Origin of the sequence: Falsiroseomonas sp. E2-1-a20 (genome assembly GCF_051433195.1) — a bacterium.
Lineage (GTDB): Bacteria > Pseudomonadota > Alphaproteobacteria > Acetobacterales > Acetobacteraceae > Falsiroseomonas.
In genome coordinates, this window is the sequence record NZ_JBHMFT010000007.1 from 56,179 (window position 1) to 110,774 (window position 54,596).

The following is a 54,596-nucleotide window of genomic DNA, read 5'->3' on the forward strand; positions in this document are numbered from 1 at the left end:
CCCGGAGTTCCAGCAGGTGGCCGAGTTCTGCCACGCCATCCCGCACCGCACGCGCCGGTTCGGCGAAGGCGGCGTAGAAGGGCGCCAGCGCATCGGCCAGCAGGATGCGCGCGCGTTCCGCCAGCAGGGTGTCCGCCTTGCCGAGCAGCATGGTGCCGAAGGCCGCGGCGATCAGCACCGGCAGGGACAGCCGCGCCAGGGCCTGGCGGAGCGGAATGCTCAGTCGGATCACGCCCGCCCCCTACCCCCTGGTCAGCCGCAGGCCCATCAGTACATCGAAGACAGGACGTGGCGAAGTCGCTTCATGTCCTCCAGCGCCCGCCCGGTGCCGAGCGCGACGCAGGACAGCGCATCCTCCGCCACCACAACCGGCAACCCCGTCGCGTCCCGCAGCACGCCGTCCAGCCGGTGCAGCAGCGCGCCGCCGCCGGTCAGAACGATGCCCTTGTCGACGATGTCGGCCGCGAGTTCCGGCGGCGTGTTCTCCAGCGCGACCCGCACCGCCTCGACGATCTGGATCACCGGCTCGTACAGGCTTTCCGAGATCTGCCGCTGGCTGACGATCACCTCGCGCGGCACGCCGTTCATCAGGTCGCGGCCCTTGACCTCCGTCAGCGGGCCTTCCTCGCCCTCCCAGGGCGGCGCGGCGGCGCCGATCTCCATCTTGATGCGCTCGGCGGTGCTCTCGCCGATCAGCAGGTTATGGTTGCGACGGATATAGGAGATGATGGCCTCGTCCATCTTGTCGCCGCCGACGCGCACGGACCGCGCATAGACGATGCCGCCGAGCGAGATCACCGCCACTTCCGTGGTGCCGCCACCGATATCCACCACCATGGACCCCGAGGGCTCCGTCACCGGCAGTCCGGCGCCGATCGCGGCGGCCATCGGTTCCTCGATCAGCAGCACCTTCCGCGCGCCCGCGCTTTCCGCGGATTCCTGGATCGCGCGGCGTTCCACGGCAGTGGAGCCGGAGGGGACGCAGACGATGATCAGCGGCGAGGCGAAGGAGCGCCGCTTGTGCACCTTGCGGATGAAATGCTTGATCATCTCCTCCGCCACCTCGAAATCGGCGATCACGCCATCCCGCAGCGGCCGGATGGCGGCGATGTTGCCGGGGGTGCGGCCGAGCATCAGCTTGGCCTCCTCGCCCACCGCCAGCACCTGCTTCTTGCCGCGATGGTCCGAGATGGCGACGACGGAGGGCTCGTTCAGAACGATGCCCCGCCCCTTCACATAGACCAGCGTGTTGGCGGTGCCGAGATCGATGGCCATGTCGGCCGAGAGGAAGCCGAACAGGCGGGAAAACATGCGGCCGGAACCTTCCTGAGGCGGGTTGGAACACCGCGCCATGCGGCCAGCCCCGACGGCCCGGTACTTGATCCGGTTCGGCGCGACCCGGGTCCGATGGTCCGGCGGGAGGCGTTCCGATACCCCTCCCCCGCCTCCCGCTCAAGTCCTGTTGATCGAAGGCGGCGCGCAATCCGAAATCGCAACGTCTCCTGCAACCGGACCGCTTACGCGACGTTATCGGGGGCAGGACGATGATTAAGGAGATTTCGCTGTGCGCAAGCTTACCATGGTGGTGCTGATGGCGGCCGGTCTGGCCGCCTGCGGCCAGAGCACGGGCGACCGTGCGGTGTCCGGCGGCCTGCTCGGGGCCGGCGCGGGTGCGGCGATCGGGTCGCTGAGCGGCAGTGCGGGAACCGGCGCCCTGCTCGGTGGCGCAGCGGGCGCGGCGGGCGGCGCGTTGACCAGCCCCGGCACGGTCAACCTCGGCCGTCCCGCCTGGCGCTGAGCGGCCAGCGCCGCCCCCCACCCGGCGCCCCGCCGAAGGCGTGGCCGTCATCCCTTGGCCCGGGATGGCGGCCTTTTCGTATCAGGTGCGCCGCCTTCAAATCAGCTGCGCCGCAGCCTTTTCCCTCAGCTGCGCCGCAGCCTTTTCCCTCAGCTGCGCCGCAGCCTTTTCCCTCAGCTGCGCCGCAGCATGCGCCGCAGCGCCGCCCGGCTCCCCGACAGCCCCTCCCCCCGCCCGGCCCGGGCCGGCTTGCGACGCACCTGCAACCGCGCCCCATCCGGCGCCCGCAGCAGTTGCAGGGTGCGGTCGTGGTAGACATCGAGGCCCGGCCGGTGGCCGATCGAGACCAGCGCGGTGCCCGCCAGTTCCTCCCGGAACAGGCGCATCATGGAATCCTGGTTCTCGTCATCCAGCGCCGCCGTCGCCTCGTCCAGGAAGACCCAGCGCGGCCGGTGCAGCAGCAGGCGGGCGAAGGCGAGGCGCTGCTGCTCACCCAGCGACAGCACACGGTCCCAGCGTTCCTCCTCATCCAGCCGCGCCGACAGGTGCGGCAGGGCGCAGCGTTCCAGCGCAGCCATCTGGTCGGCCCCGGGGAAGTCCCTGGGCAGCCCCGGGTAGCACAGCGCGGCGCGCAGCGTGCCGAGCGGCAGGTAGGGGCGCTGCGGCATGAACATCATGTGGGCGCGCGGCGGGATGCGGATCTGGCCGGCCCCCCAAGGCCACAGGCCGGCGATGGCACGGAACAGGGTGGATTTGCCGCTGCCGCTCTCGCCCACGATCAGCACGCGCTCCCCGGCCGCGATTTCGACATTGGCGTCCTGGATCACCACGTTGCCGTCGGAATGCGCCACCTGGAGGTCACGGAAGACCAGCCGCTCCGGCTCCTCGCCGGCGGGTTGCTCGGCGAGGTCGATCCGCGTCTGGCCGGCCATGGCCTCCGCCATGTCGAAGGTGTCCTCCAGATCCACCACGCGCTCCACATGGCTGCGCCAGTCGGCAAGCCGTGGAAAATTGTCGACGAACCAGTTCAGCCCGCGCGTCACCTCGAGGAAGGCGGAGCTGATCTGCATCAGCACGCCGAGCGTGATTGCGCCGGCGAAGTAGCGCGGGCTGGCCACCAGGATGGGGATGACGCCGACCGCCATGCCATAGGCGGAGGTCAGCCACATCAGGTTCCGCTCGCGCCCGTACAACTCCTTCATCACCGACACCACGCGACCGAAGGCGCGCTGCAGCCCGCGATCCTCGTCCGGCTCGCCGCGGATCAGGGCGATGCCCTCGCTGTTCTCCCGCATCCGGATCAGGGCGAAGCGATGGTCGCTCTCGGCCTCGTTGCGGCGGATGTTGATGGAGACCATCGGCCCGCCGATCACCAGCGTCAGCCCCGAACCCACCAGCGCATACAGCAGCGCCGCCCAGACCATGTAGCCGGGGATGTCGAACTCGGTGGCGCCGAAGGCCACGTGCAGCGGCCCCGACAGCGACCACAGGATGCCGAGGAAGGACGCCAGGGTCAGGATCGCACTCAGCAGCCCGATGGCCAGGTCCACCGCCATCGCGGTCGCCCAGCGGGTGTTCTCGCTGATCCGCTGGTCGGGGTTGTCCGCCGCCCCCGGCAGGAAGTTGAGCTGGTAGTGCCGGCCATGCTCCAGCCAGCGATTCTGCAGCCGGTGCACCAGCCAGCGGCGCCAGTTCAGCATCAGCGCCTGGCGTGCCCACAACTGCGCCACCGCGGCGAACATCGCGAGCACCAGCAGCAGGCTGAACATCCACATCTGGCCGAAGAAGGCCACGCGGTCGCGGTTTTCCAGCGCGTTGAAGAAATCCCGGTTCCACAGGTTGAACCGCACCTGCACGCCGATCTGGAACAGCGTCAGCCCGACCACCGCAAGCGTCAGCAGCCAGGCCTGCCGGCGATCCCCGGGCGAGGTGTAGTAGCCGCGCGCCAGGCGCCAGAAGCGGCGCATCAGGCCCTCCTGCGGCGGCTGGTCCGGGGCCGCAGGGATCTGGTCGGACATGGTGCCTCAGCGTGGTCCGGATGTGGTGGGGGAAGGCACCGGGCGCAGCGCGTCGGGCTGTTCGCCCAGCCGGTCCGCCACCAGGGCGCGCCCGGCCTCGCCCTCGAAGCCGCGGCCCTCCGCGGCGAGGCGTGCGCCGGGGCGCAGGAGGGCCGCGAACGGCTCGGCGCCGCCGGGCGGCAGGATCACCACCGTGCCATCCTCCAGCACGGCGCCGGCCAACTGGCCCTGTGGCGCGAAATAGGGGGACCGGACCGCGCCGGACGCCGAGATACGGGCCGCATCCGGGCGCGCGGCGCCGCCGAGGCGCCAGTAGAAGCGGTCCACCACGCCCGGCGTCGCATCCGGCGCCGCGGCGAAGGCCAGCATCGTGATGACCGGCGCCTGGCGGGCGCGGATGCCCCAGACCACCAGGGTCCGGCCGGGCGGGGCGGCGTCCCGCACCGCATCCGCGATGTCGGGTGGGAACACCACCTGCGGCCCCTGGCGGAACAGCAGGGCGTCGGTCTCCCCGGCCGGATTCACCAGGTAGCGCTCGACCGTGCCGGTGAAGGTCGGCAGCTGGGTCGGGTCGAACCAGAAGCTGGCCTGCGGCGGCGCGGCCGGCGGGGTCTGCGCCGCAGCCCCGACGGAGAGCGCCAGCATCAGGACCCAGATTGCCGCGCCCCGCATCGGCTCAGCCCCTGCGGAAGGCCCCGAAGATCAGGCTCAGCAGGAACAGCACGATGAAGATGATGAACAGGATCTGCGCGATGCCGGCGGAGGCCGAGGCGATGCCGCCGAAGCCGAACAGGCCGGCGACCAGCGCGACCACGAGAAAAACCAGCGCCCAGTACAACATGACGATCTCCGGCAGGTGACGATGCCGGAAGAACGCCGGCCTGCCGGGGTGGTTCCGGTCCCGATGCGAAATGGCAACGCTGCCCTCTCGCCCGGGCCGGTCGCTACACCGTGTCCAGGTGCACGCCGCGGGACACCGCCTGGTAGGTGGCGATCGCCAGCGTCGTTGGCTCGAACGGCTTGGTGATGATGAAGGCCGGCTCCAGGTCCTGCCCGGTCAGCAGCCGCTCCGGATAGGCCGTTACGAAGATCACCGGCGCCTGGTGGTGCTTGAGGATGCGCGCCACGGCGGAGGTGCCATCGCCGCCGGCGCCGAGGTTCACATCCGCAAGCACCAGGCTCGGCCGCTCCGCCTCCGCGATCGCCACCGCCTCGTCCTCGGTGGAGGCGATGCCCACCACCTCGTGCCCCGCCGCCTCGACCAGCTGTTGCAGGTCGAGCGCGATGATCGGCTCGTCCTCGATGATCAGCACGCGGGCCACGGCGCCGGCGCGCAGGCGGCTGCGGGCGGCCTCGATGTGGCGGGTCGCCTCCTCCACCGGCAGGCCCAGGACCAGCGCGGCGTGCTGGGTGTCCAATTCCTCGAGCGAAGTCAGCAGCAGCAGCATCCGTCCGGGGCGGCCGATGCCCGGTGAAGGCGCCTCCGGCGTCTCGCCGGCCATGCGGCAGATCGCCGCATACAGCGCGGTGCGGGCGACCAGCGGCCCCTCCCGCGCGCCGTCGACGGTCGGCACCCCGGCCCGCAGAGCCTGGCCGACCAGCCCGTCACCCTCCGCCTGGGAACCGGTAAGGGCCCGCGCGAAGCGGCGCGCATAGGGCAAGGCCCCGATCAGCGCGGCGCGGTCGATCTCGCTCATCGCCTTTTCATCTCCTGAATGAGCGGCGCGCGCTGCCGCTGGGCTCACAGGCTTGATATGCAGGGTCCCGTGGATGAACAAGACAAGCCCGGCGCCCAGCGCGCCGTGATCGCGCAGTTGTTGCCGGAACTGCGCGCCGCAGCCCGCATGCTCGCGCGATCGAGAGCCGAAGCCGACGATCTGGTGCAGGAAACCGTGCTTAGGATGCTGCGGGGGCTGCCCGGCTTCGTGGCGCCGCCGGAATTGGCGCATGACCCGCAGGCGGCGCTGCGGCCCTGGGGGCTCACCGTCCTGCGCAACACCTTCCGGGAGGGCTGGCGTCGCGCGCGGCGGGAACGCGACCACCTGGAGGCGAACCCGCCGGAGGAGGAAGCGCCGCGGCAGACCGACCAGGAAAGCGCGCATGAGGTGCGTGACCTCGCCCGCGCCGTCTCTCGCCTGCCGCCTTCGATGCGGGAGGCGTTGATGCTGGTCTGCGCCCGCGGGCTGAGCCATGAGGCGGCGGCGCAGATCTGCGGCGTGCCGGTGGGCACCATGAAGGCCCGGGTCTCGCGTGCGCGCCGGGCGCTTGCGAACGCTCTCGCTCCTGTGAACGCCTGACGTCTTCCCGGTGCAACCCTGCCTGCTGCCCGTTCATTCAGTCTGCATCGAGCATGGAGCGGACAATGCCCAACGAGTTCCACGGCCAGGTCATCGCACTTCTCCCCCGCCTGCGCGTCCAGGCGCTTGCCCTGACCCGCAACCGCGCGGCGGCTGACGACCTGGTCCAGGACGCCGTGGCCAATGCCCTGGCCGCGCAGAACAGCTTCACCCCCGGCACCAACTTCGCCGCCTGGATGCACCGCATCCTGCGCAACCGCTTCATCAGCACGCTGCGCAAGCAGCGCGAGACGACGGATATCGAGGATGTGCCGGCAGGCGCCTTCGCCGTCAGCGCCACGCATGAGGACCGCCTGATCCTGAAGGAATTGGGCAACGCCGTGAACCGCCTGCCCGCCGACCAGCGCGAGGCGCTGTTCATGGTGGTGCTGCAGGGCATGTCGTATGAGGATGTGGCGGAGGCGACCGGCTGCGCCGTCGGCACCGCGAAAAGCCGCGTCTTCCGGGCCCGCCGCCAGTTGCAGACCTGGCTGGCCGGGGAGGAATCCGCCGAGGCGACCACGGCCGAGGGCCGCGCCGCGCAGTTGCCGGGTGAGCCCGGTGGCCGGGTGGCGGGACGCAGCGTCGCCTCCGGCCGGACACGGACGATCTCGGGGGTTGGCGAACATCATCTACTGTCTTAAGTCGAAATGTCCGCGCCACTTCCCACATCCTGGACGGGAGGTCCGCGGCATCGGCAATGGACATGGACAGCAGCGACCGCAGCAAGCCACCGCAACCCCCGGGCGGGCCTACCTCGAAAGCTCGTAGGCCCAAGGGCAATGGCGTGACCGGGGACGCCTTCGATCTCTGGCTGCAGCGCGGGCTGCACCAGCTTTACGACGACGTCGCCTCCGAGCCGATCCCGGATGCGCTGCTGCGCCTGATCGAGGATGACCGGTCCCGCAAGGACAAGTGATCCGGCGCCTGCCGGCTGGCCTGCATGGTGACGTAGCCACCGCGGCACCATGAAAGCATGAGGGCCAGCAGTGCCGAGATGAACAGCAGCCGCGTGATGAATCGGCTCCGGACCCTTCCGCGACCCCAGGCCAGCCTGCGAGGCCGGTTGCTGTGCCTGCTGCTGATCGCCGCCTTTCCGGTGGTGCTCCTGGTACTGGCGGGCACCTATTCCAGCTACCAGGCGGCCCTGCGGCAGGCCAGGCTCGACCTCATCCTGGAACGCGACCTCGCCGTGGCCCTGGTCTCCGGCCGGCTCATGGCTGCCGATGCGACTTTACGCACCCTGGCCGCCACCTGGCCCGCCGGGTGGGATGGCTGCGGCGAAAGACTGGCCGCGGCGGCGCCGGACGGCGTGGAACTGGACGCCGGCTGCAATGATGCTGCCCTGGCCGGCGCTGCGCCCGTGCCGGCTTCAGGCACGGGTCCGCAGCTTCTCGTTTCCTCCGGCGGCGCCATCACCCTCAGGCGGGTGGTTCCAGCCGATCGCCGGGTCATCACAGCCAGGGTCGTGCCGCCGGCCCTGCCGGCTGGGTTGCTTGCCTGGCTCGTGGATGCGCAGAACCGGTCCTGGCCGATCGGCACGCAGGCGCCACGACTGAACGAAGCGCCTCCGGCGGCCGGCCTGGACGCCGCGACCACCACCGCCGCGGATGGAAGGTCGCTGATAGCGGCCCGCGGCATGCTCTCGGACCAGGCCTTCCTGGTCGTGGCGCGGCCGGCCGAGCCGATCCGCGCCGCCGCCCTCCTCGCCGCCTCCCGTCGCCTGGGGGAGGTCGCGGCGCTGCTGGCGCTCAGCATCCTGGCCGTGGTGCTCGGCGCCAACTACGCGGTGACCCGCCCGCTGTCCCGGCTGCGCCGCGCGGTCGCCGCCTGGCGCGGTGGCGGCAGTGCCTTCGAGGTTCCCGGCTCCGATGGCATGCCCGACGAGATCCGGGAGTTGTCCGACAGCTTCGCCGCCGGCGCCGCGGCCCTGGCGCAGCGCGAGCGCGACCTGCAGGCGGCCATCGAACGCGCGGAGATCCTGGCGGCCGAGGTGCATCACCGGGTCAAGAACAACCTCCAGATCGTCAGCAGCCTGCTGGCGCTCCAGGCGCAGCGCGTGACGGATGAGCAGGCGCGGGCGGAGTTCGAGGCGGCGCGGGACCGCATCGGCGCGCTGGCGACACTTCACCGGCACATGTACGCGCATCACGACCCGGAGGCGATCGACCTCGGTGCCTTCATCGAGGAACTCGGCGTGCAGCTGTTCGCCGCCATCGGCGACAAGCCCGGCCGCCGCATCGTGCTGGATGTGGCAGCACCCGAGCTGCGGATCTCTTCCGACCAGGCGGTTCCGCTGGCCCTGATCATCACGGAAGCGGTTTCCGCCGCGCTGAAGCAGGGTTTCCCGCCAGGCCAGGGCGGCCGCATCAGCATCCGCGTCGAGGCCGACGAACGCCGCGCCCGGCTCGCCATCGAGGACGACGGCGTGACGCCGCGGCCGGATGACCAGCTGCGCAACCTGCTGCTGCGCGGGCTGGCAAGGCAGCTGGGCGCGGAGTTGCAGCGGGAGGAGGCGGGGCTTTCGCTGGACTTCCCGCTGCGCCCGCCGACCCCGCGCCCGCCGCCTGCCGTCAGGCCGAAGCCGCCAACGCCGGATTCATCTCCCCCCCCATCTCCGCGGGCGCCGTCCGCGCCCGCTTGACCAGCAGCTTGTTCAGCGCGTGCACATAGGCGCGGGCGGAGGCGACGATGGTGTCGGTATCCGCCCCCTGCCCGTCCACCAGCTTTCCGGCTTCTTCCAGCCGGACCGTGACGCGGGCCTGGGCATCGGTGCCACCGGTGACCGACTGCACGGCATACAGCTTCAGGTTCACGTCATGCGGGAACGCCACGCGGAGCGCCGCGAAGGTCGCATCCACGCCGCCATCGCCGCCGGCCACGCCCTCCCGCGCCTCGCCATCCACGTCCAGCGCGATGGAGGCGATGGGGCGGGTGTGCATGCCGGTGGAGACGGACAGCCCGGTCAGCTTGATGCGGTCATGCGCGCGCACGACCTCGTCATCCACCAGCGCCACGATGTCCTCGTCGTAGACGACCTTCTTGCGGTCGGCGAGGTCCTTGAACCGCTTGAAGGCGTCGTTCATGGCGTTGTCGCCGACCTCGTAGCCCAGCGCCTTCAGCTTGTCCTTGAAGGCCGCGCGGCCTGAGTGCTTGCCCAGCACCAGCGACGACTTGGTCCACCCGACGCTCTCCGGCGTCATGATCTCATAGGTCGAGGAATCCTTCAGCATGCCGTCCTGGTGGATGCCGGATTCATGCGCGAAGGCGTTGCGGCCGACGATGGCCTTGTTCGGCTGCACGTCGAAGCCGGTGATGGTCGCCAGCAGGCGCGACGTCTTCAGGATGTTTCCCGAATTCACCCCGTTGGTCACGGCAATCGCGTCGTGGCGCGTGCGCAGCGCCATGACGATCTCCTCCAGGCTCGCATTGCCCGCGCGTTCGCCAATGCCGTTGATGGTGCATTCCACCTGGCGCACGCCGGCGCGGATCGCGGCGATGGTGTTGGCCACCGCCAGCCCCAGGTCGTTGTGGTTGTGCGTCGAGAAGATCACCCGGTCCGCCCCCGGCACCCGTTCGCGGACGGTGGAGAAGATGCGGTGCATGTCCTCCGGCACCGCGTAGCCCACCGTGTCCGGGATGTTGATGGTGGTGGCGCCGGCCTTGATGGCGGCCTCCACGCAGCGGCAGAGGAAGTCCATCTCGGTCCGCGTGCCGTCCTCGGCGGACCATTCCACGTCGTCCGTCGCGTTGCGCGCCATGGTGACGGAGGCGGTCACCATCTCCAGCACCGCCTCCGGCTCCATCCGCAGCTTGACGCGCATATGCAGCGGGCTGGTCGAGACGAAGGTGTGGATGCGGCCGCGCGCCGCCGGCTTGATGGCCTCGGCGGCGCGGGTGATGTCGCCCGGCGAGGTGCGCGCCAGGCCGCAGACCACCGGGCCGTCCTTGGCGAAGCGCTGCGCGATGGACTGCACACTTTCGAAGTCGCCGGGGCTGGCGATGGGGAAGCCGGCCTCCAGCACATCGGCGCCGAGTTCGGCCAGCGCCTCCGCCATGCGCAGCTTCTCCTCCAGGTTCATGGAGAAGCCGGGGGATTGCTCGCCGTCGCGCAGCGTGGTGTCGAAGATGATGACCCGGTCGGGGTCCATCGTCCCGAAGGACGGATGATTGATGGCCATGGGGGCGTTCCTTGACGAATTTCGTTGAGCCATGCGCGGAGGCAGCACTGCCCCCAGGGTCCCCTGAGCGATGACCGGCCGGTTCCCCTTCTAAAGGAGGCGGCCGGGCGTTACGCCCAGGGGTGGCTAAGTCGAAGGAGGAGGAGCGCGCGCGCCGAGGGGCCAGCCCGGAGGGCGGCATTCAGCTCGGTGCGGGCGGCGCGGGGCGTCATGGCTGGGCCGAGCCTAGCGAGGCCCTGCGCGCGCCGCAAGCGCTGGCGCATTTCCGGGTGCCGGGCCAGCATGTCGGCTGGCCGGGGAGTTCGTGAAAAATGTTCAAGGTGGTGCTGGGCCGGAAATTGCCGGAGGCCGGGATGGCGGTGTTCGCGGCGCGGCCGGATGTGGACCTGGTGGTGCTGGACAATCCGGATGTGGCGGCGTGGCACGCGGCGATCCGCGACGCCGATGGCACGCTGTGCTGGCTGGAGCGCATGGACCGCGCCGCCGTCGCCGCCGCACCACGGCTGCGCGTCGTCTCCCGCATCGGGGTCGGCTACGACACGGTGGAGGTGCCGGCCTGCACCGAGCGTGGCATCGCGGTGATGGTGGCCAATGGCTCCAACGACCTGTCGGTGGCCGAGCACGCGCTGATGCTGCTGCTGGCCGTGGCGCGGCGCGCCGTGGATATCGACCAGCATGTGAAGGGCGGCGGCTGGTGGCCGCCGGGCGGGCTGCGCATGGTGGACCTGGCGGGAAGGCGGGCGCTGGTGGTGGGCTATGGCCGCATCGGCACCCGCGTCGCCCGCTACCTCAAGGCCTTCCACATGGATGTGGCGGTGCTCGATCCCTTCTACTCGCCGCACCGCATCGTGGCGGACGGCTTCCGGGCCGCCCGGGACCTGCACGCGGCGCTGGCGGAGGCGGATGTGGTGAGCCTGCACTGCCCGCTGTCGCCCGCCACACACCACCTGATGGACCAGGCCGCCTTCGCCGCGATGAAGCCCGGCGGCATCCTGGTGAACACGGCGCGCGGCCCGGTGGTCAGCCAGGCGGCACTGGTGGAGGCGCTGCGATCCGGCCAGCTGATGGGCGCCGGGCTCGATGTGCTGGAGGTGGAACCGGCCGAGCCCGGCAACCCGCTGCTGTCCCTGCCCAACGTCGTCATCAGCCCTCATTCCGCCGCCAGCACGGCGGAGGGCATGGACCGCATGGCGCGGATCTCGGCGCAGAACATCCTGGACGTGCTGGATGGCCGCGCCGATCCCTCCATGATGGTGAACCCGGAGATCCTGCAGCGCGGCTGAGCGCCTCAGCCGCAGGCCAGGTTGCGCACCACGCCGTCCTCCACCACCCCGCCGACGCGATCGGGCCGGAAATCCCGCGTCGCCGGCTGGCCCGGCGCCAGCAGGCGGATGGTGCGGATGCCCGGCATGGCAGCGAGCGCCGTGCGCACCTCCGCCTCCGGCCGGCCCGAAAGCCCGGCGACCGCCGCGGCGTGTTCGGCGCAGCCGACCAGGGCCGGTGGCGGCAGCGCGCGGTCCGAGCGCAGCGGAATGGCCATCGGTGACTCGGCGCAACCGGCGGCGAGCAGCAGGGCCGCGAAGGCAAGGCGGGTCATGCGGGCGGGTGTTCCTTCCACCAGTGGCGGGCGATATCGGCCCGGCGCGCCACCCAGACCTCCTCGCGATGCTGCGCGACATGCGCCAGGAAGCGGTTGAGGGCGGCGGCGCGGCCAGGGCGGCCGACGATGCGGCAATGCAGGCCCACGGACATCATCTTCGGCGCGCCGGCCCGCCCCTCGGCCAGCAGCAGGTCGAAGGCGTCGGTCAGGTGCCGCTCGAAGCCATCCGGCCCGGCGAAGCCCGGCGGAACGGCGAACTTCATGTCGTTGTTGTCGAGCGTGTAGGGGATGACGAGGTGCGGCTTGCCTTCCGCGGTCACGTAGTGCGGCAGGTCGTCGTCATAGGCGTCGCTGTCGTACAGGAACCCGCCGTGGCGGGCGACGAGCGTGCGGGTGCGGGGCGAGATGCGGCCGGTGTACCAGCCGACCGGCGCCGTGCCGGTCAGGCGTTCAATGGTCTCGACGCAGCGGGCGATCTCGGCGGCCTCCGTCGCCTCGTCCACCTTGTGGTAGTCGATCCAGCGCCAGGCATGGGATGCGACCTCGTGCCCCGCCGCGGCGAAGGCGCGGGCGGCGTCCGGGTTCAATTCCAGCGCCCGGCCGACGCCATAGACCGTCAGCGGAAAATCCTGCGCGGCGAAGGCACGCAGCACGCGCCAGACCCCGGCCCGCGCGCCGTAGTCGAACTGGCTTTCCACCGTGCGGTTGCGCTCGCCGAGGACGGGCGAGCCGCCGGGCACCTCATGCAGATACAGTTCGCTGCCCGCATCGCCGTTCAGCACGGTGTTCTCGCCGCCCTCCTCGTAGTTGAGCACGAAGGACAGCGCGAGTTTCGCGCCGCCAGGCCAGCGCGGGTCGGGCGGCGTGGCGCCGTAGCCGGCGAAATCGCGGGGATAATCGGTGTCGGCGGCGAGCTTCGTCATGCGCCAAGGCTGCCGGCAGGCTGCGCCAGGGTCAATCGCGCCGGCGAACGGGTACTGCCACCTCGATCCGCCGCAGCGCCGGGATGGTCCAGGGCGGATCGTAGAACCAGGCGATGGGCGCGCCCTCCGCCACCCAGGCCGTGTCCTTCAGCGCGGCAAGCAGACGGGCCTTGGCATCCGCCACGCATTGCGGCGCGGTGCTGCCGGAAAAGCGCAGCACCGCGCAGGTCTCGGGCGGCACCTGCACGATCTGCACGCGCGGGTCGGCCGGCACGGGCGGTTCCTTCAGGGCGGCCGGCAGGAAGAAGCGGATGCGGTGGCCGGCCCGCGCCCTGGCCTGGTCGACCGGCGCGGTCATGGCGATGCGCGCGCGGGCCTGGTTGCCGCCGAAGATGTAGCGGGCCAGGCGGGAAAAGCCCTCGCTGCGGCTGGCGGTCTCATCGGCCGGCACCTCGGTCTCCGCGGCGAGGCGGACGGCGTAGCGGCGGATCTCGAGGCCGCGGGCGCGGTCCAGCACCTCGAAGGGCGGTTCCTCCGTCCCGGTGCGCACGCCGGCGACGGAGGCGACGCCCTGCGCCAAGGCGGTGGCACCGGCGGCAAGGCGTTCGAGCATGGCGAGACCCTCCGGACTGGCCCCTGGATGTGGCGCCGCCGCGCCGTCAGGCAACCGCGGCGAGGCCAGCGGCCGGGCTGGTCAACGGCAGGCCGGCCCGGCACAGCGCGGCGGCCGGCGCCATGCTGGCCTGCGCCAGGGCCACGACGGCCGCGCCACCGCTGAACGCCGCATCGGCGGCGGCGGCGACCAGCGCCGCGTAGCGGTCGGCATCGCCGGCGCGGAAGGTCCTCCAGGCGCCCTCGACCAGCCGCACCTCCAGCGTCGCGCCGTGGCGCGCGGCGGCCTCGGCGAACAGCGCCTCGGTCGGCGCCAGGGTGGTGTGGACGGCGCAGAGCGCCACGACAGGGCCGCCGCCGCGGCAGGCGGCGTCGGCCAGGGCGGCATCGACGCGCAGCACCGGGATGGCGGCGCGCGCCAGGGCAGCGGCCGGACCGAGGGTCGAGCAGGTCAGCAGGATGGCGTCGATGCCCGGCATGGCCAAGGCTTCGAGCGCGGCGGCGGTGCGGGCGGCGATGTCCGCCGTCATGCCGTCGGCGGCCTCGGCTTCTGCCAAAAGATCGTCGCGCAGGTGGTGGCGCAGCGTGAGGTTGGGCGGGCAGGCTTTGTCGAACAGGCGAAGATTTGTGGCGGCGGTGTGGAGGCAGGCGATGGTCTTCATGGCGCTTGCCCCCTCACCCAACCCTCTCCCCCAAATGGGGGAGAGGGCTTTCGGCTTAGTTCTTGGCCTTGTCGACCAGCTGGTTGGTCTTGATCCAGGGCATCATGCCGCGCAGCTTCTCGCCCACTTCCTCGATCGGGTGTTCGGCCAGGCGGCGGCGCGTCGCCTTGAAGCTGGCCTGGTTCACCTTGTTCTCCAGCATCCAGTCGCGGGCGAACTTGCCCGACTGGATGTCATTGAGAACGCGCTTCATCTCCTCCTTCGTCGCGGGCGTGATGATGCGCGGGCCGGTGACGTATTCGCCGTATTCGGCCGTGTTGCTGATCGAGTAGTTCATGTTGGCGATGCCGCCCTCATAGATCAGGTCGACGATCAGCTTCACCTCGTGCAGGCATTCGAAATACGCCATCTCGGGGGCGTAGCCGGCCTCGCACAGCGTCTCGAAGCCCGCCTTGATCAGTTCGACCAGGCCGCCGCAGAGCACCACCTGCTCGCCGAACAGGTCGGTCTCGCATTCCTCCTTGAAGGTCGTCTCGATCACGCCCGAGCGCCCGCCACCGATGGCGGAGGCGTAGGACAGCGCGATTTCCAGCGCGTTGCCCGAGGGGTTCTGGTGCACCGCCACCAGGCAGGGCACGCCGCCGCCCTTCTGGTATTCGCCGCGCACGGTGTGGCCGGGGCCCTTCGGCGCGATCATGAACACGTCGATGTCGGCACGCGGGTCGAGCAGGTTGAAATGCACGTTCAGGCCATGCGCGAAGGCCAGCGCCGCGCCGGGCTTCATGTTGGCGTGCAGGTGGTCGCGGTACAGGTCGCCCTGCAGTTCGTCCGGCGTCAGCACCATGACCACATCGGCCCACTTTGCCGCATCGGCCGGCGACATCACCTTGAAGCCGGCGGCTTCCGCCTTCTTCCAGGACCCGCCCGGACGCAGGCCGATGACCACGTCGGCCACGCCGCTGTCGCGCATGTTCTGGGCATGGGCATGGCCCTGGCTGCCGAAGCCGATGACCGCGACCTTCTTCGCCTTGATCAGATTCACATCCGCATCGCGGTCATAATACACACGCATCGTCGCAGCTTCCTTTGGATTGCCCCTGACTGGGGCCGCTATGCCCCGGTCAGGGGCGGTGATGCACCACTTCGTGGATGAAACCAAGCTTGCGCACCACGGGCGGGCTCAGCACGAAGGGGTAGAGGTCGGGCGTGCCCATGCTGCGGTTCATCGCGTTCATCGCGATGGTCAGCGGCGTCCAGGCGGAGAGGATCTCCTGCATCGAGGCGCGATAGGGGTTGAAGTCCAGGTCGGTCTCCAGCACCCCTTCCTTGTCCAGCTTTGGGCTGATCTTCATGCCGAAGCTGGCCGCCATTTCCAGGCTGTCCACCATGTGCAGGTAATGGGCGAAGCATTCCGCCCAATCCTCATGCGGATGCGCCGCGGCATAGGCCGAAATGAAGTCCCCGCGCCAATCGTCGTTGGGCGGCTTGGCGTAATGCGCCTGAAGCGCCGCGCCGTAGTCCGTGCTCTCGTCGTCGAACAGCGCCCGGAAATCCTCCGTGCGCCCGGTGCGGTCGATCAGCACGATGAAGTACCAATGCCCGACCTCATGCCGCATGTGGCCGAGCAGGGTCCGGAACGGCTCGTTCAGCCGGGTGCGGCGGGCCTCGCGCTCGGCATCGTCGGCCTCGGCGAGGGCGATGGTGATCAGCCCCTCGTCATGCCCGGTCATGGTCGGCGGCTGGCCATCGAGGTCGGCGAGGAAGGCGAAGCGCAGGTCCGGCCCCTCATGCGGCAGAGCGAGCCGGTCCAGCGTGTAGATCAGCCGGCGCTTGGCCGCTTCCATCCGTCGCCAGAGCGGCAGGTTCTCCGGCATGGACAGGTCCGGGACGATCTCGTTCAGCCGGCAGGCCGGGCAGTAGTCGGCCTCGTCCTCGTTCGGCAGCATCCAGTTGCAGGCGTCATGCGCCGCATTGGGGCAGGGCTTCCAGGGCTGGCCGTTGAACAGCGCATTGCCGTCCGCATCGAAGGCCGAAAGCCGCCCCGGCCCGGGCAGGAAGCCCAGCCGGGCGCCGCAATTCTCGCAGGCGGTGTTCTCGAAATGCAGCAGGTTGCTGCAGTTCTGGCAGGCGAAAAGGCGCATGGCATGGGCTCCGGGGTCGGTTCGCCCTGCGAACGGCGTGGAGGCCAGCAAAGTTTCAGACCGTGAGCGCGGAACTGCCCCGCACGATGGCGACCGCGCCCGTGCGGCTGACCTCGGCGAGCCCGATCGGGCGCATCAGCGCGCAGAAGGCGTCGATCTTCTCGGCGTTGCCGGTCATCTCGAAGACGAAGCTTTCCGTCGTGGCGTCCACCACCCGGGCCCGGAAGGCATCCGCCAGGCGCAGCGCCTCCACCCGCGTCTCGCCGCTGCCGACCACCTTGATCAGCGCCAGTTCGCGGACCAGATGCGGCCCGGCCAGCGAGAGGTCGGAGACCTTGTGTACCGGCACCAGCCGGTCGAGCTGCGCCTTGATCTGCTCGATCACCATCTCCGTGCCGGAGGTGACGATGGTGATGCGGGACAGCCGGCGGTCGGCATCGACCGGGGCGACGGTCAGGCTCTCGATGTTGTAGCCGCGGCCGGAGAACAGGCCGATGACGCGCGCGAGCACGCCGGCCTCGTTCTCCACCAGCACCGCGATGGTGGCGGAGCGGAATTTTCCAGAATCATCGGGCATCGGTTTCAGCAGTCCGGCAGGAGGTCAGGGAAGCGGCAGGCGTTTCAGACGAGGACCTTGCCCTCATCCGTCACGCCGGCGACGCCACCCTCCTGCCCCGGGCCGAGGATCATCTCGTTATGCGCGGCCCCCGAGGGGATCATCGGGAAGCAGTTCTCGTCCTTGGCCACGCAGATATCGGCGATCACCGGCCGGTCCACCGCCAGCATCTCCCGGATCACGTCGTCCAGCTGGTCGGCCGAGGTCGCGCGCAGGCCGACGCCGTGGAAGCTTTCCGCCAGCTTGACGAAATCGGGCAGCGCCGCGGAGTAGCTTTCGGAATAGCGGCCGCCATGCAGCAGTTCCTGCCACTGCCGCACCATGCCCATGTATTCGTTGTTCAGGATGAACACCTTCACGGGCAGGCGGTACTGCGCCAGCGTCGCCATCTCCTGGATGTTCATCAGGATGCTGGCTTCGCCGGCAATGTCGATGACCAGCGCATCCGGATGCGCGATCTGAACGCCCATCGCCGCCGGCAGGCCGTAGCCCATGGTGCCGAGGCCGCCCGAGGTCATCCAGCGGTTCGGCTTCTCGAAGCCGAAATACTGCGCCGCCCACATCTGGTGCTGGCCGACCTCGGTCGTGATGAAGGTCTCGCGTCCGGATTCGCGGGTGATCTCATACAGCCGCTTCACCGCATGCTGCGGCTTGATGATCTTGCCCTGCTGGACGTAGCGCAGGCAGTCCTTGCCGCGCCACTGGTCGATCTGGCGCCACCACTCGGCCAGCGCCTCCCGTTGCGGCGGCGCCTTGTCCTCGTTCCAGACCTGGATCATGGCGGCGATGATCTGCCCGGCATCGCCGACGATCGGCACGTCCACCTTGACGTTCTTGTTGATGCTGGACGGGTCGATGTCGGCGTGGATCTTCTTCGAACCCGGCGAGAAGTGCAGCAGGTTGCCCGTCACCCGGTCATCGAACCGCGCGCCCATGTTCAGCATGACGTCGCAGCCATGCATCACGAGGTTCGCCTCGTAGGTCCCGTGCATGCCGAGCATGCCGATGAACTGCGGATCCTGCGACGGGAAGGCGCCGAGGCCCATCAGCGTGTTGGTCACCGGGAAATTCGTCAGCCGGGCGAACTCGCCGAGCAGGCGCGACGCCTCCGGCCCCGAATTGATCACGCCGCCGCCGGCATAGATCACCGGCCGCTTGGCCTGCTTCATCAGTGCCACGGCCTTGCGCACCTGGCCCATGTCGGGCGCCGTCACCGGGCGGTAGGACCGGTGCGGCTGGGCGGCCGGCGGTGCCTCGGCATAGGGCGCCTTGGCGATCAGGATGTCCTTCGGCAGGTCGATCACCACCGGGCCGGGGCGGCCGCTGCGGGCGACATGGAAGGCCTCGTGCACCACCCGGGCGAGGTCCTCGGACCGCTTCACCAGGTAGTTGTGCTTGGTGGCGGGGCGCGTGATGCCGGTGGTGTCGGCTTCCTGGAAGGCGTCGTTGCCGATCAGGTGGGTCGGCACCTGGCCGGTCAGGCAGACCAGCGGGATGCTGTCCATCAGCGCATCCAGCAGGCCCGTCACCGCATTGGTGGCGCCGGGGCCGGAGGTGACCAGCACGCAGCCGACCTTGCCGGTGGAGCGCGCATAGCCTTCCGCCGCATGCACCGCGGCCTGTTCGTGGCGCACCAGGATGTGGCGGATGGCGTTCTGCTGGAAGATCGCGTCGTAGATCGGCAGCACGGCGCCGCCCGGATAGCCGAAGATGACCTCGACGCCCTGATCCTTCAGCGCCCGGAGTACGACTTCGGCGCCCGACATGGTCAGGGGCTGGGTCGCGGCGTGCTGGATGGTGGCGGACATGGGGCTGGGGGCTTTCCTGTGTCTGGCGGACAGGCGCTACCTAAGCCCGTTGCTGCGGCGCGTCAACGCCCGGATGAACAAACATCATAAATTCGGCCAGTGCGCGTTCCGAAAGTTGCGAAAGACCGCTGCTGCGCGCATGGATGCTATGCGTGAGGCTGGCGAGGGCGTGATGCCGGAACCAGGTCGCCTGCCGCTTGGTATATTGGCCGGTGTTCAGGATGGCGCGTTCGGAGGCTGCTTCCCGCGTCATCCCCCCCGCCAGATGCGCCAGCAGTTCCGGCACCCCATGCGCCCGCATCGCCGGCAGCGCCGGATCCAGACGCTGCGCGCCCAGCGCCCGCACCTCCTCCAGCGCCCCCTGCTCCAGCATTCCGTGCCAACGCCGGGCGATGGCGGCGCGCAGTGCATCGCGCGGCGGGTCGAGCAGGATGGCGGCGAAACGCCAGGGCGCCGGGCCGGTGGCGGAGGCCGCCTGCCATTGGCGCAGGCCCCTCCCCGTACCAGTTATCACCTCGAAAGCGCGTGACACGCGCTGGCCGTCAGAGGGGCGCAGCGTATCCGCGGTTTCGGGGTCGAGAGCGGCGAGGCGGGCGTGCAGCGCGGCCGGGCCTTCCTCGGCGAGCAGGCGGCGCGCCTCGGCGCGGGCGGCCTCCGGCACCGGCGGGATCTCGGACAGGCCCTCGGTGAGGGACAGGAAATACAGCCCGGTGCCGCCGCACAGGATCGGCACGCGGCCCGCTGCGCGCGCGCGGTCCATGGCGGCCAGCGCGGCGCCACGCCACCAGGCGACGGTGCCGGCCTCCGCAGCCTGGCGCACACCATACAGGGCGTGCGGTACGCGGGCTTCCTCGGCCGGCGTCGGGCGGGCGGTCAGGATGCGCAGCTCGGCATAGACCTGCATCGAATCGGCGTTGATGACCTCGCCGCCGATACGCTCCGCCAGCGCGAGGGCCAGTGCGCTTTTGCCACTCGCCGTCGGGCCGGCGACCAGGATGGCGGGCGGATGTTGCGCGGCCATCAGGCTGGTGGCACAGGGCGCGCCACATGCCCCATATCCTGACCCTGATCGCGGCCCCCGGCGGTCTCGACCCCGCCCTCCTCGCCCGCACCCGCGCCGCGCTGGCCGGCATCGGCGCAACGCCCGGCGCGCCGGACTGGCTTTCGGAGGGCGAGGCGGTGGACCTGCCCTTCGGCGACGCCCCCGCCGAACTCGCCGCCGCCGCCGCCCGCACGGCGCTCGGCGATGCGCCGGTGGACGCCATCGCGCAGCCCGCCGAGGGCCGCCGCAAGCGCCTGCTGGTCGCCGACATGGACAGCACCATCGTGACGTCCGAGACGCTGGACGAACTGGCCGCCTATGCCGGCCTGAAGAACGAGATCGCCACCATCACCCGGCGCTCGATGAATGGCGAGCTGGATTTTGCCCAGGCGCTGCATGAGCGGGTCGGCATGCTGCGCGGGCTCGATGTCGCGGCGCTGGAAGGCACCTGGGCGCAGACGGAGATGATGCCCGGCGCGGCAACGCTGGTGGCGACGATGCGGGCGCATGGCGCGGTGTGCTGCCTCGCATCCGGCGGCTTCACCTTCTTCACCGGGCGCGTGGCGGACAGGCTCGGCTTCGACCACCACGTCTCCAACACCCTGCTGATCAAGGACGGCAAGCTGACCGGCAAGGTGGCCGAGCCGGTGTTCGACCGCAACGCCAAGCTGGCCACGCTCACGCGGCTGGCGACGGAGAATGCGCTGCCGATGGCGGCGACGCTGGCGGTGGGGGATGGCGCCAACGACCTCGACATGATCGGCGCGGCGGGGCTTGGCATCGCCTATCATGCGAAGCCGGTCGTGGCGGCGGCGGCCCGGGCCAGGGTAGATCACAACGACCTGCTGGCGCTGCTGTTCGCCCAAGGCTATCGGCGCGGCGAGTTTCGCTGAGGGCCCCCTCACCCAACCCTCTCCCCCAGATGGGGGAGAGGGCTTTGGGGTCAGCCGGGGCTGCCGGTGGGGGCGGCGAGGCGCAGCGGCACCCAGCGCTGGCCCTGCGCGCTCTCGATCAGCAGCAGCGCCGTGGCGCGGTTCTGCCGGCGCAGGGTCGCGAGGCGTTCCTGCACCTCCTGCGGCGTGTTCACCCGCTCCTGCTGCACTTCCACGATCACGTCGCCGGGGCGCAACTCGCGCTCGGCGGCCGGGCTGCCGGGCGAGACTTCCGTGATCACCACGCCGCGGCTTTCCGGGCGCAGGCTGAACCGCTCCCGCGACTCGGGTGTGATCGGGCCGACGGTCAGGCCAAGGCCGGCGAGTTCCAGCGTCTGCGGGCGGGCTTCCGGGGCCGGGGTCGGCGCGCCGGCCGCGGCCTGGTCGCTCGGCAGTTCGGCGACGGTAACCGTCAGCGTGCGTTCGGCGCCGTCGCGCCAGACCACCACCGGCGCCTGGCTGCCCACGGCGGTATCGGCCACGATGCGCGGCAGGTTGCGCATCTCCCGCACCTCCTGCCCGTTGAAGCGCAGGATCACGTCGCCGGCCTGGATGCCGCCCTGCGCCGCCGGCGCATCCTCCTGAGCGCGCGCCACCAGGGCGCCGCGGGCGCCGCCGGTCAGGCCGAGGCTCTCGGCGATCTCGTCCGTCACCTGCTGGATGTTCACGCCGAGCCAGCCGCGCCGCACCCGGCCGACATCGCGCAGCTGCGCCGCGATGTTGCGCGCCAGGTTGGAGGGGATGGAGAAGCCGATGCCGATCGACCCGCCGGAGGGCGAGTAGATCGCGGTGTTGATGCCGATGACCTCGCCCGCCAGGTTGAACAGCGGGCCGCCGGAATTGCCGCGGTTGATGGCCGCATCGGTCTGGATGAAGTCGTCATACAGGCCCTGGCGGATGTCCCGCCCCCGCGCCGAGACGATGCCGGCCGAGACCGACCCGCCCAGGCCGAAGGGGTTGCCGATGGCCAGCACCCAGTCGCCGACCAGCGCCGTGTCGCTGTCGCCGAACGTGACGGCGGGCAGCGGGCGTTCCGGCCGCACCCGCAGCACGGCCACGTCCGTGCGGGGGTCGGCGCCGACCAGCTCGGCGCGCAGCGTGGTGTTGTCGGACAGCACCACGTTGATCTCGTCCGCGCCCTCGATGACGTGGTTGTTCGTCACGATGATGCCGGAGGCATCGATGATGAAGCCGGAGCCGAGCGACTGGCCGCGGCGGGCAGGCGGCTGCGGGCGGTTGGGCTGCGGCTGCGCGCCAGGCGGGCTGCCGTTCGGACGGTTGCGCTCCAGGAAATCCCGGAAAAATTCCTCGAAGGGGCTGCCGGGCGGCGCCTGCGGCACGTCGGGCGCGCCGGGGCGGCGCTGCGCCTGCGCCTGGGCGGCGGCCTGGCTGGTCTGGATGTTCACCACGGCCGGCAGCAGGCGCTGCGCCAGCGGGGCGAAGGAGGTGGGGGCGCCCGGCGGCGGAACCTGGGCCTGGGCCGGGGCGACGGGCAGTCCGGCAAGCGGCGCGGCCAGCGCCGCGACCATCAACAGGGGGGCAAAGCGCAATTGCGGCAACCTTCTTCGGAGGGGGATGGGCGCCTTCGCCCAATTCATGTCTCGCGGCGACAGAGATTGGCACGGCGTGCCACAAGCGGAAGCCCGCCTGTGCATGACGTCGACGTCACCCGGCGCCAACCATCATCCAGGCGAGGCCGGTGCCGATGACCGCGGCGACCAGCCCCCCGGTCCGCAGCCGCTGCTCGGGGGTGGCCGCGAGGCTGGCCAGCATGCGCTTCATGGCGCCGGGAAAAACCGCGTAGGCCAGGCCTTCCACCGCCAGCACCACGGCCACGCCCGCAAGAACGTGGCCGAGCTGCATGGTCGGCTACTGCTGCGGCGCGGCCGGTGCCGCTTCGGCGGCCGCGGTTGCCGGAGCAGCGGCCGCGGTTGCCGGTGCCGCGGCGGGTGCCGCGGCACGGGCCGGCTGCGGGCCGACGCTCGGCATGCTCTCCCGGAAGAAGCGGAAGAACTCGCTGTCCGGCGACAGCAGCAGGCGGGTCTCACCCTCGGAGAATGCCTCGCGATAGGCCTGCATGCTCCGGTAGAACTGGAAGAACTCCGGGTCCTGCTGGAACGCCTCGGCGAAGATGCGGATCGCGTCCTGCTCGCCCTGGCCGCGCAGGATGTCGGCCTGCGCCTGGGCTTCGGCCAGCAGCACGGTGCGCTCGCGGTCCGCGCCGGCGCGGATGCGGGTCGCTTCCTCCTGGCCGCGGGCGCGTTCCTCGGCGGCGACGCGCTGCCGTTCGGACTGCATGCGGGACAGGATGGCGTCGGTGTTCTGTTCCGGCAGGTCGGCTCGGCGGATGCGCACATCCTGCACCTCGATGCCGAAGGCCAGCATCTCCTCGTTCACCAGCCGCCGGATCTCGCCCATGATGCGGGCGCGGTCGGTGGACAGCACGGACAGCAGCGGCTCGTTTCCGAGCACCCGTCGCACGGCGGAGGTGACGACCGAGTTGATGCGGGCGCGGATGCCGACTTCCTGGGCGCCGACCGTCTGGTAGAAGCGCAGCGGGTCGGTGATGGAATAGCGTGTGAAGCTGTCCACGCTCAGCCGGCGCTGGTCGCCGAGGATGATCTCCTCCGCCGGCGCGTCGAAGTCCAGCAGGCGGCGGTCGAAGGCGATGACCGACTGCACGAAGGGGATCTTGGCATGCAGGCCCGGCGTCCGGATCACGCGGATCGGCTCGCCGAACTGGGTGATGAGCACCTGCTGGGTCTGGTGCACGGTGAACAGGGTTGAGGCGGCGACGACGAGGACGACCGCCATGGCGACGGCGGCTGCGATGGTCTTGTTCATCGGATCGCACCCCGCTGCGCGCCGGCACTGGGCTGCGATGGCTGCGAGCCCGGCTGTGCGCCCGGCTGGGCACCCTGCCTCGGCGGCTGGACCGCGGCGGCGCCGCGCGTGGCGTCACCCAGGTTCAACAGCGGCACCAGACCCTGCAGGCGGTCGTCGATCAGGATCTTCGGGTTGCGGCGCAGCACTTCCTCCATGGTCTCAAGGTAAAGCCGGCGCACCGTCACGTCCCGCGCTACCTGGTAGGCGGACAGCACCGAGAGGAAGCGCTGTGCCTCGCCTCGGGCGCGGGAGATCTGGCTTTCGCGGAAGCCCTCGGCTTCCTGCACCAGCCGCTGCGATTCACCGCGGGCGGCCGGGATGATGGCGTTGCGGTAGGATTCGGCCTCGTTGCGGGCGCGCTCGCGGTCGGCGCCGGCACGCTGCACGTCGATGAAGGCGTCGATCACGCGGGCCGGCGGCTGCGCGTTCTGCAGCTGCACCTGGGTGATTTCCACGCCCGCATTGTACTGGTCCATGATCGCCTGGGTGCCGCGACGCACCTCCTGCTCGATCTGGGCGCGCGCCTCGGTCAGCGCCGGCTGGATGGCGGTGCGGCCGATGACCTCTCGCATCACGCTCTCGGATGCCGACTTCACCGTCTGCTCCGGGTTGCGGGTGTTGAACAGGAACTCCCCGGCATCGCGGATGCGCCAGAACACGGCGAAGTCGATGTCGATGATGTTCTCGTCGCCGGTCAGCATCAGGCTTTCCTCCAGCACGTCGCGTGCCGGAATGGGCCGTGCCGCGGCGCCGGAATCGGCGGAGGCGCGGAAGCCGACATCGACCCGGTTGATGCGGGTGACGCGCGGCGTGGTGACGGATTCGACCGGCCAGGGCAGGTGGTAGTTCAGGCCGGGCTGCGTCGTCGCCGTATAGGCGCCGAAGCGGAGCACGATGCCCTGCTCGTCCGGCTGGACGCGATAGATGCCCGAGGCCAGCCAGGCGCCGACCAGCAGCAGCGCCAGCAGGCCGATCCCAGCTCCGCCCATGCCGCGCGGCAGCATGCGCCGGACGGTATCCTGTGCCTGCCGGATGACGTCATCGAGGTCCGGGCCACCGCCTCGCCCGCCGCCGCCACCCTGGCCTCCGCCAGAGGGCGGCTGCGGCTGCCCCCACGGCCCGCCCGGCCTGGGGTTGCCCCAGGGGCTGGGTCCGCCGTTGCTGTTCCACGCCATCGGGCTTTAGGCCTCCTCCAGACTTCGGCTCATCCTTTGCCACGCCCTGCCCCGCAAAGGGAGGGGTGCAGCGCCCGCGCCGACGGTCCATATGGTCCGGGTGTCGTCGGCCCGGCCTTGGTCGCGGCCAGGGCTGCAGGCTCGGTCTGAGGCGCGCGAACCGGCGCGCCAGGTACCGGCCGGCCGCCGCGATATCGTACGGAACAGGGGGTTTTTCAAGCGATGAGCGAGAGGCTGGAGCAGGCGGTGCGGGCCGCGCTGGCGCAGGTGCGCGACCCCGCCAGCGGCCGGGACGTGGTCAGCGCCGGCCTGGTGGACGGCCTGGCGGTGAAGGCCGGCATGGTGCAGTTCGCCATCCAGGTGCCGCGGGAGCGGGCGCGGGAGAGCGAGCCGCTGCGCGCCGCCGCCGAACGCGCGGTCGCCGCGGTGCCCGGCGTGCTGTCCGCCACCGTGGTGCTGACCGCGCACCGCGCGGAGCCGGCGAAGCCCGCCGAGCCCCCGCGCAAGGCCGCGGCCGGCGCGGCACAGCCGGGCCAGGGCCAGATGCTGCTGCCGCAGGTCGGCGCCATCGTCGCCGTCGCCTCCGGCAAGGGCGGCGTCGGCAAATCCACCACCGCCGTCAACATCGCGGTCGCGCTGGCGATGCAGGGGCTGCGGGTCGGGCTGCTGGATGCCGACATCTTCGGACCCTCCCTGCCGCAGATGCTCGGCACGCGGGAACGCCCGCGCACCGAGGGCAACCGCATCATCCCGCTGTCCCGCTGGGGCCTGAAGGCGATGTCGATCGGCTTCCTGGTCGAGGAGGAGACGCCGATGATCTGGCGCGGCCCGATGGTGATGGGCGCGCTGGAACAGCTGATGGGCCAGGTCGAATGGGGCGCGCTCGACATCATGATCGTCGACATGCCGCCCGGCACCGGCGATGCGCAGTTGACGATGAGCCAGCGCGTGCCGCTGGCCGGCGCCGTCATCGTCTCCACCCCGCAGGACGTGGCGCTGCTGGATGCAAGGCGCGGCGTGCGGATGTTCGAGAAGGTGGGGGTGAAGGTGCTCGGCGTGATCGAGAACATGTCCTTCTTCTGCTGCCCCAACTGCGGCCACCAGAGCGACATCTTCGGCCATGGCGGCGCGCGAGCGGAGGCGGCGCGGCTCGGCGTGGAATTCCTGGGCGAATTGCCGCTGAAGCTGGCGATCCGGGAGCTGGCCGATGCCGGCACGCCGATCGTGGCCGCGCGACCGGAGACCGACGAGGCCGCGACCTACCAGCGCATCGCCACCCGCCTTCGGGAAAAGCTGGCGGAGAATGCGGCGGCGGCCGAGGGGCCGCGGATCGTCATCGAGTAGACAGCAGCGCGTTGGTCTCGGCCGCGACCGGCATCGAAGGCGCGGCGCCGTGGCGGGTGCAGGACAGGGCGGCGGCCGCGGCGGCGCGGCGCATGGCCTCCGGCAGGGCGAGGCCGCGGTCCAGCCCGGCCGCCAGCACACCGCACCAGGTGTCGCCGGCGCCGGTGGTGTCCATGATGTCGACGCGGAAGGCGCGGGTGAATTCGGTGCCGGATGCCGTCGCGGCCTCCGCGCCCTCGACGCCGCGCGTCACCGCGACGTCGCAGCCGAGCAGGGCGCGCAGGGCGGTCGCGGTCGGCTCGACGCCGACCCGTCCGGCCAGCACCGCGGCCTCGTGCTGGTTCAGCACCAGCAGGCAAAGCTCCCGCAGCGCCGCCAACGGCAGGTCCCCCGGCGGCGCCAGGTTCAGGATGCAGCGCGCGCCGAGGCCGGCGGCGCGCCGGATCAGCAGCGCCACCTCCTCGGCCGGAACTTCCATCTGCAACAGCAGGATGACGCCGGGATGCAGCGCCGCATCCTCCACCTGCGCGGCGCGTGCTGCCAGGTTGGCGCCCGGGGCGACGGCGATCTGGTTCTGCCCGGCCCGGTCGACGCAGATGCTGGCGCAGCCGGTCGGCGCATCCACGGCCAGCAGGCGGCTGAGGTCGACCCCGGCGTCGCGCATCGCGCCGGTGGCGATGCCGGCCAGCCCATCCTCCCCGACGCAGCCGGCGAAGGCGACGCTGGCACCATCCCGTGCTGCCGCGACCGCCTGGTTGGCTCCCTTGCCGCCGGGCATCTGCTGGAACCCGTCGCCCAGAACGGTTTCGCCGGGGGCTGGCAGGGCGGGGACGGTGAAGATCAGGTCGGCATTGGCGGAACCGAAGACGAGGATGCTCATCCGGCGAACATACGCCCGGCGCGGGCGCGCTCATACAGCGTGCCGATCAGCGCCTCGAAGGCCGGGGCGACCTGGCGGGCGGGGCTCATGCGGCCATGCGTCGCGGCCTCGGCGATGCCGGCGTCGCGCCAATGGCCGGTGCCGATGACGCCCTGGAGGAAGCCCTGGGCGCGGTCGCAGGCCATGGCGAAGCGCGCCTCCGGCGTCTCGCCCCGCTCGAACTCCTCCCACAACGCCCGCAGCTTCGCGCCGAGGTCGGGCGGCAGCGTCGCGAAGACGATGTCGGCGGCGGCCTGCTCGCGGGCTGCCTGGGTCAGCAGGTGCGCCTCGTCATAGGCGAAGGTGTCGCCGGCCTCGATCTCCACCAGGTCGTGGGCGGCGATCATCGCCAGGGTGTGGCCGAGGTCGGGGGCATCCGGCATCTCGCCATGCAGCAGCACGGCGACGAGGGCGACGTTCCAGCAATGCTCGGCGGAGTTCTCGCGGCGGGAGGTGCCGTCCGGACGTGCCGTCTCGCCGCGGCGCTCGATGTGCTTCAGGCGGTCGGCGAGGGCCAGGAACGCGATCAGGGCGGCGGTGCGGTCGGCGTGCATGGGGATCTCCGTCATACGCCCGCCGTCCAGCGCCCCAGCAGGAAGCCGAACAGCACGGCGCCGCCCAGCAGCGCGAAGATCTCGCCGAACAGGGCGTGCGCCAGCGGCAGGCCGAGCGTCACGAGCCCGACCAGCAGCGCCACCTTCCACCACCGCGCCAGCCATTCCCGGCGCGGCGCAGCGGCCGCCTTGCCGCGCGGTCGGCCCGCCGGGCGCCCTGCCCCGCGCCGCGCCGCGGGGCTAGGCGGCACGGCCGAGCGTTTCCATCAACTCGCGCCACTCGCGCTTGGACAGGCCGGAGGCGGCCTGGTCCACCGCCTCCCCGGCCAGCATCCGCCGCAGGATGCCGAGCATCTGCGCGGACAGGGTGACGGCGCCCAGGCGGTAGTCGCGGAAGGCGGCGGCCGCGATCGGCACCCAGGCCTCGGCGCTGGCCATCATCGCGTCGGCATAGACGCGGATCTCGTATTGGGCATGGGCGTCTGCGCGCAGGGACAGGAAGCCGAACAAATTGTGGAGGTCGGTCTTCCAGTACCACTGGGTATAGGCGTTCAGGGTCAGGTTCATCCGCGCCAGCTCGCGCGCCAGGCCGGGGCGGCCGGGGTCGATCGGGGCGCCCTGCTCGTCCTCGTTCAGCATGTCGAGGTAATGGTCGTAGTTGCGGGTCGCATCCTCCCGCAGCAGGTCGAGCACGCGGGCGGCCTGGTCGCCCTCCAGCACCTCGCCGCGGCCCTGGCGATTGACGGCGGATTGCGCGGCCAAATTCTCGGCGGCGGGGATGTAGAACTCCCGGTCCAGGATGGAATACCGCGCGGAGTATTCGTTCACGTTTGCGGTGCGGTGGCGGATCCACTGGCGCGCGACGAAGATCGGCAGCTTCACGTGGTACTTGATCTCGCACATCTCGAAGGGGGTCGAGTGGCGGTGGCGCATGAGGTAGCGGATCAGGCCGCGATCCTCCGACACCGCCCGGGTGCCGCGGCCGTAGCTGACGCGGGCGGCCTGCACGATGGCGGCATCGTCGCCCATGTAGTCGACGACGCGGACGAAGCCGTGGTCGAGCACCGGCGTCGCGGTGAACAGCATGTCTTCCAGGGCGGGCACCGTGGGACGACGCGTCGCGTGGGCGGCCTCCCGCGCGGTATTGATCTCAAGCTGCTGTTCCGGCGTCAGGGCCATGCCCGAATCCTGTACGTAAAGGCTGGCTGTACTAGCCTACCCCGTCCCCGGCGGCACCCCCTACATTGAGCCACTGGATTTCGGCACGGGAAGCGCCTACATCCGTGCCGTCGCCTCGGCGACTATGGTGATAAACGCGATCTGGAATAATCGTTGCGGACCCGGGGGCAGTGCCCGGCGCCTCCACCAAACCCCGCCCTGGCGGGACCCATGGGGGCGAAACAGCTTCGACGCGCGTGGTAAAGAGGTCGTTTTTGCCCGGCATTGTACCGCCGTTATCGGGCTAATCTCCAAGTGCGAACGACAATAGCCGCGAGGCTTACGCACTCGCTGCCTGAATAAGGTAAGCGCGGTTCGGGGGGCACCGGGCAACAGAAGCCCCCCACTTTCCACACCTCGTCCTGCCTCCGCGGCCCTTCCGCAGGCGGCCCGGCCGGCTTATGCTCCGCGCAAAGGGATGCATGCATGAGCGACGACGCCCGCCCGGCCGAAAGCCTGATTCCATACGAACGCTGGACCGACGACGCGCTGCGCGACGTGGTGGCCCGCGCGCTCGAACTCGCCGCGACCACGGGCCTGCCGGGCGAACATCACTACTACATCACCTTCCGCACCGATCATCCCGGCACGCGCATCCCCGGCCACCTGAAGGCGCGCTACCCGCAGGAGATGACGGTGGTGCTGCAGCACCAGTATGAAGGCCTGGTGGTGGACCGCGCCGCGGGCACCTTCGCCGTTCGCCTGCATTTCGGCGGCGTGCCGGCACAGCTCCATGTGCCCTTCGCCGCCCTGACCGGCTTCGCCGACCCCGCCGTGCGCTATGGCCTGCGCTTCCAGCCGCTGATGGACCCGGTTGCCGTGGCCGAGGCACCCGACCCCGAGCCCGAGGCGACGCCCGCCGCACCGCCGGCCGAGGCGCCGGCCCAGGTGGTCAGCCTGGACGCCTTCCGGCGTCGCCCGGCGCGGGACTGAAGCCCGCACAACCACAACCGTTGGCCGCCGGGCGCGGCTGCGCTACCACCGCGCAGACCAATTCACGCCGCACCCTGGCCGGGTGACGGCGCCACGGAGAACCACCGTGACCGCACCGCTCGACCTCGATTCCCCCGTGATCGCGCCCACGCGCCCGTCCGGCTTCCGCTACAGCCCGATGTACCCGCTCGGCGAGGACGCGACGCCCTATCGCCGCCTGGACATCGCCGGCGTCAGCACCGCGACCTGCGATGGGCAGACGGTCCTGAAGGTGAAGCCGGAGGCGCTGGAGGCGCTGGCCTTCGCCGCCTGCCGTGACGTCTCCCACCTGCTGCGGCCGGCGCATCTGGGGCAGTTGGCCAAGATCCTGCAGGATCCGGAGGCCAGCCCGAACGACCGCTTCGTGGCGCTCGACCTGCTGAAGAACGCCAACATCGCCGCCGGCGGCGTGCTGCCGATGTGCCAGGACACCGGAACCGCCATCGTCTTCGGCAAGAAGGGCCAGCGCGTCTGGGTCGAGGGCGACGAGGAGGAGGCGCTGAGCTACGGCGTCCACCGCACCTACACCGAGACCAACCTGCGCTACTCACAGATGGCGCCGCTGACCATGTGGGAGGAGGTGAACACCGGCAACAACCTGCCCGTGGAATTCTCCATCATGGCGCAGCCCGGCGAGCACCACGCCGACGAGATGCACCTGATGTTCGTGCTCAAGGGCGGCGGCTCGGCCAACAAGACCTTCCTCTACCAGCAGACCCGCGCGGTGCTGAACAAGCCGAAGCTGCTGGCCTTCCTGGAAGACAAGATCAAGACGCTGGGGACGTCCGCCTGCCCGCCCTACCATTTGGCCATCGTCATCGGCGGCACCAGCGCGGAGGCGAACCTCAAGACGGTGAAGCTGGCCTCGACCAAGTGGCTGGACGCGCTGCCGACGGAAGGCAGCAAGGCCGGGCACGCCTTCCGCGACGTGGCCTTCGAGGCGGAGGTGCACAAGCTGACGCAGAACCTCGGCATCGGCGCGCAGTTCGGCGGCAAGTACTTCTGCCACGACGTGCGGGTGGTGCGGCTGCCGCGCCACGGCGCGTCCCTGCCGATCGGCATCGGCGTGTCCTGTTCCGCCGACCGCCAGATCAAGGCGAAGATCACGGCCGAAGGCGTGTTCCTGGAACAGCTCGAGCACGAACCCTCAAGATACCTGCCGGAGGCGACGGACGAGATCCTCGGAGGCAACGTGGTGCGGATCGACCTGAACCAGCCGATGGACGCGATCCGGGCGGAGCTGTCGAAGCATCCGGTGAAGACCCGCGTGTCCCTCACCGGCACCGTCGTGGTGGCGCGCGACATCGCCCATGCCAAGCTGCAGGAACGGCTGGACCGTGGGGAGGGACTTCCCGACTATCTGAAGAACCACCCTGTCTACTACGCAGGCCCCGCCAAGACCCCCGATGGCTACGCCACCGGCAGCTTCGGCCCGACCACTGCCGGGCGCATGGACAGCTATGTCGAGGCCTTCCAGAAGGCCGGCGGCAGCTTGGTGATGCTGGCCAAGGGCAACCGCAGCAAGGCCGTGCTGCGCGCCTGCCAATCCTACGGCGGCTTCTACCTGGGCAGCGTCGGCGGCCCGGCGGCACGGCTCGCGCAGGACTGCATCCGCAAGGTGGAAGTGCTGGAATACCCGGAACTCGGCATGGAAGCGGTATGGCGGATCGAGGTCGAGGACTTTCCCGCTTTCATCGTCGTGGATGACAAGGGCAACGACTTCTACGAGGGGCTGGAGTGATGGCACGTTCGCGCTTCTCCTCCGGCAGCCGCTTCGAGGAAGAGATCGGCTACTCCCGCGCCGTCATCGATGGCGACTGGATCTTCGTCTCCGGCACCACCGGCTATGACTACGCCACCATGACCATCGCCCCCGGCGTCGTCGAGCAGTGCGACCAGACCTTCCGCAACATCGAGGCGGCGCTGCGCCAGGCCGGCGGGCGGATCGATGACATCGTGCGGGCGAATTTCATCGTGCCGGACCGGGCCGACTGGCCGCTGTGCTGGCCCGTGGTGAAGAAATGGCTGGGCCGGGCGCGCCCCGCCTCCACCATGATCGTCGCCGGGCTGCAGGGGCCGGAAATGCGGATCGAGATCGAGGTGACGGCGCGGCTGCGTCGGCGCGAAGGGGACAAGTAGGCCAATGCGCTTCGCCGTCGACCGCCTGGACCACCTGGTCATCACCTGCGCCGATGTGGAGACCAGCGCCAACTGGTACCAGCGCGTGCTGGGCATGGAACGCGACAGCTTCGGCGAACCGCCGCGCATCGCACTGAAATTCGGCGGCCAGAAGATCAACCTGCGGCCGCGCGGCGCGACCCAGGCGGAGTGGTTCTCCTCCGTCGTCGCGGAACCCGGAACGCAGGATTTGTGCTTCGTCGTGACGGTGGCGGCGGAGGATATCGCGGAGCACCTGCGCGGCTGCGGCGTGACGGTGGAGCTTGGGCCGGTGGCCAAGCAGGGCGCGCTCGGGCCGATCAACTCGGTCTATTGCCGGGATCCGGACGGCAACCTGATCGAGATCTCGACCTACGGGGATGCCTACCGCGGCTGACGTGGCGCGCGGGACGGCCGCGGCGCGTCGTCCCGCACCGTACGGATGCAGATGCAGTCTCGCTGCGTGCGGCCGTCCGGGTGCGCGCTCGCGCCGCGCTCCGCCAACCCAGGGCGGTCATCTGTCTCATTTCCCATGTCGTACATGTGAATTGGCGCCCGGAAAGATCCGCGTCTAATTCCGCCTCCAGGTGCAACGTTCCATTCCAAAGGATGGCGAAGGCGGGAGACGGGTGCGATGGCGGTGATCAACGGGACTGCGGCGAGTCAACTTCTGAACGGGACGCCGGGGGACGACACGATCAACGGCCTCGGCGGCAACGACACGCTGCGGGGCGGTGACGGCAATGACACCTACGTCTTCAGTGGCGCGTTCGGCTCCGACCTGGTGCGCGACACCAGCGGCACGGACCAGATCCGCTTCACCGCCGACCACGGCCCGCAGGATTTCCGTCTCTTCCGCAACTTCAACCAACTCGTCATCGACCAGGTCAACGGCAGCAACCGCGTCACGCTCGAGAATTTCTTCTCGACCGGAGCCGGCATCGAGACCGTCGTCTTCGAGCGGACCGGGACAGTGTGGGACCTCCAGGGCGGGGTGTTCCTGTCCGTCGGCTACACCGGCACCTCAGGCGCGGATCTGCTTGAAGGCTCGGCCTTCGATGAGCGCTTCGTCGGCCTCGGCGGCAACGACAGGCTGCGTGGCGGCGACGGCAACGATGTCTACGTGTTCAGCGGCGCATTCGGGGCCGATGCGGTTCGCGACACCAGCGGCGTGGATGTGGTGGTCATCGGCGCCGACTTCAGCGAGCGTGACTTCCGCTTTGAGCGCAACTTCAACGATCTCGTGATGCGGCAGATCGGCGGCAGCAACTCGGTCACCTTCGACAACCAGTTCACGACGGGCTCGGGCATCGAATCGATTCTCTTCGCGCGTACCGGGACCGTCATCCAGCTTGACGGCGGCACGACCACCTTGATCCCCGGCTTCTTCGACTACGCCGGCTATCTCGCGGCCAACCCGGATGTGGCCGCCACCGGGCTCGACGCCTACCAGCACTACGACGCGTTCGGCTGGCGCGAGGGGCGGGATCCATCTGCGCAGTTCGATACGCGGCTTTACCTGCAGGCCAATCCGGACGTTGCCGCCGCAGGCATCAACCCGTTGGCCCATTTTCTGGCCAATGGCCAGGCCGAGGGTCGTCAGGCGGCCGACTCGTTCGGTCTAACCGTCAATGGATTCGACCGGACGTTCTATCTTCTCGCCAATCCCGATGTGGCTGCGGTAGGGATGGACCCGCTCGCGCACTACAGCCAGTTCGGCTGGCGAGAGGGGCGCGACCCGAATGCCATCTTCACCACGTCCTTCTACCGCAACGCCAACCCCGACGTGGCGACGGCTGACATCAACCCGCTCATGCACTACAATGCGTCAGGCTGGCGCGAGGGCCGCGATCCCTCTGCGGTCTTCAGCACCACGGCCTACCTCAACGCCAACCCGGATGTGCTCGCGGCCGGTATGCAGCCGATGGATCATTACATCAACAACGGCGTCTATGAGGGCCGGAGCCTCGGCAACGGCGCGACCGTCTGGATGCTCTGAGAGGCTGTCGCCCACGCCGCTCCCCTCCGGCGCGGATGCCCGGCATGACAATACGTGTAGGGCAACCAGCCCGCTTGCACCCCAACTGCCATAGCGGAGGTGCACCATGCACGATGCCTCGCTGACCGGGAGCGCGGCTCCCGGGCCCACCCGCACCGAAACCGACAGCCTCGGCACCATCGAGATCCCGGCCGACCGCCTCTGGGGCCCGCAGACGGAGCGCGCCCGCCTGCTGTTCCGCATCGGCTTCGAACGCTTCCCGCCCGGGCTGATCCGCGCCGTGGGCCTGCAGAAGCAGGCGGCGGCGGAGGCCAATGCCAGGCTCGGCGAATTGCCACCGGAGATTGCCGCTGCAATCGCCAAGGCGTCGGCCGAGGTCGCGGAGGGCCGGCACGACGCGGAGTTTCCGCTGCCGGTCTGGCAGACGGGGTCCGGCACCCAGACCAATATGAACGCCAACGAGGTGATCTCGAACCTCGCAAACCGGGCGCTGGGCCAGCCGCTCGGCCGCCGCCATCCCGTGCATCCGAACGACCACGTCAACCGCGGCCAATCCTCCAACGACAGCTTCCCGACGGTCATGCATGTGGCGGCGGCGGAGGCGGTGGCGGGGCGGTTGATCCCGGCGCTGGAAGTCCTGCACGCCAGCCTGGCGCGGCGCGCGACGGATTGGGCAGACATCATCAAGATCGGCCGCACCCACATGATGGATGCGGTGCCGGTCACGCTGGGCCAGGAAGCGGCGGCCTGGGCCCGGCAGGTGGAACTCGGCATTGCGCGCCTGCGGGACGCCCTGCCCCGCCTGATGCCCCTGGCGCAGGGCGGCACGGCTGCCGGCACCGGCCTCAACAGCCACCCGCAATTCGGCGAAGCCTTCGCGGCGCGCATGGCCGAGCTCACCGGATTGCCTTTTGCCCGGAACGAGAACCCCTTTGAGGGCATGGGCGCGCATGACGCGCTGGTGGAGCTTTCCGGCGTGCTCAACACCCTCGCCGTGTCCTTCAACAAGATCGGCAACGACGTGCGGCTGCTCGGCAGCGGGCCGCGCGCCGGCTTCGCCGAGCTGGTGATCCCGGCCGATGGCCTGTCCAGCAGCATCATGCCCGGCAAGACCAATCCGACGCAGTCGGAGGCGCTGACGATGGTGGCCGCCCAGGTCATGGGCAACCACGTCACCGTCACCATCGGCGGCGCGCAGGGGCACCTGGAGCTGAACGTCTTCAAGCCCGTCATCATCCAGGCGGTGCTGCAATCCGCCGGCCTGCTGGCGGATGTGGCGGAAAGCTTCGCCCACAACATGGTGGACAAGCTGGAGCCGAACCTGCCCAGGATCGCCGACAGCCTCGGCAAGTCGCTGATGCTGGTCACCGCGCTGAACCCGCGCATCGGCTACGACAAGGCGGTCGCCATCGCCAAGCTGGCCCTGGCCGAGGACATCACGCTGAGGGCCGCGGCGGCGCGGCTCGGCCATGTGTCGGAGGCGGATTTCGACCGCTGGGTACGGCCCGAGGACATGCTGCGGCCCGGCGGCACGCTTGAAGGCGGCGGGTGATACCGAACCCATTGATCGCAACCCGCGCCCGCCGAAGGCGGGCGAGCGGCCGAATGGCCGCCGCGCCAAGTGGCGCGCAGCCAAGCCGGCGAGTGAGGCGGTGATCGGTCACGATCAACGGGATCTGGTATGAGGCATCTGCGGAAGCGCTCGTTCCGGCTCGCCGGCCACCGCACCTCCGTGGCACTGGAGCCGGAATTCTGGGCGGCGCTGGAGGCCCTCGCGGCGGCGCGTGGCCTGAGCCTGGCGGCGCTGGTGGCGGGCGTCGATGCGGCGCGGCCGGACCCGGACCTGCCGCTGGCCAGCGCGCTGCGGGTGCAGGCGCTGCACGCGGCCCGGGCCGGCTGAGCGACGTCAGGCGCGGATCATCAGGGACCGGCCTGGACCAGCGGCGCCAGTCGCCGGCGCAGGCCGTTCGCTTCCTCCGGCGGCAAATGCGCGCAGAGCCGCTCGACCAGGTCCGGCATGTCCCGCGCCTGGCTGGCGGCCTTGCGCACCATCACCGGCGCGATCGGCCCGACGAAGAAGGCGAGCTGTTCCGCGATGCGCGCCGCCTGCGGGGCCGCAAGCTGGAACGCCGCAGGCGGCCTGATGCTGGCGGAGGGCAGATGGCCACCCAGGGTCGGCGGGGACGCCATGGCCCTGGAGACGATGCGCGTCGCCTCGGCATCCGGATCATCCTGCAACGCCTGGCGCAGCGCCTCGGTGAATTCCGGCGCGGAGCCGAAGCGCTGCGTCATGTCCTTCGCCAGGCCGCGCCCGAGAACCCGGCCGATGGCGGTGTCCGACAAATGCTGCAGGTCGGCCGGCTCCGGACCCGCCAGGCGCAGCAGCGTGGCGGACAGGCCGCCGCTGCCGAAGGGCGTCCGGCCGAGCAGGATCTCGTACAGGACGGCCGCGGCGGCAAACAGGTCCGCCCGATGGTCCACGCCCTGCCCAAGAACCTGCTCCGGCGCCATGTAGCCAGGCGAGCCGACCATGCCGCCGAACACGGTCATCGAGGAATCGCCGAGCCGCGCGATGCCGAAATCGGTGATCTTCACCGCGCCACGCGGCGTCAGCATGATGTTGGCCGGCTTGATGTCCCGATGCACCACGCCCGCCGCATGCGCCGCGCCGAGCCCGTCCAGCACCTCCAGCATCGAGCGCATCAGCCCCGGCCCGGTGCCCTCCCGCTCCACCGCCGGACGGCGGAGAAGGGCGGACAGGGTGCAGCCGGGGACATATTCCATGACGATGTAGGGCGCGTTCGGATCGTCGACGAAATCGTAGACATTGACGATGGTGGGGTGCGCGCATTGTGCCGCGGCGCGCACCTCCGTGCGGAAGCGCTGCAGGAATTCGTCGCGGGCGTCCGGCGCCATCAACTCGGCATTGATCACCTTCACCGCCACGGTGCGGTCGATCAGCGGGTCGATCGCACGATACACCCGGCCCATGGCGCCGGCACCCAGCAGTTCCACCGGCTGGTAGCGGCCGAAGGCGGCGGGCAGCGGGGCGGCGTCGCTCATGCGCGATCCCGCGGCATCAGGAGCCCAGCATCCTCACCGCCTGTTCCAGGCTGCGCCGCATGCGGGTGAAGGCGCGGCCGAGTTCGGCGATCTCGTCGCGGCCGGTGGCGGCGAACTCCTCCGTGCTCGCCTGGCCGAGGCTGACGGCGGAGGCGGTTCGGACCATGCGGTCGATCGGGCGCAGGATGACGACATGCAGCAGCAGGTTCAGCGCCAGCATCAGCCCGGCGAAGATCGCCAGCAGCACGGCCATCGCGCTGAGCAGGTTGGCATCGGCGCTGCGCAAGGCCGCGGCCATCGGCACGGAGACCAGCTGCGCGCCCACCGTCTCGTTCATCCGCCAGCCGAAGCCGTTGTTGCTGCCATATGCCGCGACCATGCGCGCGGGCGCCACATCCGGCGTGCTGTGGCAGGTCAGGCAGGCAGCGTCGCGGATGGTGATCGGGCGCGCCAGTGTCAGCACCCGGTTGCCGAGCACGTCACGCTCGCCGAGGGCTTCCGTCAGCGCCGGGTCGTTGCGGAAGCCGTTGATGAAGTCCGCCTCCCAATCCTGCGCCCGGTCGGCGGGATTGGTCGGGTTCAGCGCGGCTTCCTTGTAGGTGTAGTCCGGGTGTTCGGCGCGCACGGCGCGGAAATTGGTCTGCGCGGCGTAGGAGGGCACCGTCAGCGGCGCCACCCAATCCGTCCTCTCCCGCATCACCGCCGGCACGACTTCGCGGATGGTGTAGGTGCGCACGGCGTTGGCGGCGCTCATCATGATGCGGGCGTTCTGCACCACCTCCCGCCGCGCCTGGGTTGCGAATTGCTGCGACAGGAACAGCCAGGCGGCGGCGGCGGCGAGGGCAAAGACTCCCAGCAGGCCGAGATTCAACTTGGTACGGATGCCCATGTTGCGACACTGCACCCAGGCCGGCCGTTCGCCAAGGCCATCGGATCGCAAACGTGCGTTGCAACAACTGGAGTTCCGTCAGAACTTCAGCCCCATGGCGCGGACCATGGCGCTGTCTTCCTCGTAGAATTCGCGGGCATAGCGGCCGTAGCCATCGGCATCCGCATACATCATCGGCATGTTGTAGCGCTCCAGCACCGCGAGGTGTGCCGGGTCGTCCAGCGCCGCCTTGAAGGCATCGTGCAGCACCTGCGCCACCTCCGGGTCCAGGCCGCGTGGCGCAGCGAGGCCGTAGGGGGAGCTGTTGGCGATGTCGATGCCGGCCTCCCGCAGCGTCGGCGCCATGGCGAAGCGCGGCGGGCGCGCCTCGCCCCAGGTGGCCAGCAGGCGCAGGCGGCCATCCAGCACCAACTCGCCCCAGGAACTGCTCTCGGCCGAGACGTCGATCTGCCCGGCGAGCAGCGCCTGGATGTTGTCCGCGCCGCCGCGGAACGGCACATGCACCATCCGCACGCCGCCGGCCATCTGCGCGATGCGCTCCATCGTCACGTCCAGCGTGGCGACGCCGGGGGTGCCGTAGGTAAGCCTTCCCGGATTCGCACGCGCATGGTCGAGCAGCTCGGCCAGCGTCCGAAAGGGTGAATCGGCGCGGACGACGATGCCGAAGGTGTAGCCGACCAGCCGGATCACCCAGGTGAAGTCGGCCATGGGGTCATAGGTCGGCCGCGCCATCATCACCGGAATGCGGAAGATGGAATTCGGCATGACGGACAGCAGGTAGCCATCCGGCCGCGTGCCCTGCGCCAGCGCGGTTGCGCCCATGCTGCCGCCGGCGCCGGGGCGGTTCTCGATCACCACGGGCTGGCCGAGGCGGCGGGACGCACCCTCGCACAGAACGCGCATCTGGATGTCCGTGGTGCCGCCCGGCGGGAAGGGCACGATGACGCGGATCGGCCGGTCCGGGTATCGCGCCTGCCCGAGCGCCGGCGCCGCGACCGTGGCCACGCCCAGCCCCAGCGCGGCGCGCCGGCCCATTGCCGTGTTCGGCATCCCCCTTCCCCCCCCGTGTCAACTCGCCTCCGGCAGCCCCCCGGCCGCGACGACCACGCGCAGATGATGGTCGACATCGCCGAACAGCCCGCCGAGCATCGACAGCCTTTTGAAATAATGCCCTGCCTTGTACTCGTCCGTCACGGCGATTCCGCCGTGCAATTGCACGGCTTCCTTGCCGACTTGGTCGGCCAGCTTCGCGACCAGCGCCTTGGCGGCGGATAGCGCCACATGGCGCGCGGCCGGGTCGGGGTCCTGCACCATCATGGCGGCGTACATCGCCATGCTGCGGGCCTGTTCGGTCGCCACGAGCATGTCCGCGGCGCGGTGCTGCAACGCCTGGAAATTGCCGATGGCCTGGCCGAACTGGGTGCGCTGCTTCAGGTAGTCCACCGTCAGGTCGCGCAGCACCTCCATCGCACCCAGCGCCTCGGCGCAGATCGCCGCCTGCGCCTCGTCCACCACCTGCTCGATCAGCGGCAGCGCGCCGCCTTCCGGGCCGAGCAGCGCGTCGGCGGGCACCGACACATTTTCCAGCACCACCTCCGCCGCGCGCAGCCCGTCCTGCGTCGCATAGCCGCGGCGGGTGACGCCGGGCGTCGCGGGGTCCAGCAGGAACAGGCTGATGCCGTCGCGGTCCCGCCTGTTGCCGGCGGTGCGGGCGGAGACGATCAGGCGCCCCGCGCTGTCGCCATGCAGCACCACGCCCTTGGCGCCGTTCAGCACATAGCCTTCGCCGTCCCGCTTCGCCGTGGTGCCGACATCGAACAGGTCGTGCCGCGCCTGGCGTTCCTGATGCGCGAAGGCCAACGTCAGCGAGCCCTCCGCCACCAGCGGAACCATCGCCTCCCGCTGCGCCATGCTGCCGGCCCGCCGCAGCAGGCCGCCGCCGAGCACGACGGTGGCGAGGTAGGGCTCCACCACCAGGCCGCGGCCGAAATTCTCCAGCACGATCATGGTCTCGAGCGGCCCGCCGCCGAAGCCGCCATCGGCTTCCGCGAAGGGCAGGCCAAGCAGGCCCATCTCCGCGAATTTGGACCAGTTCGCCTCGGACCAGCCGCGCGGCTCCGCGCGATAGGTCTTGCGATGCTCGAAATCGTCATAGGCGTCCGAGACGAGGCGTCGGACGCTGTCGGACAGCATGCGCTGTTCGTCGGTCAGGTCGAAATCCATGAAACCCCACTCATGTCCAAGCCGCCGGCCCCCTCACCCAACCCTCTCCCCCGAGGGGGAGAGGGCTTCGCCTCAAAGTCCCAGGAAGGCCTTGGCGATGATGTTGCGCTGGATCTCGTTCGATCCGCCGTAGATCGACACCTTGCGGTAGTTGAAGAACAGCGGCGCCGCGGCATCCGCCCATTCCGGCCCGACGGAGGGCAGGTTCATCCCCTCCTCCTCCCGGTCCGGGCGCGGCATGGCGTAGGGGCCGGCGACATCGACCAGCAACTGCGTCGCCTGCTGCTGGATCTCGCTGCCCTTGATCTTGAGGATGGAGCTGGAGGGGTCCGGCTTGTCCGCAGCCCGGCTGCCCTGGGCGGCGACGACGCGCATCTGGGTGATCTCCAGCGCCTTCAACTCGATCTCGCTCCACGCCAGCCGGCGGCGGAAATCCGGATCGTCCCAGACCATCCCCTCCCCGGCCGGTGTTTCCTGCGCCAGGCGCTTCACCCGTGCCAGGCGTTCCTTGGTCATGCCGATGCGGGCGATGCCGATGCGCTCGTTGGACAGCAGGAACTTGGCGTAGTCCCAGCCCTTGTTCAGCTCGCCCACCAGGTTTTCCGCCGGCACGCGCACCTCGTCGAAGAACACCTCGTTCACCTCGTGCCCGCCATCGATGGTGATGATGGGGCGCAGCGTGATGCCGGGAGTCTTCATGTCGATCAGGATGAAGGAGATGCCGGCCTGCTTCTTCACCGTCGCATCGGTGCGCACCAGGCAGAAGATCCAGTCGGCGTATTGCCCGAGCGTGGTCCAGGTCTTCTGGCCGTTGACGATGAAGTGGTCGCCGTCCCGCTTCGCGGTGGTCTTCAGCGAGGCGAGGTCGGACCCCGCGCCCGGCTCCGAGAACCCCTGCGCCCACCAGATGTCGAGGTTCGCCGTCGGCGGCAGGAAGCGCTGCTTGTGCGCTTCGGAGCCGAAGGTGGCGATGACGGGGCCGACCATGTTGACGTTGAAGCCGAGCGGCTGCGGCACCGCGGCGGCCTGCAGTTCCTCGATGTAGATGTAGCGCTGCACCGGCGACCAATCCTGCCCACCCCACTGGATCGGCCAGTTCGGCACCGCCAGGCCCTTCGCGTGCAGGATGCGCTGGCTGGTGACGTAGTCCTCCCGGTTCAGGGCGCGCCCCTCGCTGACCTTGCGGCGGATGGCGAGCGGGATCTCGCTGCGGAAGAATTTGCGCAGCTCGTCGCGGAAGGCGATCTCGTCGGGCGTGTAGCGCAGGTCCATCGTTGATCTCCTAGGCCTTGGCCGCTTCTTCGTCGCGCAGCACGCTTGCCAGCAGCTTGCCGGCGGCGCTGCGTGGCAGGGTGTCGCGCAGTTCCAGCGCCGCCGGCATCTCGTGCCGGCCGATGCGGTCCGCCAGAAATGCGCGCAGATCGTCCAGCGTGAAGGGGGCCGCGCCGGGTTTCAGCGAACAGAAGGCCTTCGCCGCCTGGCCGCGGTAGTCGTCCGGCACGCCGATCACCACGCATTCGGCGACGGCGGGGTGTTCGTAGATCGCCTGTTCAATGGCGGCAGGATAGACGTTGAAGCCGCCCGACAGGATCATGTTCTTGCGACGGTCGACCAGGGTGAAGAAGCCCTGCGCATCCATCCAGCCGGTGTCGCCGGTCAGGAACCAGCCATCCGCGAAAGCCGTCGCGTTGTCCGCCGGGCGGTTCCAGTAGCCGGAGAAGACGTTGGGGCCGCGGATCGCGATCTCGCCGATCTCGCCCACCGGCATGCCACGGGTCGGCTCAGCCAGCGCCACGATGCGCATCTCGATCCCCGGCAGCGGCAGGCCGATGATGCCGGCACGCACCGGGCCGCCGGGCGGGATGCGCGTGCCGGCGGGGCAGGTTTCCGTCATCCCCCAGCCGCCGCCGATGCGCAGGCCCAGGATGCGCTCCACCCGCTGCTGCACCTCCTGCGGCATCGGCGCACCGCCGGAACTGCATTGCCGCAGCGAGGACAGGTCGCGCTGCTCGATGCCCGGGACGCCGGCGATTCCGATCCACATGGTCGGCACGCCGGAGAAGGTGGTGATGCGCAGCCGCTCCACCTCCTCCACCCACTGCGCCGCATCGAAGCGCATCCGCAGGTGGCACAGCGCGCCCTCCGCGAATTGCCGCAGCAGCACCGCCGTCAGCGCGAAGATGTGGAACAATGGCAGCAGCACCAGCACGCGCGCGGTGCCCTCGGGCAGCGAGGTGTTGTCGCGCCATGCCTTGTAGATGGAGACGGCGGTGGTCAGGTTGCCATGCGTCAGCATCGCGCCCTTCGGCGTGCCGGTGGTGCCGCCGGTATATTGCAGCAGCGCCAGATCATCCGGCGACAGGGCGGGCCAGGTGGCGGGCGGATCGGCCTCGGGCAGCGGCGCGAAATCATGCGCCGCATCCTCCCCGCCCCAGCGCGCTTCCGGCGCCAGCAGCACCTCCCGCACCGCGCCCTCGTCGCGCAACCAGGCCGCGTTGCTGACCAGCGCCGGCAGGCCGGTGGTGATCAGCAGCGTCGCGCCGGAATCCTGCGCCTTGTGCGCGAGTTCCCGCTTCGCATCGAGCGCCGAGAAATGCACCACCCGCGCCCCGGTGCGCAGCGCGGCGAAGAAGCACAGCGGGTGCCAGGGCGTGTTCGGCAGGTACAGCGCCACGCAATCGCCGCGCCCGATGCCGCGCGCCATCAGCCCCGCCGCGATACGGTCCGACAGGGCCCGCATCTGTGCGTAGCTCAGCACATGGCCGCGATATTCCAGCGCCGGCTTGTCTGTGAAACGCGCGCACACCTCGTCCAGGAAGCCCGGCAGCGTGCCGCGCGCGATCGGCGCGTCCCAACGGCATTCCGGCGGGTAGGAAGCCTCCCAGGCGTGCATCTCAGCCGGCCTTTAGGCCCGCGAAGCTGCCGCCCTCGGCGGCGAGGCGGGCCAGTAGCGGCGACGGCAGCAGGCTGTCGTCGCCGGTCTGCTGCGCGAACTCCGCCAGGCGCGCCACCACATGCAGCAGGCCGACGCTGTCCGCATAATGCATCGGCCCGCCGCGCCAGGCCGGCCAGTTGTAGCCATGCAGCCAGACCACATCGATGTCGCCCGGGCGCGCGGCGATGCCTTCCTCCAGGATTCGCGCGCCTTCGTTCACCATCGGCAGCACCAGGCGATCCAGGATTTCCGCCTGCCCGATCTCGCGCTGCTCGACGCCTTCCTGCGCGGCGACACGACGGATCAGCGCGGTGACCTCCGAGTCCGGCACGCCGGTGCGGGCGCCGTCCGGGTACAGATAGTACCCCTTCTGCGTCTTCTGGCCGAGCCGTTCCGCCTCCACCAGCGCATCCGCGACCGGCGCGCGCTTGCCCGTCGCACGGCGGATGCGCCAGCCGATGTCGAGGCCCGCGAGGTCGGACATCGCGAAGGGGCCCATCCGGAACCCGAAATCGACCAGCGCCTTGTCCACCTGCTCCGGCGTCGCGCCTTCCAGCAGCAGGCGCTCCGCCTGCTGCGTGCGGCGCGACAGCATGCGATTGCCGACGAAGCCGTAGCAGACGCCCACCACCACCGGCACTTTCGCGAGTTTGCGGCCGATCTCGGCGGCCGTCGCCAGCGCTTCCGGCGAGGTGTCCCGCCCCCGCACAACTTCCAGCAGCTTCATCACGTTGGCGGGAGAGAAGAAGTGCATCCCCAGCACGTCCTGCGGACGCGAAGTCGCAGCCGCCATCTCGTCGATGTCGAGGTAGGAGGTGTTGGTGGCCAGGATGGTGCCCGGCTTCGTGACGCGGTCGAGATGCGCGAAGACCTGCTTCTTCAGGCCCATCTCCTCGAACACCGCCTCGACCACCAGGTCGGCCTCGGCGGTGGCGTCCAGCCCCACCGCACCCTCGATCAGCGCCAGGCGTTCGTCGCGCTTCGCCGGCGCCAGGCTGCCGCGCTTGACGCTGCTCTCATAGGTGCCGCGGATGCGCTCCATGCCGCGGGCTAGCGCCGCCTCGTCGGTCTCGATCACCCGGACCGGGATGCCGGCATTGGCAAAGCACATGGCGATGCCGGCGCCCATCGTGCCGCTGCCGAGCACCGCGGCGCGCGCCACCGGCCGCGGCTGCGTGCCGGCGGGCAGGCCGGCGATGCGCGCCGCCTCGCGTTCCGCGAAGAACACGTGCCGCAGCGCCTTGCTGCGCGGGTCGTCGAGCAGGCGCAGGAAGGCCTCGCGCTCGAAGGCCACAGCCTCCGCGAAGGGCATCTCGAACGCCGCGCGGACGCAGGCGATGCAGTCGGCGACCTGCGGTTCCGTTGTCGCCCGCTTCGCCAGCGCGGCGGCTTCCTTCTCGAAATCCTCCCGCGAGCCGAGCCCCTCATCCCGCTGCGACACCGGCTTGGGCTTGGGCCGCCCGAGCCATTCGCGCGCCGCCGCCAGCAGGTCCCCGGCCACCACGGTATCGGCCAGGCCCGAGGCCACCGCGGCCTCCGCATCCAGTGGATCGCCGACAACCATCAGCCGCAGCGCCGCCGCGGCCCCCATCAGACGCGGCGCCCGCTGCGTGCCGCCGGAGCCCGGCAGCAGGCCCAGCTTCACTTCCGGCAGCCCGAGTTTCGCGCGCGGCCCGATCACCCGCCAGGAACAGGCCATCGCCACTTCGAGCCCGCCGCCCAGCGCCGCCGCCTGGATCGCCGCCACCACCGGTTTCGCCGCGCCATCCAGCGCCGCCACCAACTCCGCCAGCGTGGGTGAGGCCGGCGGCTTGCCGAATTCGGAAATGTCGGCGCCGGCGATGAAGGTGCGGCCCTCGGCCGCGATCACAAGCCCGCGAATGGCCGGGTCGGCCTCCGCCCGCTGCACCGCCCGAAACAGGCCGGCGCGCAGCGCGGCGGACAGAGCGTTGACGGGAGGGTTGCCGATGGTCGCCACCGCAACGCCATCCACCACATCGAACCGCACCGGATCGGCCATGCGCCTGTCCCCTCCACCTTTGCCGCATCCTGTCCGCCATCGCCACCGGATGGTCAAGGCGCGCCCGGCGGCTCGATTGACCCCCCGGAGCCCCCGCGCCTAGCCTCCGCGCGTCGCCAGAAGAACGACACGGAGGAACCAAAGCCATGCATCGCCGCTCACTGTTTCGAGCAGGGGCCGGGGTCATCTCGGCCGGGACCATGGGGGCCACGCTCGCCCGCCCTGCCCTCGCCCAGCCGGCCCGCGCCGCCACGCTGCGCTTCGTGCCACAGGCGAATTTGACGGCGCTGGACCCGATCTGGACCAGCGCCATCGTCACCCAGATGCACGGCTACCACGTGTTCGACACGCTCTACGCCATGGACGCGCAGTTGCGGCCCCAGCCGCAGATGGCGCAGGGACACGAGGTCTCGGCCGATGGCCGCGTGTGGCGCATCACGCTGCGGGACGGATTGCGCTTCCATGATGGCGAGCCGGTGCGCGCACGGGACTGCGCCGCCTCCCTCGCCCGCTGGTCGAAGCGCGACCCCTTCGGGCAGATCCTCGCGGCCTCGGTGGATGAATGGCGCGCGGCGGAGGACCGGGTGCTGGAGATCCGCCTGAAGCGGCCCTTCCCACTGCTGCTGGAGGCGCTGGCCAAGCCCGACGCCAACGTGCCCTTCATCATGCCGGAACGCCTGGCGACGACGGATGCCAGCACGCAGATCTCGGAGGTGATGGGCAGCGGCCCCTACCGTTTCGTGCCTGGCGAGTTCGTCTCCGGCAGCCGCGTGGTCTATGCGAAGAACGAAGCCTATGTGCCCCGCCAGGAACCGGCGAGCGGTGCCTCCGGCGGCAAGGTGGCGCATTTCCCGCGCATCGAGTGGCACATCCTGCCGGACCCCGCGACCGCCGCCGCGGCGTTGCAGGCCGGCGAGGTGGATTGGCTCGACCAGCCACTGTCCGACCTGATCCCGACCCTCGTGCGCAACCGCAACATCAAGGTGGAGGTGCTGAACGAGGCCGGCATCCTGTCCATCATGCGGCTGAACCATTTGCAGGCGCCCTTCAACAACCTGAAGGTGCGCCAGGCGGTGGCGCTGGCGGTGAACCAGGAGGACTACATGCGCTCGACGCTCGGCGACGACCGCAGCGTCTGGCGCACCTGCCGCAGCCTGTTCCCCTGCGGCACGCCCTACGGCGTCGAGGACCTGTCCGAGCTCAACGCGCCGCCGCGCAACCTGGACCGCGCCCGCGCGGCGCTGCAGGCCAGCGGCTACAACAACGAGAAGGTGGTGATCATCAGCCCCACCGACTTCCCGCTGATCGGTCCGCACGGCCATGTCACCGCGGATGCGCTGCGCCGCATCGGCTTCAACGTGGAGCTGGTGGAGACCGACTGGGGCACCGTGGTGCAGCGCCGCGTGCGGCAGGAGCCGGTGGAGCGCGGCGGCTGGTCCATCTTCCACACCTATGGCAGCTCGCTCGCCTACCTCAACCCGGCGGTGTCCTCGCTGGTGAAGGGACCGGGCGCGCAGGGCTGGTTCGGCTGGTATGACAGCCCACGCGCACAGGAGTTGGTGCAGAATTGGCTGGATGCGCCGGATGCGGCGCGGCAGCAGGCGCTGGCGAACGAGATCAACAAGCTGGCGCAGGATGACGTGGCGACCATCCCGCTCGGCCAGTTCACCATCCGCAGCGCCTGGCGCACCAATATCACCGGGCATGTGAAGGGCAGCATGCCCTACCCCTGGGGCGTGCGCCCGGTGTGACTTGAAAGCCCTCCCCCGCTTCGCGGGGGAGGGAGAAGGGTCACCCCGCCAGCGCCTGCTTCACCACCTCATTCACCAGCGCCGGGTTCCCCTTGCCCTGCATCGCCTTCATCGTCTGCCCGACGAAGAAGCCGAACAGCTTGTCCTTGCCGCTACGGTATTCCGCGACCTTGTCGGCGTTCTTCGCCATCACCTCCCGCACCACCGCCTCGATCGCGCCGGTGTCGGTCACCTGCTTCATGCCGCGTTCCTCGACGATGAGGCCGGGCGGCTTGCCGGTCTCCAGCATCGCCTCGAACACCAGCTTCGCCAGGCTGCCGGACAGCGTCTTGTCGGCGATCAGGTCGAGCAGCGCGCCGAGATTCTCGGCCGTCACCGGCGGGTCCGCCACGTCGCGCTTCATGCGGTTGAGCGCGGCGAAGAAATCGCCCGTCACCCAGTTCGCGGCGAGCTTGGCGTCGCGGCCGCGCGCCACGGTTTCGAAGAAGATCGCCGTCTCCTTCTCCAGCGTCAGCACATGCGCGTCGTAGGGCGTGAGGCCCATGGCGACGTAGCGCGCGCGCCGCGCATCCGGCAGTTCCGGCAGCGCCGCCTTCAGCGCTTCGACCCAATCCGATTCCAGCACCAGCGGGGGCAGGTCGGGTTCCGGGAAGTAGCGGTAGTCATGCGCATCCTCCTTGGACCGCATGGACCGCGTGATTCCACGGGATGTGTCGAACAGGCGGGTTTCCTGGAAGACTTCCTCGCCCGCCTCCCAAACCTCGATCTGCCGCCGCGCCTCGGCCTCCACCGCCTGCATGACGAAGCGGATCGAATTGACGTTCTTCACCTCGCAGCGCGTGCGAAAGCCCTCGCCGGCCTTGCGGACGGAGACGTTGACGTCGGCACGCATGGAGCCCTCGTCCATGTTGCCGTCGCAGGTGCCGAGGTAGCGCAGGATCTGCCGCACCTTGGTCAGGTAGGCGCCGGCTTCCTCCGGGCTCCGCATGTCGGGCTCGGAGACGATCTCCATCAGCGCGACGCCGGAGCGGTTCAGGTCGATGAACGACTTCGTCGCGTGCTGGTCATGCAGCGACTTGCCGGCATCCTGTTCCAGATGCAGCCGCGTGATGCCGATGGTCTTGGTCGCGCCATCGGCCAGCGTGATCTCGATGGCGCCCTCGCCGATGATCGGGTGCGCGAACTGGCTGATCTGGTAGCCCTGCGGCAGGTCGGCATAGAAGTAGTTCTTGCGGTCGAAGCGCGACCACAGGTTGACCTGCGCGTTCAGCCCGAGCCCGGTGCGCACCGCCTGCGCCACGCATTCGGCGTTGATGACGGGCAGCATGCCGGGGAAGCCCGCATCGATGAACGACACCTGGCTGTTCGGCGGCGCGCCGAACGCCGTGGCGGCGCCGGAAAACAGCTTCGCCTCGCTGATGACCTGGGCGTGGACCTCCAGGCCGATGACGAGTTCCCAGGGGCCCGTGCGGCCCTCGATCGTGTAGGTCACTTTGCAACTCCTCGCGGACAACCGAACACTATCCGCCTCTAAGCTAGCCTCGGCGCATGCGAGCACCCAATTGGGCAGCGCCGCCAGAAAGTAGAATTAGTAGAATCAGAGGCAGCGGCCAGCCGAAGAGGAGAAACGCGCCCCAAGAAGACCAACCCCAGACCTGCACGGCCGCGAGCCCCCCCAGAACGGCGCCGATCAGCGGAAAAAACCCAAGCGCAGATGCAATAAGGAAGCTGAGAAAGCCTGACATCTCCCAGTACAGTTGGATGCCGTCCATAATGGCAAGAAGCTGCACTACACCCATCGCAGAAAAGGAGATTTGGCCCAGCAGCGCAGCGCTTACGCCGACGGAGCCGAGCAGAGCCGACAGTGATTTCATTGCGCGCCATCCTCGATTTCGAGCGAGCTGACCGTAACTGATTTTGTTGCGTTATAGCAACATACATCACGCCCCCGCCCTCAACCGCGGCAACGCTGTGAAATCGGCCGCCCGTTCGAGCGCCGTCCCCACCGCGAACGCCGTCTCCTCGTCGAACGCCCGCCCGATCACCTGCAGCCCCAGCGGCAACCCCTGCGCGTCCAGCCCGGCCGGCACCGCAAGGCCCGGCAGCCCGGCCAAATTGGCCGTAACCGTGAAGATGTCGTTCAGGTACATCGCCACCGGGTCATCCTGCTTCTCGTCCATGCCGAAGGCGGCGCTCGGCGTCGCCGGTGTCACGATGGCGTCGACCTTGCCGAAGGCGTCCTCGAAGTCGCGGCGGATCAGCGCGCGCACCTTCTGCGCCTTCAGGTAGTAGGCGTCGTAGTAGCCGGCGCTCAGCACATAGGTGCCGATCATGATGCGCCGCCGCACCTCCGGCCCGAAGCCGGCGGCGCGCGTGCGTTCATACAGGTCGCGCAGGTCGGAGCCCGGCTCCACCACCCGCGTGCCGAACCGCACGCCGTCATACCGCGCGAGGTTGGAGGACGCCTCGGCCGGCGCCACGATGTAGTAGGTCGGCAGCGCATACTTCGTGTGCGGCAGGCTGATCTCGACGGTCTCGGCGCCGGCGTCGCGCAGCCAGGCGAGGCCCTGCTGCCACAGCGCCTCGATCTCCGGCGGCGTGCCGTCCATCCGGTATTCGCGCGGCACGCCGATCCGCAGCCCCTTCACGCCGCGCGCGCAGGCGCTCGCGAAGTCGGGCACGGCGACATCGGCGCTGGTCGAATCCTTCGCATCGAACCCGGCCATGGAGCGCAGCAGGATGGCGCAATCCTCCACCGTCCGCGCCACCGGCCCGGCCTGGTCGAGCGAGGACGCAAACGCCACGATGCCGAAGCGCGAACAGCGCCCATAGGTCGGCTTGATGCCGGCGATGCCGCAGAAGGCCGCCGGCTGGCGGATCGACCCACCCGTATCCGTGGCCGTCGCCCCCAGCGCCATCCGTGCCGCGACCGCCGCGGCGGACCCGCCGGAGGACCCGCCAGGGACAAGCCTTGTGTCGGGATCGTTCGCCCGCGACCAGGGGTTCTCCACCGGCCCGCTGGCGCTGGTCGTGTTGGACGACCCCATGGCGAATTCGTCGAGATTCGCCTTGCCGAGGAACACCGCGCCATCGTCCAGCAGCTTCTGGCTGACCGTGCTCTCATAGGGCGGCACGAAACTGCCGAGGATGTTGCTGCCCGCCGTGGTGCGCGTGCCCGCCGTGCAGAACAGGTCCTTGATGGCCAGCGGCACGCCGTCCAGCGCCCCCGCCCGGCCGGCCGCGCGACGTTCGTCGCTGGCCCTGGCCTGCGCCAGCGCCTTCTCCGCCGTCACCGTGATGAAGGCGTTGAGCCGCGGGTTCAGCGCCTCGATCGCCGCCAGATGCGCCTGGGTCAACTCGACACTGCTGATGCTGCCCTCGGCCAGCGCATCCAGCGCGCCGCGCAGCGTGAAATCGGTTGCGTTCATCACTCGACCACCTTCGGCACACCGAAATATTCGCCCTGCCGGTCCGGCGCATTCGCCAGCACGGCGTCCGCCTGGCCGCCATCCGTCACCACATCCGGCCGCAGCCGGGCCGAGACCTGCGCCACCGGCGAGCCGCCCGCCATCGGCTCCACGCCTTCGGTGTCCACGGCCTGCAATTGCTCGATCCAGCCGAGGATGCCGTTGATCTCGGCTTGCGCCTGGACGACCTCCGCCTCCTCCAGCCGGATGCGGGCGAGCGAGGCGATGCGCCGGATGGTGGCGGTATCGAGCGACATGTTTGGGAGATAATCCTTGATTGGCCTGGTTTGCCAGGATCGCGAGCGGGGAACATAACGGCCCCCATGCCCGTCATCAACATGCGCGACCTGCGCGCCGGCCTGCCCCGCCACGCCCGGCTGATCGGGCTCGATCCCGGCGCGCGGATCATCGGCGTCGCGCTGTCCGACGTCTCGCTGATGCTGGCTTCCCCCTACAAGGCCATCCCGCGCGGCAAGCTGGCCGCCAATGCGGCGGAAATTAGCGCCATCGCGCGGAAGGAAGGCGCCGGCGGGCTGGTGGCGGGGCTGCCGCTGTCCATGGATGGCAGCTTCGGCCCGGCGGCGCAGGCGGCGAAGGACTGGGCCATGGCCATCGCCGCGGCCACCGGCCTGCCGCTGGCGTTGTGGGACGAGCGGCTGTCCTCCGCGGCCGTCAATCGCATGATGATCGAGGCGGACCTGACCCGCGCCAAGCGCGCGAAGGCGGTTGATGCGGCGGCGGCGGCCTATATGCTCCAGGCCGCCCTGGATGCCTCCGCGCGGCAGGACGAAGGGGCGATTGAGACGCGGCGGTGAACGATAAATAATCTTAACCATTCCATCCGGCATTGCACTGATGTGGCCTCGGCAGCGCTTCCGGAACGGGGCGATGCCAGAGGGCATTTACCGGATGGCGAGGGTTTCAGGCGATGTCGGGCCCCCGCGACCGCCACCGACCTCATCACGGATTTCAGCCAGGCGGAGGCCGACCTCATCGATCTCGGCGGAATCGATGCCGATCCGCTGACCGCCGGCAACCAGGCCTTCACCGATCTCGGCACCGGCGCCTTCACCGGCGCTGTCGGCCAGCTTCGCCATGAAGGCGATGGCGCCGGCAATACGCTGGTCCTGGCCGATATCGATGGCGATGCCGTGGCGGACCTTGTGGTGCGGCTGAGCGGCACCCTGACGCTGACGACGAGCGACTTCATCCTTTAGTCGCCAGAAGTCGGGGATCATCACGCCACGCCAAGACGGCGCCCTGCCCAGCAAGATGGCCCGGACGGGTGGAAGACCCATCCGGGCCGGCGAAGGAATGCCATCATGTCCACCATTTCAGCCACCGGCCTTGCCGCCTTGCAGCAACGCCTGTCCACGCCCGCAGCGCCAAAGCTGGAAGCCGACTACGGCACCGGCGCGCATGAGGTCTGGGGCAGCGCGAAAGATATGGCAGAGGACACGCTGGGACGTCTCGAGAGCGTGGCGATGGACCTGGGCAACATCGTCGGTGCACAGGGCCATCTCATCATCAAGGATCGCGTGCGAGATGAGTTTGTCAGAACTCGTGGCGAGGTAGATGGCAATCGAATGGCTGACTTTTTCGAAGCCAGAGCACAACGAATCCTCACCAACGCCCCCACCATCCTGCAAGGCATCCCCGAACGCCTGGGCGCGCAGGTCCGCATCACCGGGGAGGTCTTCACCGAGAAGGAGGACGGCACCTACGCCCTCGGCACCTTCACCCTGGAAGCCTCCGGCCGCGGCATGGCCATGCGCCTCGACAGCGAAACCGGCCTGCAACTGAAGGAAGCCGGCGGGCGCTGGCAATCCGATGCCGGCAAGGCGCTCGCCATCCTCGCCCAGCTCCGCAACCAGCTCGATGTCCGCGCCACCGCCGACGCCTCCGCCGCCCTGGCTTTGCTCACCAACCCGCCACCGGGCAGCCTGTTGAATGAGGCGGCGTGACCGGAAGCTGAACACAGGCCTCGCGGCGGCCGTTTCGCCCCCCAGGCTTTCCTGCTATCCCGACCGTCATGCTCCCCTACCCCCATCGGCACCTGCTCGCCATCGAGGGCCTCGAGCCCCCCTACATCGCCGATCTGCTGGATCTGGCGGAAAACTACGCCCTGCTGAACCGCCAGGGGAAAACCCAGCGCGACCTGCTCAAGGGCCGCACGCTGATCAACCTGTTCTTCGAGGACAGCACCCGCACCCGCACCAGCTTCGAACTCGCCGGCAAGCGGCTGGGCGCCGACATCGTCAACATGTCCGTCTCAACCAGCTCGGTGAACAAGGGCGAGACGCTGCTGGATACCGCCGCCACGCTGAACGCCATGCACACCGACCTGCTGGTGATCCGCCACGGCCAGTCCGGCGCCCCGGCCCTGCTGGCCCAGAAGGTCGATGCCGCCGTCATCAACGCCGGCGACGGCACGCATGAACACCCGACCCAGGCGCTGCTGGACGCGCTGACCATCCGCCGCCGCAAGGGTAGCCTGGAGGGGCTGACCGTCGCCATCTGCGGCGACGTGCTGCATTCCCGCGTGGCGCGGTCCAACATCCACCTGCTGCTGGCGATGAACTCCCGCGTGCGCATCGTAGGCCCCCCCACCCTCATTCCGTCGGAGGCGGCGCGGCTGGGGGTGGAGGTGCATCATGACATGAAGCGGGGCCTGGCCGACGCCGACGTGGTGATGATGCTGCGCCTGCAGAAGGAACGCATGACCTCCGGCCTCGTGCCGTCCTCGCGCGAGTTCTTCCGCTTCTACGGCCTGGACGCGGAAAAGCTGGCCTTCGCCAAGCCGGATGCCATCGTCATGCACCCCGGCCCGATGAACCGCGGCGTCGAGATCGACAGCGCCATCGCCGACGACCCGGTGCGCAGCGTGATCGGCGAGCAGGTGGAGATGGGCGTGGCCTGCCGGATGGCGGTGCTGGACGTGCTGGCTCGCAACCAGCGGCGGAACATGTAGCGGGCTGCAAAGAGGCTCGCTTAGGTCGGTTAACGCGCTCCATATACGGCGCTCCCCCCCCTCACCCTGCCCTCTCCCCCCTGCGGGCGGAGAGGGTTCCGCCGCTACGGTCCCCGCACCGCCCGCGCATAGGCCGCCGGCGTCTCGATCAGCGCCCGCGCCGCCACCAGGTCATCCTCCCGCCCCTCCGCCGGCGGGCAGGCGTTGCGCAGCGCCGCCACTTCGCTCGCCAGCACCGGCGCCCGCGCCACGCGCTGGCGGGACAGGGCCACGGCCATCGGCGCTTCCCCGGCCCGCAACTGCGCCAGCCCTTGCGCCATCGCCTCCGGCCCCAGGCTGGTGCACAGCGCCGGCAGCACGCCGAGGCCCTGGATCGGCCAGCCCGCCGGTGCCAGCACGCGGGACCAGGTGACCATCAGCTCCGCCCCGTTCGGCAGTTGCGCCACCACCTGGATCAGCCCCTTGCCCTGCGTCGCGCTGCCCACCACCGCGGCCCGCCCGGACCCGGCCAGGGCCGCGGCGACGATCTCGGCCGAGGACGCGCTGCGGCCATCCACCAGCACCACCACCGGCCGGCCCTCCGCCAGGTCCTGCCCGCCGGCGAGGTAGCGCCGGTTGGCATCCGGGTGCCGGCCCTCCGTCCGCATCACCACGCCGGAGACCAGGAAAGCATCCGCCACCGCCACCGCCTGGCTCAGCAGCCCGCCCCGGTTGCCGCGCAGATCCAGCACCACGCCGCGCGGCGGGCGCTCGGCGAAATCATCGCGCAGCACCTGCGTCAGCCGGCGGTCGGTGACGGCGGAGAAGCCGGTGAGCCTGATGAACAGGATCTCGCCACGCCGTTCCGCCGTCACCGTCTCCGGCACCACCACCTCCCGCAGCAGGGTCACGGTGCGGCGGCGGCCGGCGCGGGACAGGGTCAGCGTCACCTCCGACCCTTCAGCCCCCTCCAGCAGCCGTGCCGCCAGCCCGGGATCGCGCGGGCCGAGCGCCCGACCGTCCACCGCCAGCAGGCGATCCCCCACCCGGATGCCGGCCAGCGCCGCGGGGCCATCCGGCGTGACGGCGACGATGGCGAGCGTGTTGCGCTGCGCGGCCACCCGCAGGCCGAGGCCGGATTGGCCGACGCGGCGTTCCCGCAGCCCGCGCGCTTCCTCGGCCGTGACGTAGCGGCTGTAGGGGTCGAGGTGGTTGAACAATTCGTCGAAGCCTGAGGCCAGCAGCCGTTCCGACCCGGCCCGCCGGATCGCCGGGGAGGCGCGCCAGGCGGCGGCGTAGAACTGCTCCAGCAGGCTGGCCACCGCCGTGCCGCGCCGGTCCGGAGGCCCCGGTTGCTGCAGCGGCGCCAGGGCGGCGGTGGCCAGCACCCGGTCGTCGTTCAGCA

At 70.1% G+C, this 54,596-nt stretch carries 56 protein-coding genes and 1 other RNA gene (2 of these 57 only partly in view); 21 read left to right on the plus strand and 36 right to left on the minus strand.

Translation table 11 applies throughout. The annotated features are described in order from the left end of the window. On the minus strand, nt 1-232 hold the beginning of the coding sequence (gene mreC / locus ACFHPP_RS10870) for a rod shape-determining protein MreC (protein ID WP_437163290.1). It extends 632 nt beyond the left edge of the window; 232 of the gene's 864 nt are visible here — the first part of the coding sequence; the start codon lies at nt 230-232; its stop codon lies off the left edge, out of view. Between the two features lie 35 nt (nt 233-267). Further along, nucleotides 268-1,311 carry a rod shape-determining protein gene (locus tag ACFHPP_RS10875; RefSeq protein WP_437163291.1) on the minus strand — a complete coding sequence of 348 codons (1,044 nt, stop codon included), beginning with the start codon at nt 1,309-1,311 and terminating at the stop codon, nt 268-270. Between the two features lie 253 nt (nt 1,312-1,564). Between ACFHPP_RS10875 and ACFHPP_RS10880 the strand changes: the two genes are divergently transcribed. After that, complete coding sequence (locus tag ACFHPP_RS10880; protein ID WP_430668940.1) at nt 1,565-1,798, plus strand: YMGG-like glycine zipper-containing protein; 234 nt, start codon at nt 1,565-1,567, stop codon at nt 1,796-1,798. A gap of 173 nt (nt 1,799-1,971) precedes the next feature. Here the strand turns inward: ACFHPP_RS10880 and ACFHPP_RS10885 are convergent, their stop codons facing one another. The 4 genes from ACFHPP_RS10885 to ACFHPP_RS10900 all read right to left on the minus strand — a co-directional run bounded on the left by ACFHPP_RS10885 (nt 1,972) and on the right by ACFHPP_RS10900 (nt 5,513). Next, nucleotides 1,972-3,816: an ABC transporter ATP-binding protein/permease gene (locus tag ACFHPP_RS10885; RefSeq protein WP_437163292.1), complete on the minus strand. Its 1,845-nt coding sequence runs from the start codon at nt 3,814-3,816 to the stop codon at nt 1,972-1,974. Between the two features lie 6 nt (nt 3,817-3,822). Beyond that, nucleotides 3,823-4,488 carry a hypothetical protein gene (locus ACFHPP_RS10890; protein ID WP_437163293.1) on the minus strand — a complete coding sequence of 222 codons (666 nt, stop codon included), beginning with the start codon at nt 4,486-4,488 and terminating at the stop codon, nt 3,823-3,825. Between the two features lie 4 nt (nt 4,489-4,492). Continuing rightward, the gene (locus tag ACFHPP_RS10895; protein WP_437163294.1) at nt 4,493-4,657 is read right to left on the minus strand and encodes a DUF1328 domain-containing protein; all 165 of its coding nucleotides are present in this window, start codon (nt 4,655-4,657) and stop codon (nt 4,493-4,495) included. Between the two features lie 103 nt (nt 4,658-4,760). Then, nucleotides 4,761-5,513 (minus strand): PhyR family response regulator anti-anti-sigma factor, encoded by a 753-nt coding sequence (locus ACFHPP_RS10900; protein ID WP_437163295.1) that lies wholly within the window; start codon nt 5,511-5,513, stop codon nt 4,761-4,763. 69 nt (nt 5,514-5,582) lie between these two features. Between ACFHPP_RS10900 and ACFHPP_RS10905 the strand changes: the two genes are divergently transcribed. The 4 genes from ACFHPP_RS10905 to ACFHPP_RS10920 all read left to right on the plus strand — a co-directional run bounded on the left by ACFHPP_RS10905 (nt 5,583) and on the right by ACFHPP_RS10920 (nt 8,796). Beyond that, nucleotides 5,583-6,113: a sigma-70 family RNA polymerase sigma factor gene (locus ACFHPP_RS10905; protein ID WP_437163296.1), complete on the plus strand. Its 531-nt coding sequence runs from the start codon at nt 5,583-5,585 to the stop codon at nt 6,111-6,113. A 65-nt stretch (nt 6,114-6,178) separates the two neighbouring features. Beyond that, on the plus strand, nt 6,179-6,796 hold the full coding sequence (locus tag ACFHPP_RS10910) for a sigma-70 family RNA polymerase sigma factor (protein ID WP_430668946.1): 618 nt from the start codon (nt 6,179-6,181) through the stop codon (nt 6,794-6,796). Nucleotides 6,797-6,858: 62 nt separating this feature from the next. Next, entirely contained in the window at nt 6,859-7,071 is a 213-nt protein-coding gene (locus ACFHPP_RS10915; RefSeq protein WP_437163297.1) for a NepR family anti-sigma factor, read from the plus strand. A gap of 96 nt (nt 7,072-7,167) precedes the next feature. Next, the gene (locus ACFHPP_RS10920; protein ID WP_437163298.1) at nt 7,168-8,796 is read left to right on the plus strand and encodes a sensor histidine kinase; all 1,629 of its coding nucleotides are present in this window, start codon (nt 7,168-7,170) and stop codon (nt 8,794-8,796) included. Here ACFHPP_RS10920 and ACFHPP_RS10925 read toward each other — a convergent pair. Next, a complete protein-coding gene (locus ACFHPP_RS10925) occupies nt 8,726-10,333 on the minus strand; it encodes a 2-isopropylmalate synthase (RefSeq protein ID WP_437163299.1) in 1,608 nt (535 codons plus the stop codon). The genes ACFHPP_RS10920 and ACFHPP_RS10925 overlap by 71 nt on opposite strands. A gap of 311 nt (nt 10,334-10,644) precedes the next feature. Between ACFHPP_RS10925 and ACFHPP_RS10930 the strand changes: the two genes are divergently transcribed. After that, nucleotides 10,645-11,616, plus strand: a complete 972-nt coding sequence (locus ACFHPP_RS10930; protein ID WP_437163300.1) for an NAD(P)-dependent oxidoreductase — start codon at nt 10,645-10,647, stop codon at nt 11,614-11,616. Between the two features lie 5 nt (nt 11,617-11,621). Here the strand turns inward: ACFHPP_RS10930 and ACFHPP_RS10935 are convergent, their stop codons facing one another. Genes ACFHPP_RS10935 through miaA form a run of 9 tightly spaced genes read right to left on the minus strand, consistent with a single transcriptional unit; the run spans nt 11,622 to nt 19,716 of the window. Beyond that, nucleotides 11,622-11,930 carry an I78 family peptidase inhibitor gene (locus ACFHPP_RS10935; RefSeq protein ID WP_437163301.1) on the minus strand — a complete coding sequence of 103 codons (309 nt, stop codon included), beginning with the start codon at nt 11,928-11,930 and terminating at the stop codon, nt 11,622-11,624. Further along, nucleotides 11,927-12,856 (minus strand): allantoinase PuuE, encoded by a 930-nt coding sequence (puuE, locus tag ACFHPP_RS10940; RefSeq protein WP_437163302.1) that lies wholly within the window; start codon nt 12,854-12,856, stop codon nt 11,927-11,929. The genes ACFHPP_RS10935 and puuE overlap by 4 nt, the downstream gene beginning before the upstream one ends. 31 nt (nt 12,857-12,887) lie before the next feature. Then, entirely contained in the window at nt 12,888-13,469 is a 582-nt protein-coding gene (locus ACFHPP_RS10945; RefSeq protein WP_437163303.1) for an SOUL family heme-binding protein, read from the minus strand. A 46-nt stretch (nt 13,470-13,515) separates the two neighbouring features. Next, nucleotides 13,516-14,130: an aspartate/glutamate racemase family protein gene (locus ACFHPP_RS10950; RefSeq protein WP_437163304.1), complete on the minus strand. Its 615-nt coding sequence runs from the start codon at nt 14,128-14,130 to the stop codon at nt 13,516-13,518. Between the two features lie 55 nt (nt 14,131-14,185). Continuing rightward, nucleotides 14,186-15,202 (minus strand): ketol-acid reductoisomerase, encoded by a 1,017-nt coding sequence (ilvC, locus tag ACFHPP_RS10955; RefSeq protein WP_430668955.1) that lies wholly within the window; start codon nt 15,200-15,202, stop codon nt 14,186-14,188. 49 nt (nt 15,203-15,251) lie between these two features. Further along, nucleotides 15,252-16,271 carry a zinc-binding metallopeptidase family protein gene (locus ACFHPP_RS10960; protein ID WP_437163305.1) on the minus strand — a complete coding sequence of 340 codons (1,020 nt, stop codon included), beginning with the start codon at nt 16,269-16,271 and terminating at the stop codon, nt 15,252-15,254. Nucleotides 16,272-16,326: 55 nt separating this feature from the next. After that, nucleotides 16,327-16,848, minus strand: a complete 522-nt coding sequence (gene ilvN, locus ACFHPP_RS10965) for an acetolactate synthase small subunit (RefSeq protein ID WP_437163306.1) — start codon at nt 16,846-16,848, stop codon at nt 16,327-16,329. A gap of 44 nt (nt 16,849-16,892) precedes the next feature. After that, nucleotides 16,893-18,695, minus strand: a complete 1,803-nt coding sequence (locus ACFHPP_RS10970; RefSeq protein ID WP_437163307.1) for an acetolactate synthase 3 large subunit — start codon at nt 18,693-18,695, stop codon at nt 16,893-16,895. A gap of 40 nt (nt 18,696-18,735) precedes the next feature. Next, nucleotides 18,736-19,716, minus strand: a complete 981-nt coding sequence (gene miaA, locus ACFHPP_RS10975; protein WP_437163308.1) for a tRNA (adenosine(37)-N6)-dimethylallyltransferase MiaA — start codon at nt 19,714-19,716, stop codon at nt 18,736-18,738. A gap of 26 nt (nt 19,717-19,742) precedes the next feature. Here miaA and serB point away from each other — a divergent pair, with 26 nt between their 5' ends. After that, nucleotides 19,743-20,630 carry a phosphoserine phosphatase SerB gene (gene serB / locus ACFHPP_RS10980; protein ID WP_437163309.1) on the plus strand — a complete coding sequence of 296 codons (888 nt, stop codon included), beginning with the start codon at nt 19,743-19,745 and terminating at the stop codon, nt 20,628-20,630. A gap of 50 nt (nt 20,631-20,680) precedes the next feature. Here the strand turns inward: serB and ACFHPP_RS10985 are convergent, their stop codons facing one another. The 4 genes from ACFHPP_RS10985 to hflK all read right to left on the minus strand — a co-directional run bounded on the left by ACFHPP_RS10985 (nt 20,681) and on the right by hflK (nt 24,730). After that, nucleotides 20,681-22,219 (minus strand): DegQ family serine endoprotease, encoded by a 1,539-nt coding sequence (locus ACFHPP_RS10985; RefSeq protein ID WP_437163310.1) that lies wholly within the window; start codon nt 22,217-22,219, stop codon nt 20,681-20,683. Between the two features lie 115 nt (nt 22,220-22,334). Beyond that, nucleotides 22,335-22,532, minus strand: a complete 198-nt coding sequence (locus ACFHPP_RS10990; RefSeq protein WP_437163311.1) for a DUF2065 domain-containing protein — start codon at nt 22,530-22,532, stop codon at nt 22,335-22,337. Nucleotides 22,533-22,538: 6 nt separating this feature from the next. Next, on the minus strand, nt 22,539-23,513 hold the full coding sequence (gene hflC / locus ACFHPP_RS10995) for a protease modulator HflC (RefSeq protein WP_437163312.1): 975 nt from the start codon (nt 23,511-23,513) through the stop codon (nt 22,539-22,541). Then, a complete protein-coding gene (hflK, locus tag ACFHPP_RS11000; RefSeq protein WP_437163313.1) occupies nt 23,510-24,730 on the minus strand; it encodes an FtsH protease activity modulator HflK in 1,221 nt (406 codons plus the stop codon). The genes hflC and hflK overlap by 4 nt, the downstream gene beginning before the upstream one ends. Nucleotides 24,731-24,952: 222 nt before the next feature. Between hflK and ACFHPP_RS11005 the strand changes: the two genes are divergently transcribed. Next, nucleotides 24,953-26,074: a P-loop NTPase gene (locus ACFHPP_RS11005; RefSeq protein ID WP_437163314.1), complete on the plus strand. Its 1,122-nt coding sequence runs from the start codon at nt 24,953-24,955 to the stop codon at nt 26,072-26,074. Here ACFHPP_RS11005 and ACFHPP_RS11010 read toward each other — a convergent pair. Genes ACFHPP_RS11010 through thyX form a run of 4 tightly spaced genes read right to left on the minus strand, consistent with a single transcriptional unit; the run spans nt 26,064 to nt 28,726 of the window. After that, nucleotides 26,064-26,954, minus strand: coding sequence for a ribokinase (locus tag ACFHPP_RS11010; protein ID WP_437163315.1), 891 nt, complete (start codon nt 26,952-26,954; stop codon nt 26,064-26,066). The genes ACFHPP_RS11005 and ACFHPP_RS11010 overlap by 11 nt on opposite strands. After that, on the minus strand, nt 26,951-27,562 hold the full coding sequence (locus ACFHPP_RS11015; protein ID WP_437163316.1) for an HD domain-containing protein: 612 nt from the start codon (nt 27,560-27,562) through the stop codon (nt 26,951-26,953). Before ACFHPP_RS11015 ends, ACFHPP_RS11010 begins: the two co-directional genes overlap by 4 nt. Beyond that, nucleotides 27,559-27,798, minus strand: a complete 240-nt coding sequence (locus ACFHPP_RS11020; RefSeq protein WP_437163317.1) for a hypothetical protein — start codon at nt 27,796-27,798, stop codon at nt 27,559-27,561. Before ACFHPP_RS11020 ends, ACFHPP_RS11015 begins: the two co-directional genes overlap by 4 nt. Beyond that, on the minus strand, nt 27,788-28,726 hold the full coding sequence (gene thyX, locus ACFHPP_RS11025) for an FAD-dependent thymidylate synthase (protein ID WP_437163318.1): 939 nt from the start codon (nt 28,724-28,726) through the stop codon (nt 27,788-27,790). Before thyX ends, ACFHPP_RS11020 begins: the two co-directional genes overlap by 11 nt. Before the next feature lie 70 nt (nt 28,727-28,796). On the opposite strand from thyX, the gene ssrA reads away from it, so the two are divergent. From ssrA to ACFHPP_RS11065, 8 genes are all read left to right on the plus strand, one after another. Beyond that, nucleotides 28,797-29,113, plus strand: a transfer-messenger RNA (tmRNA) gene (gene ssrA, locus ACFHPP_RS11030). Nucleotides 29,114-29,191: 78 nt separating this feature from the next. After that, nucleotides 29,192-29,698, plus strand: coding sequence for an SspB family protein (locus ACFHPP_RS11035; RefSeq protein WP_437163319.1), 507 nt, complete (start codon nt 29,192-29,194; stop codon nt 29,696-29,698). A gap of 178 nt (nt 29,699-29,876) precedes the next feature. Further along, nucleotides 29,877-31,478 carry a fumarate hydratase gene (locus ACFHPP_RS11040; RefSeq protein ID WP_437163438.1) on the plus strand — a complete coding sequence of 534 codons (1,602 nt, stop codon included), beginning with the start codon at nt 29,877-29,879 and terminating at the stop codon, nt 31,476-31,478. After that, on the plus strand, nt 31,478-31,876 hold the full coding sequence (locus ACFHPP_RS11045) for a RidA family protein (protein WP_437163320.1): 399 nt from the start codon (nt 31,478-31,480) through the stop codon (nt 31,874-31,876). The genes ACFHPP_RS11040 and ACFHPP_RS11045 overlap by 1 nt, the downstream gene beginning before the upstream one ends. Nucleotides 31,877-31,880: 4 nt before the next feature. Then, nucleotides 31,881-32,291, plus strand: coding sequence for a VOC family protein (locus tag ACFHPP_RS11050; protein ID WP_437163321.1), 411 nt, complete (start codon nt 31,881-31,883; stop codon nt 32,289-32,291). A 237-nt stretch (nt 32,292-32,528) separates the two neighbouring features. Continuing rightward, complete coding sequence (locus ACFHPP_RS11055) at nt 32,529-33,893, plus strand: calcium-binding protein (protein ID WP_437163322.1); 1,365 nt, start codon at nt 32,529-32,531, stop codon at nt 33,891-33,893. 106 nt (nt 33,894-33,999) lie between these two features. After that, complete coding sequence (locus ACFHPP_RS11060) at nt 34,000-35,445, plus strand: class II fumarate hydratase (RefSeq protein ID WP_437163323.1); 1,446 nt, start codon at nt 34,000-34,002, stop codon at nt 35,443-35,445. Nucleotides 35,446-35,574: 129 nt separating this feature from the next. Further along, the gene (locus ACFHPP_RS11065) at nt 35,575-35,793 is read left to right on the plus strand and encodes a ribbon-helix-helix domain-containing protein (RefSeq protein WP_437163324.1); all 219 of its coding nucleotides are present in this window, start codon (nt 35,575-35,577) and stop codon (nt 35,791-35,793) included. 20 nt (nt 35,794-35,813) lie between these two features. On the opposite strand, the gene ACFHPP_RS11070 is transcribed toward ACFHPP_RS11065, so the two are convergent. The 7 genes from ACFHPP_RS11070 to ACFHPP_RS11100 form a co-directional block, all read right to left on the minus strand. Next, the gene (locus ACFHPP_RS11070; RefSeq protein WP_437163325.1) at nt 35,814-36,956 is read right to left on the minus strand and encodes a serine/threonine-protein kinase; all 1,143 of its coding nucleotides are present in this window, start codon (nt 36,954-36,956) and stop codon (nt 35,814-35,816) included. Between the two features lie 16 nt (nt 36,957-36,972). After that, nucleotides 36,973-37,845: a c-type heme family protein gene (locus tag ACFHPP_RS11075; protein WP_437163326.1), complete on the minus strand. Its 873-nt coding sequence runs from the start codon at nt 37,843-37,845 to the stop codon at nt 36,973-36,975. A 78-nt stretch (nt 37,846-37,923) separates the two neighbouring features. Beyond that, the gene (locus tag ACFHPP_RS11080; RefSeq protein WP_437163327.1) at nt 37,924-38,895 is read right to left on the minus strand and encodes a tripartite tricarboxylate transporter substrate binding protein; all 972 of its coding nucleotides are present in this window, start codon (nt 38,893-38,895) and stop codon (nt 37,924-37,926) included. A gap of 18 nt (nt 38,896-38,913) precedes the next feature. Further along, nucleotides 38,914-40,068 carry an acyl-CoA dehydrogenase family protein gene (locus ACFHPP_RS11085; RefSeq protein ID WP_437163328.1) on the minus strand — a complete coding sequence of 385 codons (1,155 nt, stop codon included), beginning with the start codon at nt 40,066-40,068 and terminating at the stop codon, nt 38,914-38,916. 72 nt (nt 40,069-40,140) lie between these two features. After that, entirely contained in the window at nt 40,141-41,340 is a 1,200-nt protein-coding gene (locus ACFHPP_RS11090) for an acyl-CoA dehydrogenase family protein (RefSeq protein ID WP_437163329.1), read from the minus strand. A gap of 10 nt (nt 41,341-41,350) precedes the next feature. Next, nucleotides 41,351-42,961: an AMP-binding protein gene (locus ACFHPP_RS11095; protein ID WP_437163330.1), complete on the minus strand. Its 1,611-nt coding sequence runs from the start codon at nt 42,959-42,961 to the stop codon at nt 41,351-41,353. 1 nt (nt 42,962) lies between these two features. Then, a complete protein-coding gene (locus ACFHPP_RS11100; protein WP_437163331.1) occupies nt 42,963-45,023 on the minus strand; it encodes a 3-hydroxyacyl-CoA dehydrogenase NAD-binding domain-containing protein in 2,061 nt (686 codons plus the stop codon). 146 nt (nt 45,024-45,169) lie between these two features. On the opposite strand from ACFHPP_RS11100, the gene ACFHPP_RS11105 reads away from it, so the two are divergent. Further along, nucleotides 45,170-46,774: an ABC transporter substrate-binding protein gene (locus tag ACFHPP_RS11105; RefSeq protein ID WP_437163332.1), complete on the plus strand. Its 1,605-nt coding sequence runs from the start codon at nt 45,170-45,172 to the stop codon at nt 46,772-46,774. Nucleotides 46,775-46,814: 40 nt separating this feature from the next. Here the strand turns inward: ACFHPP_RS11105 and gatB are convergent, their stop codons facing one another. The 4 genes from gatB to gatC form a co-directional block, all read right to left on the minus strand. Continuing rightward, a complete protein-coding gene (gatB, locus tag ACFHPP_RS11110; protein WP_437163333.1) occupies nt 46,815-48,266 on the minus strand; it encodes an Asp-tRNA(Asn)/Glu-tRNA(Gln) amidotransferase subunit GatB in 1,452 nt (483 codons plus the stop codon). A gap of 43 nt (nt 48,267-48,309) precedes the next feature. Then, nucleotides 48,310-48,648, minus strand: coding sequence for a hypothetical protein (locus ACFHPP_RS11115; protein ID WP_437163334.1), 339 nt, complete (start codon nt 48,646-48,648; stop codon nt 48,310-48,312). Between the two features lie 66 nt (nt 48,649-48,714). Continuing rightward, entirely contained in the window at nt 48,715-50,202 is a 1,488-nt protein-coding gene (gatA, locus tag ACFHPP_RS11120; protein ID WP_437163335.1) for an Asp-tRNA(Asn)/Glu-tRNA(Gln) amidotransferase subunit GatA, read from the minus strand. Next, the gene (gene gatC / locus ACFHPP_RS11125) at nt 50,202-50,498 is read right to left on the minus strand and encodes an Asp-tRNA(Asn)/Glu-tRNA(Gln) amidotransferase subunit GatC (protein WP_437163336.1); all 297 of its coding nucleotides are present in this window, start codon (nt 50,496-50,498) and stop codon (nt 50,202-50,204) included. The genes gatA and gatC overlap by 1 nt, the downstream gene beginning before the upstream one ends. Before the next feature lie 66 nt (nt 50,499-50,564). On the opposite strand from gatC, the gene ruvX reads away from it, so the two are divergent. The 4 genes from ruvX to ACFHPP_RS11145 all read left to right on the plus strand — a co-directional run bounded on the left by ruvX (nt 50,565) and on the right by ACFHPP_RS11145 (nt 53,212). Then, nucleotides 50,565-51,056 carry a Holliday junction resolvase RuvX gene (ruvX, locus tag ACFHPP_RS11130; protein ID WP_437163337.1) on the plus strand — a complete coding sequence of 164 codons (492 nt, stop codon included), beginning with the start codon at nt 50,565-50,567 and terminating at the stop codon, nt 51,054-51,056. A gap of 42 nt (nt 51,057-51,098) precedes the next feature. Next, the gene (locus tag ACFHPP_RS11135) at nt 51,099-51,458 is read left to right on the plus strand and encodes a hypothetical protein (RefSeq protein ID WP_437163338.1); all 360 of its coding nucleotides are present in this window, start codon (nt 51,099-51,101) and stop codon (nt 51,456-51,458) included. A 138-nt stretch (nt 51,459-51,596) separates the two neighbouring features. Then, complete coding sequence (locus tag ACFHPP_RS11140; RefSeq protein WP_437163339.1) at nt 51,597-52,205, plus strand: hypothetical protein; 609 nt, start codon at nt 51,597-51,599, stop codon at nt 52,203-52,205. Nucleotides 52,206-52,273: 68 nt separating this feature from the next. Next, nucleotides 52,274-53,212: an aspartate carbamoyltransferase catalytic subunit gene (locus tag ACFHPP_RS11145; protein WP_437163340.1), complete on the plus strand. Its 939-nt coding sequence runs from the start codon at nt 52,274-52,276 to the stop codon at nt 53,210-53,212. A 104-nt stretch (nt 53,213-53,316) separates the two neighbouring features. On the opposite strand, the gene ACFHPP_RS11150 is transcribed toward ACFHPP_RS11145, so the two are convergent. Continuing rightward, a protein-coding gene (locus ACFHPP_RS11150) for a S41 family peptidase (protein ID WP_437163341.1) crosses the window boundary here: on the minus strand, nt 53,317-54,596 show its 3' portion. Its footprint extends 151 nt past the window's final position; only the last 1,280 of its 1,431 coding nucleotides appear in the window; the start codon falls outside the window, past its right edge; the stop codon is at nt 53,317-53,319.

Excerpts from the sequence above, each read along its gene's own strand:
- ACFHPP_RS10875 (WP_437163291.1), bottom strand. The coding sequence starts at position 1,311 with ATGTTTTCCCGCCTGTTCGGCTTCCTCTCGGCCGACATGGCCATCGAT.
- ACFHPP_RS10885 (WP_437163292.1), bottom strand. The coding sequence starts at position 3,816 with ATGTCCGACCAGATCCCTGCGGCCCCGGACCAGCCGCCGCAGGAGGGC.
- ACFHPP_RS10890 (WP_437163293.1), bottom strand. The coding sequence starts at position 4,488 with ATGCGGGGCGCGGCAATCTGGGTCCTGATGCTGGCGCTCTCCGTCGGG.
- ACFHPP_RS10895 (WP_437163294.1), bottom strand. The coding sequence starts at position 4,657 with ATGTTGTACTGGGCGCTGGTTTTTCTCGTGGTCGCGCTGGTCGCCGGC.
- ACFHPP_RS10900 (WP_437163295.1), bottom strand. The coding sequence starts at position 5,513 with ATGAGCGAGATCGACCGCGCCGCGCTGATCGGGGCCTTGCCCTATGCG.
- ACFHPP_RS10910 (WP_430668946.1), top strand. The coding sequence starts at position 6,179 with ATGCCCAACGAGTTCCACGGCCAGGTCATCGCACTTCTCCCCCGCCTG.
- ACFHPP_RS10915 (WP_437163297.1), top strand. The coding sequence starts at position 6,859 with ATGGACAGCAGCGACCGCAGCAAGCCACCGCAACCCCCGGGCGGGCCT.
- ACFHPP_RS10920 (WP_437163298.1), top strand. The coding sequence starts at position 7,168 with ATGAATCGGCTCCGGACCCTTCCGCGACCCCAGGCCAGCCTGCGAGGC.
- ACFHPP_RS10925 (WP_437163299.1), bottom strand. The coding sequence starts at position 10,333 with ATGGCCATCAATCATCCGTCCTTCGGGACGATGGACCCCGACCGGGTC.
- ACFHPP_RS10930 (WP_437163300.1), top strand. The coding sequence starts at position 10,645 with ATGTTCAAGGTGGTGCTGGGCCGGAAATTGCCGGAGGCCGGGATGGCG.
- ACFHPP_RS10935 (WP_437163301.1), bottom strand. The coding sequence starts at position 11,930 with ATGACCCGCCTTGCCTTCGCGGCCCTGCTGCTCGCCGCCGGTTGCGCC.
- puuE (WP_437163302.1), bottom strand. The coding sequence starts at position 12,856 with ATGACGAAGCTCGCCGCCGACACCGATTATCCCCGCGATTTCGCCGGC.
- ACFHPP_RS10945 (WP_437163303.1), bottom strand. The coding sequence starts at position 13,469 with ATGCTCGAACGCCTTGCCGCCGGTGCCACCGCCTTGGCGCAGGGCGTC.
- ACFHPP_RS10950 (WP_437163304.1), bottom strand. The coding sequence starts at position 14,130 with ATGAAGACCATCGCCTGCCTCCACACCGCCGCCACAAATCTTCGCCTG.
- ilvC (WP_430668955.1), bottom strand. The coding sequence starts at position 15,202 with ATGCGTGTGTATTATGACCGCGATGCGGATGTGAATCTGATCAAGGCG.
- ACFHPP_RS10960 (WP_437163305.1), bottom strand. The coding sequence starts at position 16,271 with ATGCGCCTTTTCGCCTGCCAGAACTGCAGCAACCTGCTGCATTTCGAG.
- ilvN (WP_437163306.1), bottom strand. The coding sequence starts at position 16,848 with ATGCCCGATGATTCTGGAAAATTCCGCTCCGCCACCATCGCGGTGCTG.
- ACFHPP_RS10970 (WP_437163307.1), bottom strand. The coding sequence starts at position 18,695 with ATGTCCGCCACCATCCAGCACGCCGCGACCCAGCCCCTGACCATGTCG.
- miaA (WP_437163308.1), bottom strand. The coding sequence starts at position 19,716 with ATGGCCGCGCAACATCCGCCCGCCATCCTGGTCGCCGGCCCGACGGCG.
- serB (WP_437163309.1), top strand. The coding sequence starts at position 19,743 with ATGCCCCATATCCTGACCCTGATCGCGGCCCCCGGCGGTCTCGACCCC.
- ACFHPP_RS10990 (WP_437163311.1), bottom strand. The coding sequence starts at position 22,532 with ATGCAGCTCGGCCACGTTCTTGCGGGCGTGGCCGTGGTGCTGGCGGTG.
- hflC (WP_437163312.1), bottom strand. The coding sequence starts at position 23,513 with ATGAACAAGACCATCGCAGCCGCCGTCGCCATGGCGGTCGTCCTCGTC.
- hflK (WP_437163313.1), bottom strand. The coding sequence starts at position 24,730 with ATGGCGTGGAACAGCAACGGCGGACCCAGCCCCTGGGGCAACCCCAGG.
- ACFHPP_RS11005 (WP_437163314.1), top strand. The coding sequence starts at position 24,953 with ATGAGCGAGAGGCTGGAGCAGGCGGTGCGGGCCGCGCTGGCGCAGGTG.
- ACFHPP_RS11010 (WP_437163315.1), bottom strand. The coding sequence starts at position 26,954 with ATGAGCATCCTCGTCTTCGGTTCCGCCAATGCCGACCTGATCTTCACC.
- ACFHPP_RS11015 (WP_437163316.1), bottom strand. The coding sequence starts at position 27,562 with ATGACGGAGATCCCCATGCACGCCGACCGCACCGCCGCCCTGATCGCG.
- thyX (WP_437163318.1), bottom strand. The coding sequence starts at position 28,726 with ATGGCCCTGACGCCGGAACAGCAGCTTGAGATCAATACCGCGCGGGAG.
- ACFHPP_RS11035 (WP_437163319.1), top strand. The coding sequence starts at position 29,192 with ATGAGCGACGACGCCCGCCCGGCCGAAAGCCTGATTCCATACGAACGC.
- ACFHPP_RS11040 (WP_437163438.1), top strand. The coding sequence starts at position 29,877 with ATGTACCCGCTCGGCGAGGACGCGACGCCCTATCGCCGCCTGGACATC.
- ACFHPP_RS11045 (WP_437163320.1), top strand. The coding sequence starts at position 31,478 with ATGGCACGTTCGCGCTTCTCCTCCGGCAGCCGCTTCGAGGAAGAGATC.
- ACFHPP_RS11050 (WP_437163321.1), top strand. The coding sequence starts at position 31,881 with ATGCGCTTCGCCGTCGACCGCCTGGACCACCTGGTCATCACCTGCGCC.
- ACFHPP_RS11055 (WP_437163322.1), top strand. The coding sequence starts at position 32,529 with ATGGCGGTGATCAACGGGACTGCGGCGAGTCAACTTCTGAACGGGACG.
- ACFHPP_RS11060 (WP_437163323.1), top strand. The coding sequence starts at position 34,000 with ATGCACGATGCCTCGCTGACCGGGAGCGCGGCTCCCGGGCCCACCCGC.
- ACFHPP_RS11065 (WP_437163324.1), top strand. The coding sequence starts at position 35,575 with ATGAGGCATCTGCGGAAGCGCTCGTTCCGGCTCGCCGGCCACCGCACC.
- ACFHPP_RS11070 (WP_437163325.1), bottom strand. The coding sequence starts at position 36,956 with ATGAGCGACGCCGCCCCGCTGCCCGCCGCCTTCGGCCGCTACCAGCCG.
- ACFHPP_RS11075 (WP_437163326.1), bottom strand. The coding sequence starts at position 37,845 with ATGGGCATCCGTACCAAGTTGAATCTCGGCCTGCTGGGAGTCTTTGCC.
- ACFHPP_RS11080 (WP_437163327.1), bottom strand. The coding sequence starts at position 38,895 with ATGCCGAACACGGCAATGGGCCGGCGCGCCGCGCTGGGGCTGGGCGTG.
- ACFHPP_RS11085 (WP_437163328.1), bottom strand. The coding sequence starts at position 40,068 with ATGGATTTCGACCTGACCGACGAACAGCGCATGCTGTCCGACAGCGTC.
- ACFHPP_RS11090 (WP_437163329.1), bottom strand. The coding sequence starts at position 41,340 with ATGGACCTGCGCTACACGCCCGACGAGATCGCCTTCCGCGACGAGCTG.
- ACFHPP_RS11095 (WP_437163330.1), bottom strand. The coding sequence starts at position 42,961 with ATGCACGCCTGGGAGGCTTCCTACCCGCCGGAATGCCGTTGGGACGCG.
- ACFHPP_RS11100 (WP_437163331.1), bottom strand. The coding sequence starts at position 45,023 with ATGGCCGATCCGGTGCGGTTCGATGTGGTGGATGGCGTTGCGGTGGCG.
- ACFHPP_RS11105 (WP_437163332.1), top strand. The coding sequence starts at position 45,170 with ATGCATCGCCGCTCACTGTTTCGAGCAGGGGCCGGGGTCATCTCGGCC.
- ACFHPP_RS11115 (WP_437163334.1), bottom strand. The coding sequence starts at position 48,648 with ATGAAATCACTGTCGGCTCTGCTCGGCTCCGTCGGCGTAAGCGCTGCG.
- gatA (WP_437163335.1), bottom strand. The coding sequence starts at position 50,202 with ATGAACGCAACCGATTTCACGCTGCGCGGCGCGCTGGATGCGCTGGCC.
- gatC (WP_437163336.1), bottom strand. The coding sequence starts at position 50,498 with ATGTCGCTCGATACCGCCACCATCCGGCGCATCGCCTCGCTCGCCCGC.
- ruvX (WP_437163337.1), top strand. The coding sequence starts at position 50,565 with ATGCCCGTCATCAACATGCGCGACCTGCGCGCCGGCCTGCCCCGCCAC.
- ACFHPP_RS11145 (WP_437163340.1), top strand. The coding sequence starts at position 52,274 with ATGCTCCCCTACCCCCATCGGCACCTGCTCGCCATCGAGGGCCTCGAG.